We start from the raw sequence: 55,744 nt of genomic DNA, 5'->3' as shown, positions 1-55,744 counted from the left end.
CGGACTTACAAAGCCGCCTGCGCGCGCTTTACGCCCAATAATTCCGGACAACGCTTGCCCCCTACGTATTACCGCGGCTGCTGGCACGTAGTTAGCCGGGGCTTTCTTCTCAGGTACCGTCATGGCAAAGGCAGTTACTCCTCTACCCGTTCTTCCCTGGCAACAGAGCTTTACGACCCGAAAGCCTTCCTCACTCACGCGGCGTTGCTCCGTCAGACTTTCGTCCATTGCGGAAGATTCCCTACTGCTGCCTCCCGTAGGAGTCTGGGCCGTGTCTCAGTCCCAGTGTGGCCGATCACCCTCTCAGGTCGGCTACGCATCGTCGCCTTGGTGAGCCGTTACCTCACCAACTAGCTAATGCGCCGCAGGCCCATCCTCAAGTGACAGATTGCTCCGTCTTTCCCGGCCTCTCCAGGTGGAGATACCGATTATCTGGTATTAGCATCCGTTTCCGGAGGTTATCCCAGTCTTAAGGGCAGGTTGCCTACGTGTTACTCACCCGTCCGCCGCTAACTTCACCCCGAAGGGATCCGTCCGCTCGACTTGCATGTATTAGGCACGCCGCCAGCGTTCGTCCTGAGCCAGGATCAAACTCTCCATAAAGGGTTGTTCGACTTGCTCATTTATAACGTTGACTTGCTTCACTCGTTGTTCAGTTTTCAAAGAACAAATTCGCTTTATTTCCGCCCCGCCTCTCAGCGGCGACTTAGATAATATATCACGCCCGCCTATACAGATGCAAGTCTTTTTTAAAATCTTTTTCGATTTTCTTTTCCTTCATTATAAGCATCAAAATATACATCAAAATATCGCCAGCCTACTCGGCTAAATCCAATTAAAAAAGCCCGAAGCGAATTCCGCTCCGGGCCTAATAAACTATCGACTAATTAACTCATCGATATAAAGCTGTCTTTCCACACTCAAATTAACGATAGTGCCCGAAACGGAAACCCAAGGCCGGATCGGCGCAGTCCGGTCCGTAAAGACGATCTCGCCGAGCCTGCCATCGCTAAGCCTGACCAAACTGCCATTTTGGGATTGGGTCGACTGCTCAATGAACTTGCGAACATAGCCGGGATCCAGCTTGCCGAAAGCTTCTTGTTGAATTTGCTCCAACACAAGATAGGGCGACATCGCCGGGCGATAGACTTTGTCTAAAGTCATCGCATGATAAATATCTGCAATAGCAACCAGCTTCGCGTAGCGATGGATATTGTCCAGGGATAATCCTAACGGATATCCGCTTCCGTCCACTCGTTCATGATGCTGCAGAGCAGCCAGCTTCACGCCCTCATTAAGCGCAGCAATTGGCTTGAGCAGCTGATATCCGCTAAGGGTATGCCGCTTCATCTCTTCCGCTTCCGAGGAATTAAGACTGCCCGGTTTGGACAAAACGCTGCGGTCTACCCGGATGTTGCCGATATCATGCAGCAAGCCGGCTAACGCCACCTGCATCCAGTCCTTTTGCGGCAGCTCCAGCCACTGCGCCAGCTGATAGCAGGTAAGAGCGGAGAGAACGCTGCTGTGGTAATAAAATTCTTCCCGGTCCACATGGCGAGGACGGAATGACAATACATGGTACTCCGCAATATGGGCAAACAGCTTCTCCAAGCGCGCTCTCAGCTCTAGCAGAGGCAGCACATCTCCGCCGGCGACAAGCGCGTAGGCTTTGCGAAGCTGCGAAACCATCGCATCGTACTCAGAATGCAGTCCGCTGCGAGCAACAGACGGAGCGGTCTCTGGCGCGTCTTGCGATGCAGGGGCGCTGGCCGCCTCCCGGTCCACATGGACTTGCGGGACGAGAAAAGCCTGCAAAATATCCAGTTCCCTAAGCGTAATGACTCGTCCTTTGTGAAAAAGAACGCTGCCTAGAGGCGACATCACATCCTGCGCCACGACATCTCCAGCCTTCAGTTGCGTGCAATCTACTAATGCCACAGCAATCCCTCCCGGCAGCTGGCTACAGCCGCCTACTCATCCTGATTGTCTTCTTGCACTCCAAGGGATTCCTCAGACGGTTCCTGGCCTTCCGACTCTTCATCCTGAACCTCTTCGCTTCTTGCGACACGGGTTACCGTAGCAACCGCATCCTCATCTCTAGTGTTGATCAGACGAACGCCCTGCGTGTTGCGGCCCATGGAAGAAATCGAGTCCATACTCATCCGAATGAGCGTACCGGACTCTGTCATAATCATCAAATCTTCGTCTTCCGCTACAACCTTCAAGCAGACGATCGGTCCGTTCTTCTCCGTAACGTTAAGCGTTTTGATTCCTTTGCCGCCGCGCGTTTGGGAACGGTAATCCAGTACTGGCGTTCTTTTACCGTAGCCCTTGGAAGTAACGATGAGAACTTCCCGGTTCGGATCTACAACGTCCATATCGATTACCTGGTCCGAATCATCCAGCTGAATGCCCTTAACACCGGTGGCCGAGCGCCCCATAGAACGGACATCGCTTTCCGAGAAGCGAATCGACATTCCGTTTGAGGTACCCATAATGATCTCCTGATTGCCGTCCGTCAGCTTCACGCTGATCAGATCGTCATCCTCGCGGAGATTGATTGCAATCAGCCCCACCTTACGGATGTTGGAGTAATCATCAAGCGGAGTCTTTTTGACGATACCCTGCCTTGTTCCGAAGAACAGATAACAGTCGGGATCAAACGACTCCACTGGAATTACCGCGTTCACCGTCTCGCCCTGCTCGATTTGCAGCAGGTTGATAATTGGCGTTCCGCGAGCTGTGCGGCTGAGATCCGGAATCTCGTAGGCTTTTAGACGGTACACCTTGCCCTTGTTCGTAAAGAACAGCAGGAAGTGGTGTGTATTGGAAACGAACAGATGCTCGACAAAATCATCCGTTTTTGTATCCATGCCCATAACACCTTTGCCGCCGCGGCGTTGGCTGCGGTAGGTCGTAACCGGCAGACGTTTCACGTACCCGGAGTGTGTGATGGAAATGATGACATCCTCGCGCGGAATGAGATCTTCGTCGAGAATTTCGTCTTCGCCGATCGTAATTTCGGTGCGGCGCTCGTCGCCGAATTTGTCGGTCAGCTCAGCCAGCTCCGTGCTGATAATATCAAGCACCAGCTGTTCGTCGGCCAAAATCGCTTTGAATTCTGCAATGCGGGCAAGCAGCTCGTTATACTCGGCCTCGATCTTCTCGCGCTCCAGACCGGTCAGACGCTGCAGTCTCATATCGAGAATCGCCTGCGCCTGCTCGACGCTCAGCGAGAAGCGGCTGATCAGCCCTTCTCTAGCAATATCGGCTGTCCGAGAGGAACGGATGAGCGTGATGATTTCGTCGATGTGGTCGAGCGCAATGCGGAGCCCTTCGAGAATATGCGCGCGTGCCTCGGCTTTTTTGAGATCGAATTCCGTACGTCTGCGAATAACCTCAATCTGATGCTGCAGGTAGTAGTAAAGCATTTCGCGCAGCGTAAGCGTACGCGGCTCTCCGTTCACCAGCGCCAGCATATTGATGCCGAATGTAGATTGCATCTGAGTCTGCTTGTACAGGTTGTTCAGCGTTACGCTCGGATTCACGTCGCGGCGAAGCTCAATCACGACCCTCATGCCGTTGCGGTCCGACTCGTCCCGCAGATCGGTAATGCCTTCGATTTTCTTTTCGCGGACAAGCTCGGCAATCTTCTCAACCAAACGAGCTTTGTTCACCTGATAAGGCAGCTCATGGACGATAATGCGGGCTTTGCCGTTGTTCTCTTCAATCGTGGCGCGTGCGCGCATCGTTACCGAACCGCGGCCAGTCGTATAGGCCTGACGGATGCCGGAATGGCCCATGACAATACCGGCCGTCGGGAAGTCAGGACCTTTTACGTAATCCATCAGTTCAACCGACGTAATATCCGGATTCTGGATCAAAGCTTGCAGACCTTCCGTCACTTCCCGCAGGTTGTGAGGCGGAATGTTGGTCGCCATGCCGACAGCAATGCCAGAGACGCCGTTTACGAGCAGATTCGGGAAACGGGCCGGAAGCACTGTCGGCTCGTGCTCTTCGCCGTCGTAGTTGGGGTTGAAATCTACGGTGTCCTTGTTCAGATCGCGCAGCAGTTCCATCGCAATCTTGGACAAACGAGCTTCGGTATAACGCATGGCCGCCGCCATGTCGCCGTCGATCGAGCCAAAGTTGCCATGGCCGTCGACAAGCATGTAGCGCATCGAGAAATCCTGCGCCATCCGAACCATCGATTCATATACGGCGCTGTCGCCGTGCGGATGGTATTTACCGATGACTTCGCCGACAATCCGTGCGGACTTTTTGTAAGGCTTGTCCGGGGACATGCCAAGCTCCGACATGGCATATAAAATACGCCGGTGAACCGGCTTGAGTCCGTCGCGCACATCCGGCAGCGCGCGGCTGACAATGATGCTCATGGCATAATCCATGAACGATTCGCGCATTTCTGTACCGATATCACGGTCTTTAATCTGGGAACGTTGTTCTTCCGCCATACTTACCTCCTGTGCGGTCAAGCCTGGGAAACGGCGTAACCTGTTGGGTAACAGTTCCCGCGCTGACACTGAACCCCTATCTTATCTGTGTTTCACATTAGGGACCGACTTAAACGTCGCGGGAATGAAAAAATGGGTGAATGCCGTGCTCCATCCGAAGGACGCAGCCATATGATATTGGGAGCAATTGCCCGCTACAGAGGCTGTAATTCCAGCAGGGCATACATTTGGACAATACACTCTATTATATCATTATTCGGCCTCTTATCATATCGGAAAAATGCCGTCGCATAGCGGCCGGGGAAGGATGAACGAGGTTGGCCATCCAACGTATCGTCAGCAAGCAGGCCAAAACCGAAGCTCTGCTCCAATCGGAAGAGCTGAGGAGCTATATTCCGGACACAAAAGCCTATTCCAGGCACACACTGCTCGCCATGCTTGATCAATATGGAATGTTATATATCAAGCCGGACTCCGGTACTTTCGGCAACGGCGTCATCAAAGTGGAAAAAATCTCTGATCACAGCTACCGTTTTCAAAGCGGCACCAAAATCAATACTTTCACCACCTATGACGGGTTATTTACAGGACTGGAGCGGGTGCGTCCAAAAAAAAAATATCTCGCTCAAAAAGGAATCCATTTACTGCGCCACCATAACCGCCGCTTCGATCTGCGCGTCATGGTGCAGCGCAATCCTTCGGGTGTGTGGGAAACGACAGGCGTAATCGGGCGGCTGTCGCATCCCGCCAAAATCGTCACCAATTATCATAGCGGGGGAACAATTACGCCGTTCGAAACGCTCATGGGCTCCCATCTGCAGGCCGATGCCCGCGATAAATACATGGAGCGGCTGCACCGGCTCGGCGTGAAAACCGCCGAACAGTTATCCGTCCGTTATCCAGGCCTAAAAGAGCTCGGTCTTGATGTCGCCGTCGACACCGATCTCAAGCCGTGGATTCTAGAAGTGAATACAAAGCCCGACCCCTATATATTCCGGCGTTTGGCCGACAAAAGCATTTTCAGGCGCATGAGGAGATATGCCGCTGCTTACACCTCCAAGCGTTGAAAAAAGAGCCCTGACGAGCGGAAATGCTCGACACAGGGCTCTTGCCATTATATATCCAGGTTTTTAACCGATTTGGCATATTGCTGAATAAACTCGCGGCGCGGCTCGACATTATCGCCCATCAGCGTATCGAACATGACGTCCGCCTTAATTGCATCTTCAATCTGCACCTGCAGCATCGTGCGGCTTTCCGGGTCCATGGTCGTTTCCCACAGCTGGGTAGCATTCATCTCTCCCAGGCCTTTGTAGCGCTGCACGTTGATTTTTACTCCTTCGCCAAACTCAGCGATAATCTCGTCGCGCTCCCGCTCGCTCTGAGCGTAACGAACGACCTTGTTGCGCTCGATTTTGAATAGCGGCGGCTGTGCGATGTAAATATAGCCGGCCTCCAAAATTTTGCGCATGTAGCGGTAGAGGAAAGTAAGCAGCAGCGTGCGAATATGCGCTCCATCGACGTCGGCGTCGGTCATGATAATGATCTTGTGGTAACGGGCTTTGCCCAGATCAAAATCATCGGCGATGCCGGTGCCAAGCGCCGTAATGATCGCGCGAATCTCGGCGTTGGACAGAATGCGGTCCAAACGGGCTTTCTCTACGTTGAGAATCTTACCGCGCAGCGGCAAAATTGCCTGGAAGTGCCGGTCCCGGCCCTGCTTGGCCGAGCCGCCGGCGGAATCGCCTTCGACGATGTACAGCTCGCTGATGCTGGCATCCTTGGAAGAGCAGTCGGCGAGTTTGCCGGGCAGGCTGCTGACTTCCAGCGCGCTTTTGCGGCGCGTCAGCTCGCGAGCTTTACGAGCAGCCTCGCGGGCTCGGGAAGCGGACAGGCCCTTGTCGACAATTTTGCGGGAAACGGAAGGATTCTCATCCAAAAATTCCTGCAGCTTCTCAGCAAAAAACGACTCGACGATACCGCGCACTTCGCTGTTGCCAAGCTTTGTTTTTGTCTGACCCTCGAACTGCGGCTCGGGAATTTTGACGCTAATAATTGCCGTCAGCCCCTCGCGCACATCGTCGCCGGACAGATTGCTGTTGCTATCCTTAATCGCGCCGGTTTTGCGGGCGTAATCGTTAATGATCCGGGTCAAAGCGCTCTTAAAGCCGGACTCATGCGTGCCGCCTTCATGCGTGTTGATGTTGTTGGCAAAAGAGTAGATGTTCTCGCTGTAGCTGTCGTTGTATTGCAGCGACACCTCAACCTGAATGCCGTCCTTCGTGCCCTCGACATAAATCGGCTGCTCATGCAATGCCTCGCGATTGCGGTTAAGGTACTGCACAAACTCGATAATGCCGCCGTCGTAGCGGAACGTATTGGACATGCCGGTACGCTCGTCCTCCAGCACAAGCTCAATGCCTTTGTTGAGGAAGGCCAGCTCGCGTACACGGGATTGCAGCGTATCGTACTCAAATACAGTCGTCTCCGTGAACACCTCGGAGTCGGGCTTAAACGTTGTTTTGGTACCTGTCGTGGCGCTTTCGCCGACGACCTTCAGGTCATACTGCGGCACACCGCGGCGGTATTCCTGCTGATAAATACTTCCGTCGCGGCTGACCTGAACGATAACCTGCTCCGATAACGCGTTCACGACGGAAATGCCGACGCCGTGCAATCCGCCGGACACTTTATAGCCTTCGCCGCCAAACTTGCCGCCGGCATGAAGCACCGTCATAACAACTTCAAGCGTCGGGCGTTTCATCTTCGGATGCTCGCCGACTGGAATGCCGCGTCCGTTGTCGGTAACGGTAATGCTGTTATCCTCATGGATCGTTATAATAATCCGGTCGCAGTAACCGGCCAGTGCTTCGTCTATGCTATTGTCGACAACTTCCCATACCAGATGGTGAAGACCTTTGCCGCTAGTGGAGCCGATATACATGCCTGGCCGCTTGCGGACAGCCTCAAGACCTTCCAGGACCTGAATCTGGCTCTCGTCGTACGTATGCTGTGGATTCGTGGACATGCTCTGTTTCACTGCTCCTCTCGACTGCGCTAAGCAACTGGACAAGTCTGACTTTCGTCCAGAAATGCCGCCGTCAGTTGGCGGCGAAGTTGTGACCGCGCTTCTTCAGCGTGGATGATGAGATGGGGGAGTAATACACCCGGCTTTTGGTAACGACGATAGACTTCGGCTCTTCCTCGCCGATAAGCTCCACGTCCTTGCGCTTTTTTGCGCCGGCGACGAACTGCTTGGAGAGCTTGGAAGACTGCTCGATGGAGATGTCGAAAATAGCGACCAGCTCCGATGACCGGATAATCTTCTCTCCGCCAAGATGAATATACATCCTTCCGCCTCACTCCTCTATGAAAAGCCCCTGAGGGGCAGAATCGCCAATAAAGGGCTGAGGCGGCTATTCTGTGACGCGTCCGCCTTCAACCCGGTAAATGCCCGCATCGGACAGCCGGCTCGTATTGACGCTCTCCAATCCCGTTGCGGTTATGAATGTTTGAACTTTGCCCTGGAACGTCTCAATCAGCTGCGTCTGTCTGTGCTGGTCCAGCTCCGACAGCACATCGTCCAGCAGCAGCAGCGGATACTCGCCAATCTCCTCGCGGATCAGCTCGATTTCCGCCAATTTGAGCGACAGCGCCGTCGTGCGCTGCTGTCCCTGGGAACCGTATACCTGGGCTTCCTTGCCGTTGATGAAAAAGGCCAGATCGTCGCGATGAGGCCCGGCAAGCGTTACGCCGCGGCGGTATTCCTGATCTTTTACCTGGGTTAACTTTAACATAAATTGCTCGAATAAAACAGATTCATCTTCCGCAGAGCCAATCTCGAAAGATGGACGGTACTCTATGGACAGTTCTTCACCTCCGGCAGTTATGCCAGAATGAATCGCTGCAGCCCAAGTTTTCAGCTTCTCTATGAATTGTTGCCTTTTTTTCATAATTTTAACACCATGCTCTGCTAGCTGCACATCCCATACCTCCAACAGACCGGGTTTGATGCCGGACGGACCTGCGGATTTGAGATAATTGTTGCGCTGCTGAAGAACCTTGCCATACTGCTGCAGCGTGTGCAGATAGCTTGGCTGAACCTGTCCGATCTCCATATCGAGAAAACGGCGGCGCACACCGGGAGTGCCTTTGACAATTTCGAGATCCTCGGGAGCAAACATAACGACATTCAGCGTGCCGACAAATCCGCTCAGCTTGCGCTGCTCCAGCCCGTTGACGCGGGCTTTTTTGCCTTGGGCCGAATAGGCGAGATCAAGCGATACGCTTCCATAGCGCTTTTCCACCTCGCCATGCACAGTCGCTTCTTTGCCGTTCCAGCCAATCAGCTCGCGGTCTTTGGCGGTCCGGTGGGATTTTGTCAGCGCCAGGACAAAAATCGATTCAAGCAGGTTCGTTTTGCCCTGGGCGTTGGGACCGATGAACAGATTTACCTTGCGCGTCGTATCCAGCTCAAGCTGCTCGTAATTGCGGTAATTCCGCAGGGCGATCCGGTTCAAAAACATCGTTTCGCCTCCTTGCGCAGCATGTCCGCGTGGAGAGGACATTTCCCGAAATCGGAGTTCATGCCCTCTGAACCTGGAAGGAGCCAAACCCGTCCACGGTTACGGAGTCGCCGGTATAGAGCTTGCGTCCGCGCCGGTTGTCGGGTTCGCCATTGATCGTTACGCTCGTTTCCTGAAGAAAAAATTTGGCTTGGCCGCCGGAATCGATGCAGTCGGACAGCTTGAGAAATTGGCCGAGCGTAATATATTCGGTTTTGATCGTGATTGGTTTCATTCGCGAATCTCTCCTGTTTCGGTGGGGATGAAAAAAGCGGGCGACCGCAGGGCCGCCCGCTGGCTGCATCGTACCGGATCAATTGGTTGTGCGGTACGGCAGAATGATGTATTGGCTATTGTCATGATCGGCCGGACGAATGATGATCGGGCTCATCGCGCCGGTAAAGCTGATAATCAGCTGTTCGCTGTCAATAACTTTAAGCGTATCAAGCATGTATTTGGAGTTGAAGGCGATGCGCAGCGGCTCGCCGCTTTGGCGGATGACTTCAAGCTGCTCGGTTACACGGCCAAGCTCGGAGGAGCTGGAGGAAATTTCGATCGTGCCGTTTTCCAGCGTAACGATGCGGACGATGTTTGTTTTTTCCTCGCGGGACATCAGATACGCGCGCTCCATCGAATCGATCAGCTTACGGGTTTCCAGCACCAGTTCTGTTTTGAACGACTGCGGAATAATCTTGGATGTATCGGGATACGTCCCGTCCAGCATTCGGCTGTAAAAGAGGGTGTGGCCCAGCCGGAAAAGCACCTGATTGCTGGCGACGACGATGTCCACCAGACCGGCTCCGTCCGGAACGAGCTTCGACAGCTCAACCATCGTCTTGGCGGCAATGACAACATTCGTCAAGCGGTACCCGTCCGGAGAATCAACGCGGGAGATCCGGCTTGCCAGACGGTGGCGGTCGGTCGCGACGAATTTCAGCTCGCCTTCGTTCAAATTCCACAACAGACCGGTAAGCACCGGTGTTTGCTCGCTGGTGGAAGCGCAAAATACCGTTTGCCGAACCATCGCTTTAAGCAAATCGCCGGGAAGCTGCAGCACTTCGTTTTCTTCGATCGACGGCAGAACCGGGAATTCCTCTGGGTCGAGGCCGACCATCTGAATATCGGTTGAACCGGATCGAATCAGCGTTTGATATTGCTCGCCTACCTCGATTTGCACATCCTCGGCTGGCAATTTGCGAATAATCTCGACAAAAAATTTAGCAGGCATAACGACGCTGCCGGGTTTTTCAACTTTGGCAATGACCGTTTCTGCGGTTTCAGCGGGAATGAAGCTTTGAATGGCGATATCTGTATCGCTTGCGGTCAAAGTTACTCCTTGGTGAGTAACGTCAATCTTGATTCCTCCGAGAATCGGAATGGCGGGGCGCACCGAGGCTGCCTTGGCTACCTGTTGGATGGCGTCGTTAAGTTCATTTTTGGAGATGATAAGTTTCATGCGTTCCTCCTTGGGCGGCTTTCGACGGCATTCGTCCTTGTTGAAGGTGAAACGGCTGCCGTCGTCCTTGGCGGCGATGCACGTTTCATTCCGAGAAATATAAGCACAGTATAGGGAAAACGGATACGTTCTTATATTTTAACAAGAAGGCGGAGCCGTTCTTTTTAGATGATGTTGTTTTAAATAAAAAACAGTAGTAGTAGCCGTAGGGGCCGTGGATATGTGGATAAGCCCCGAAAACAGGGAAGAGACAAGCCTATCCACATGTGTATAGAGTGTGCATAGGCTTGTTTGAATTGCGCTTATCGCTGAGGATAACGCTACATATGATTTTTGACTTTTTCCGTCAAATTCTGAATGACTTTAAACAGCTCTTGATCCATCTTCAGTTGTTTGGAAATTTTCTCATGCGCATGGATGACCGTGGTGTGGTCCCGCCCGCCAAATGCCTCGCCGATTTTAGGCAAGGAGTAGTCGGTCAGCTCGCGTGAGAGATACATCGCAATTTGACGCGGATAAGCGACGGCTTTGGTCCGCTTGCGAGCTTTGAATTCCTCCATCTTCAGGCCATAGAATTCGCCGACCCTTTGTTGGATATCCTGAATGGTAATCATCTTAGGACGGCTTGACGGAATAATGTCCTTGAGCGCTTCGGCAGCCAGATGGGAGCTGATGTCCTCGTTGATGAGCGAGGAATAAGCGACGACGCGGATCAGTGCGCCTTCCAGCTCGCGGATGTTCGTATCGATCTGATTGGCAATGTAGACCATAGCTTCGTTCGGAATATCGAGGTTTTCCGCTTTTGCTTTTTTGCGCAAAATAGCGATTCGCGTCTCCAGATCCGGCGGCTGAATATCTGTAATCAGTCCCCATTCAAAGCGGGAGCGAAGCCGCTCCTCCAGCGTTGGAATCTCCTTCGGCGTCCGGTCGCTGGAGATGACAATTTGCTTGCGCTCTTCATGCAGCGCGTTAAATGTATGGAAAAATTCCTCCTGCGTCCCGTCTTTGCCCGCCAGGAATTGAATATCGTCGATCAGCAGAACGTCGATGTTCCGGTACTTGTTCCGGAAGCTCTCGCCTCGGTTATCGCGGATCGCGTTAATGAATTCGTTGGTGAACTTCTCCGAGGAGATGTACATAACCTTGGTGCTCGGATTGTGTTCCAAAATATAATGTCCGATGGCATGCATCAAGTGAGTTTTGCCCAGGCCTACGCCGCCGTACAAAAACAGCGGGTTGTAGGCTTTGGCCGGCGCTTCCGCCACCGCCAGCGAGGCGGCATGCGCAAAGCGGTTGTTCGCTCCGATGACGAAGGTATCGAACGTGTATTTTGGATTCAGCATATAGGAGAAAGGCTCCCCCGCGGTGGCCGGCTGCTGCTTGATCTGCGGCTGCGCGGGCGCTGCGGGTTCCGGCGGGCGATTCTCCTCGATGACAAATCGGATATCAACTGATTTGCCGATATAATCCGACACCGTCGTGCGAACCAACTTCGTGTAGCGGCTCTCCAGCCATTCCACCGCGAACGTTGTCGGAGCTGTGACGACAAGTAGTCCATCATCCGAAAAATTGGCCTTCGTCGCCTTAAACCAGGTGTCGAAGCTCGGCTTGCTCAATTTAGTTTGGATGATTGACAGCACTTGCTGCCACAAATCCTCGGTATGGCTGTCCACAGACGGTCACTCCTATCCCTGTTGTTACGATGGCCAAACGTAATGCCTGATGCTGTCGATTCTATTGGGGTAAGCCGCTCATCCATCCACAGATGCAGGGACTTGTTGATGAAGGTTATGCAGAGGGGGAACATGTTGTTCACAATGTTATCCACAGGTTGTTGATAATTAAGTTTGCATTTACGCTCTGTCCACAACAAAAACAAATCTATCATAGCAAAATAAAGGCTCTATTTCAACGCGTGGCAGATTTTTATCCACAATCCCTACTGCTTGTGTATAAGAGTTATCTACAGCACAAGATATTGTTAACAGGCTGTGCGCAGTTCGACAGGAAACGGCAGAAGTCTTTTAAATTGTGCACATGTTACTAAATATTGACGGAAGAACGCGTTTATTGCCGTTATCCACAGGAATATAGATGAAGCGACTTGGAAAAGTGTTATCCACTGCTTCTTAAAGATGGACTCGGTTGACTTTCATTCGTCAAAATGGTTAAATGGAAAAAGGCGTTTTTAACTCGGGACTACTGCTTGAACGGACGAACAGCAATCGATCGTCCACGGGTTCTGCTGCATTCCGCTGCGGCGGACGCCCGAGTTGGACGAACGATACCTAGAAGCGGGGAGGTGCATGTAATGAGACCGACTTTCAAACCGAACGTGAGCAAGCGCAAAAAAGTTCATGGCTTCCGTAAACGGATGAGCTCGAAAAACGGCCGCAAAGTATTGGCTGCACGCCGCAAAAAGGGCCGCGCTGTACTGAGCGCTTAATGGATTCAAAACATGCGCATGCGTTCTGATTAGCAGAGACATGGCGGAAGTTATCCCATTCGGATATAAATTCTAAGCATGTGGAAAAAGACCACCTGGAGTGGTCTTTTTTTTGTACTGGGACGCCTTTCTTGCAATGAGGGATGTATGACATTTCATAGAAGGCAGCATAATGGGTGGAGTCGGTGAACAATGCAGAGAAAATGGCGCCTGAGAAGGCGTGAGGATTTTGCGCGGACGTACCGCGGCGGAAAGTCCTTTGCCAACGGTCAGTTTGTCGTTTATTGGTCCCGGCAGCCGAAGGCGGAGCCGTTCCGGCTCGGCATCTCGGCCAGCAAAAAAATCGGCAATGCGGTCGTCCGCAACCGGATGCGCCGGGTTGTGAAGGAAATTGTCCGGCAGCATGCCGACAAAATGGCGGAGCATACGGATTTTATCCTGATCGTCCGCGCCGGCGCCGTAGGCAAATCCACCAAGGAGCTGGAAAGAAGCGTGCTTCATGTGCTTCGCAAAGCTGGTCTTCTCAAAGCCCGCTGATTGCGCTTCAAATTCAGCATTTAAGCCTGGGAGGGCTTGTTTCATTGCCCCCTTATATATGGTATAGTTTAGGTTGAATCGTGATCAGAGAGGAGATTTACATGTTTTTTTCGCGCTTGGCTTCAAAACGCAAATGGCTGGTCATGTTCTCCCTGATTCTGTTGGTAGCGCTCCTCTCGGGATGCATGCCAGACCCGTCTCAGACGACGACGACCGAGGACTTAAAAACAAACGGGAACTGGTGGGAGCGCAATGTCGTTTACTACTTCTCGTTTCTATTAGATGAGTTCGCGGTATGGTTCGACGGCCAGTACGGCTTTGCCATCTTGCTGATGGTTATTATCGTAAGGACGCTGATTTTACCGCTTACGCTTAAGCAGTACCGCAGCTCCAAGGCGATGCAGGCGATTCAGCCCGAGCTCGCCGAGATCCGCAAGAAATACGCGGACAATCCGCAAAAGCAGCAGGAAGAGACGATGAAGCTGTTCCAGCAGAACCAGGTGAACCCGCTTGCGGGCTGTTTGCCGCTGCTGATTCAGATGCCGATCTTCATTGCGCTGTACAACTCGATCTACTTCAACAGCGACATCCGGACGCATGAGTTCCTGTGGCTGCAGCTTGGCGAGCCTGACCATCTGTACATCCTGCCGGTTATTGCGGCGATTACGACGTATGTGCAAACCAAGATGATGCAGAAAGCCCAGCCGAACAATCCTCAGATGCAGATGATGAACACGATTATGCTCATCTTCCCTGTGCTGATTCTTGTTATGGCGTGGAACCTGCCTTCGGCGCTTCCGTTGTACTGGGTATATACGAACATCTACACGATCATTCAGAACTACTTCCTGTATGTCCGCAATGCGGATAAAAACGGACAAGCTCCGAAGAAGGAAGAAGGCAACGGCGGCGACAAAGGAAAAGGCAAAGGTAAAAATAAAGGAAAAGGCAAAAACTCGGTTTCGGTTAAAGGCAAATAAACCGTGCGCTTTTTCCATCTATAAAGTTCCAATTCCGGCGGCAATGGCTCTCACAGTCATTGCTTTTTTGCCATCATGCGTCCTGACGCTTCCGTTTGTGAGGCTGGGGACTGCTTTTACGAGGTGAACCTTTAAGATGACAATGCAGGATACAATTGCGGCGATTTCCACAGCGCTCGGCGAGGGCGGCATCGCGGTTATCCGCGTCAGCGGCCCGCAGGCGGTGGCCAGCGTCGGCGGAATATTAAGGTCAAAGCAAAAGCTGACCGAAGCGGCAACCCATACGGTAACTTACGGCCATATCATTGATGCGGGAAGCGGCGAAAAGATTGAAGAGGTGCTCGTCACCGTCATGAGAGGGCCGCGTTCCTTCACGGCTGAAGATGTCGTGGAAATCGGCGTGCACGGCGGCTTAATTGCTGCCCGTAAAGTGCTGGAGCTAGCGCTCCGCCAGCCTGGCATCCGTGTTGCGGAGCCAGGTGAGTTCACCAAACGCGCGTTTCTGAATGGCCGGATTGACTTGGCCCAGGCGGAGGCCGTTATTGATCTCATTCGCTCCAAGTCCGATCGTTCGTATTCCGTAGCGCTCAAGCAGGCGGAAGGCACGCTGTCCAAACGGATCGGAGCGCTGCGCCATAGCTTGATTGAGCTGCTTGCCCATATAGAGGTAAACATCGATTATCCCGAGCATGACGTTGAAGAGATGACCAGTTCCTACATTAAAGACAGCTGCGGTGCCGCATTGGATACAATACGCCGATTGCTGCAGACGGCCGCAGAGGGCAAAATATTGCGCGAAGGCATTACGACGGCAATCGTCGGAAGGCCAAACGTTGGGAAGTCGTCCTTGCTGAACGCGCTTGTGCAGGAAAGTAAGGCGATTGTGACGGACATACCGGGTACGACCCGTGATGTGATTGAGGAATACGTTACATTATCCGGTATTCCTTTGCGGCTGCTGGATACGGCAGGCATACGGGAAACGACCGATGTGGTGGAAAAGATCGGCGTGGAACGCTCGCATTCAGCCGTGCAGGAAGCGGAGCTGCTGCTGCTCGTGCTCAACCATAACGAGCCGCTGCATGAGGATGAACGGGAGCTGCTCGGCAAGCTGGAAGGCCGGCAGGTTATCGTCATCGTCAACAAGACCGATCTGGACGGTCTACTGGAGCTGGATGAAGTTAGTTCGGCGCTTCCGGAAAGCCGGATTGTGCCGATGTCGGTGCTGCAGGATCAAGGCTTGGAAGATTTGGAGCAAGCGATTCGGGAACTGTTTTTTGAAGGGCAGCTGGAAAGCGCCGATCTGACTTACGTAAGCAATGCGAGACATATCTCGCTGCTTCATCGGGCCGCCGATGCGCTGCACGATGCCGTAAGCGCAACGGAAGACGGAATACCAATCGACATGGTTCAGCTCGATGTGCGCGCGGCTTGGGAGCTGCTCGGCGAAATCGTTGGGGATACGGCCGGAGAGTCGCTGATTGATCAGATTTTTTCACAATTTTGCTTGGGTAAATAAATTGTCCACATGGGGATAAGTGCAGCTGCCGCTTGTTACAGGTGACAGGAGCAGACAGAACCGACCGGCAGTCATCAGCAAGCGGCAGAGAATGCGGCGGAATGCCGTCGAAATCTGGAATTGAAAACCTATTTTCATAAAAGAGGGAGAGGCGGGCCGATTGACCTGCTAATTCCGCTCAGGAGGCTAACAAAAATGAGTTACGCTGCAGGACAATACGATGTCCTCGTCATCGGCGCCGGACATGCCGGCTGCGAGGCGGCGCTGGCTGCAGCCCGGATGGGCTGCGAAACGCTGCTGCTTACGATTAATCTGGATATGGTCGCTTTTATGCCGTGCAATCCGTCTATCGGCGGTCCGGCCAAGGGCCATGTCGTCCGCGAGATCGACGCGCTTGGCGGGGAGATGGGCCGTAACATCGACAAAACCTATATTCAAATGAGAATGCTCAATACGGGCAAAGGTCCTGCCGTACATGCGCTGCGTGCACAGGCGGATAAATTCCTGTATCAGCATATGATGAAAAAAACCATTGAGGAAACCCCTCATTTGACGCTTCGCCAAGGGATGGCGGAGGAGCTGATCGTGGAAGACGGAGCCTGCGTTGGTGTCATTACAAAAACCGGCGCGGAGTATCGGGCCAAATCGGTCGTAGTGACGACCGGCACTTATCTGCGCGGCAAAGTCATTATGGGCGAGCTTATCTACGAGAGCGGTCCGAACAATCAGCAGCCATCGGTCAAGCTGTCTCAATCGCTGAAGGAGCAGGGCTTTGAGCTGGTACGCTTCAAAACGGGCACGCCTCCGCGTGTGCACAAGGACAGCATCGATTTTTCCAAAATGGAAATTCAGCCAGGAGACGAAAAACCGAAGTTTTTCTCTTTTGAAACGGAATATGCCAATAACGAACAGCTGCCATGCTGGCTCACCTATACGTCGGAACAGACTCATCAAATTATCAACGACAACCTGCATCGGGCTCCAATGTTCTCCGGCGTAATTGAGGGAACAGGTCCGCGTTACTGCCCGTCCATCGAGGATAAAATCGTTCGTTTCGCGGACAAGCCGAAACATCAGATTTTCCTGGAGCCGGAAGGCATGCACACGTCCGAGTATTATGTGCAAGGTCTATCCACGAGCATGCCGGAAGACGTGCAGCTTGGTATTTTGCGCTCCATTCCCGGCCTTGAAAAGGTGGAAATGATGCGTACCGGTTATGCGATTGAGTACGACGCCGTCGTGCCGACTCAGCTGTGGCCGTCGCTGGAAACAAAGGTGCTGCCGGGGCTGTTCACGGCAGGGCAAATCAACGGCACGTCCGGCTATGAAGAAGCCGCCGGTCAAGGCGTTATCGCCGGCATCAACGCAGCGCGCAAAGTGCAGGGCAAGGAGCCGGTCATTGTAGAACGCTCGCAAGGTTACATCGGCGTGTTGATCGACGATCTGGTCACTAAAGGCACCAATGAGCCGTACCGTTTGCTTACTTCACGCGCGGAATACCGTCTGCTGCTCCGCCATGACAATGCGGATCTGCGTTTGACGCCGACCGGTTATGAGATCGGCCTGATCAGCGAGGAGCGTTATGCCAAGTTCCTGGAGAAAAAATCCCGTGTCGAGGAAGAGCTGGCCCGTCTGCGCACGGTCAAAATCCGTCCTGAGGAAGCCGAGTCGATGCTGCAGGAAGCTGGATCTACGCCGCTGCAGTCCACGATTGATGCGCTTACGCTGCTTCGCCGTCCCGAGATTTCCTACGCAAGGCTGGAGCCGTTTGCGCCAGCTCCGTATGAGCTGAGCGAGGATATGAAGGAACAGGTAGAAATCCAGGTTAAGTATGCGGGTTATATTGAGAAACAGCTTGCACAGGTTGAACGCCTGGGCAAAATGGAGAAAAAGAGAATTCCGGAAGACATCGATTACAGCCTCGTACACGGCTTAGCTTCGGAAGCGAAACAAAAGCTAGGTTCGATTCGTCCGCTTAATATCGGTCAAGCGTCTCGTATTGCTGGCGTTACTCCGGCGGATATTTCAATCCTGCTCGTGCATCTGGAGCATTACAGCCGCGGCGGCGCAGCGAGGAGCTCTTAATGGACGCAGTCATGGAGCTTTTTCGGAGCCGGCTGGCGGAGCGGGGAATCCCGCTCTCGGATCGCCAGCTGGAGCAGTTCCAGCGTTACTATGAACTGCTTGTAGAGTGGAACGAAAAAATGAATTTGACGGGGATTACCGAACGGGCCGCCGTATTCGAAAAGCATTTTTACGACTCGGTTACACTGGCTTTTTACGCCGATCTATCGACGGCTTCCAGCTTGGCCGATATAGGTTCGGGAGCTGGATTTCCAAGCCTGCCGTTAAAAATTTGTTTTCCGCAGCTGAACGTTACCATTGTTGACTCGTTGAACAAACGGATTACGTTCCTGAAGCATGTCTGCACTGAGCTTGGATTGGAGTCGGTTGAATGTGTGCATGGCCGCGCAGAGGATATTGGCCGACTTCCGAAACATCGCGACGGTTATGATATTGTCACGGCGCGGGCAGTGGCTCGTTTAGCCGGTTTAAGCGAGCTTTGTCTTCCCTTTGTGCGTAAGGGCGGCCTGTTTGCCGCGATGAAAGGGGCTCAGCCCCAGGAAGAGCTTGATGAGGCCCGCTATGCCATTCGTGAACTGCGAGGGAAGCTGGACAAGGTTGAGACGCTGCGCCTGCCGGAAGAGCAGTCGGAACGCGCCATCGTGCTTATTCATAAAACTGAGTCGACGCCTAAGGCATACCCGCGCAAGGCAGGCGTGCCTTTGAAGCAGCCATTGTTAAAATAGTGCGGCAGGCGGTGCCTTGAGCAGCGATTTTGTCACTCAAGGCATCAATGAGCCGTATCGACAGCTTAATTTGAGTGAACGGAGCCGGGATTGAGAGAAGAGGATCTTTTTTAACGGACGACAAGAGAACGTATAAATGTTCCACGTGAAACATTCAGCCGATTGTGAAAACTTCTTGCAAAACCGAAATCCAGCAGGATATTCTCCTGTCCTCAACGAATTGAAAAGAGTGTGGTTATGGACCGAGTTCCATGATGGAACAATAATGAACACGGTACTCTGCTAATGAAGGCATATGGTAATGGAAGAACCATCTTGCCTTGTGCCGTTTCTGGATGTACCGCCATCGGCATGATACCCTATCTTAGTTGACCGGTGGCTCTGGAGCAAAGCCAGCAGGTGGAGCTCGCAGCTGAAAACCGGATTTCTATCGCAACTGCGTTGGAATTTAAAGAACTTGAGGTGTTCAGCGATCAGAGGGACGTCATTGGCACAGCGGATATGAGTGCACCGGACCTTAGACGCACGACCTTATTCGGCCTTTCTTTGCAGGAGCTTTCCCGCTCCGATTTTGCCCGTGCTGCACTGCCATGAAGTGCCGCAATTATGACTTGAAGGCCAAACAAGTCGCCGATGCGGCCGCAACACGGAATTCTACAGCAAGGACATTGGCACATTGAATTCGGGTGGTTGTAGAATGATGAAAGAACAATTTTCCCGGCTTTTCGGCCTAAACGATCCGAAGGCTGCTCAAGATGAAGTGAAGCAAATCCCGGTTGGCAGCATTAATACGAGCCCTTATCAGCCGAGAACGATTTTTGATGACGAGCGAATTGAAGAATTAAGCCAAACGATTCGCACGCATGGAGTAATTCAACCTATCGTCGTTCGCCTTCGGGGCGACCGCTACGAAATTATAGCCGGTGAGAGGCGCTGGAGAGCTGTCAGCAGGCTTGGACTTGAGACGATTCCAGCCATTGTGAGGGAGTTCAACGACTCACAAGCGGCCTCTATCGCCCTTATTGAGAACTTGCAGCGCGAAGGTTTAAGCGCAATTGAAGAAGCGGTAGCTTATCAGAAGCTAATCGATTTGCATAGCTTGACCCAAGAAAGCCTGGCACAGCGGCTTGGCAAAAGCCAATCTACAATCGCCAATAAAATCCGCTTGCTCGGTTTGAGCGAGCCAGTCAAACTTGCGCTTACCGAGAGGAAAATTACGGAGCGGCATGCCAGATCGCTGCTTGCCCTTGATACTGAAGAGCTGCAGCAGAAGGTTCTTGATGACGTGCTTGGCAAGGAGCTTAACGTTAAACAGACCGAAGCCCGCGTAGCTTTTTATAAAGAAGCCTCCAAAGCTAAAAAATCCAAGCGAATTTCCTTCACTAAGGATGTCCGCTTGGCGTTGAATACAATTCGTCAGTCCATCGATATGGTGTCCGGTTCCGGGCTGGAAATTAAGACGAACGAGAAGGATTACGAGGATCATTATGAAATTGTAATCAAAATTCCGAAGCGTTAATAAGGACACTTATCGTTCCATTCTGTAAGGCTTTCCTTTATACTTAATTCATTCCAGACGTGATGATTGCGTTTTCAAACATGGGCACCGTACAACAAGATTATGCTGACAAAAGCCTAGCTGCCCTTAACAATTCGTCTGGATGTTTAGGCTAAGCGGCGGAAGCCGCTTTTTTTCGCATGCTGGAGCGTGCCTTTTCAACTTCATTTGCTAAACATGCTGTCCGGGTCCAGGCAGGAGCTTGGCTCGTTAACCGCAGCAATATTATTCTCGCAGTATCCATCGTGTGCGGCATTGGGACGTTGAGCCGGCGGACACTCCGTGCAATCTAATTTCCGCAATTCTGCGGGGCTGCACGCTCTTCTCTCCTCCTGGACAGCAGAGCTTAATTGGTACTCTTCTCGTATTTCCATTGCATACGTCCACCGTTCGCAGGGCGGGGAAGCCGTATAGCTTGCCTTATTCAAGAAGGCTTCGAGTTGAATACCGGCTCCATGGATTGTGCCGTAGGGAAGTTGTACGAGATTGGGAATATTGAGGTGACAAGGTTGTCCAAAATAATCGCCATAACGAACCAGAAGGGCGGAGTCGGCAAAACGACCACATCCGTCAATTTGGGGGCATGCCTGGCTTCCTTAGGGAAGAAGGTGCTGCTTGTCGATATCGATCCTCAGGGGAATACGACAAGCGGAGTCGGTGTTAATAAAGCCGATGTGGAAAACAGCATTTATGACGTCTTGATCAATGAAGTTGACCCGCGTGAGGCAGTAAAACGCACAGAAGTACCGAATTTAAGCATTATTCCTGCCACGATTCAGCTGGCTGGAGCCGAAATCGAGCTTGTACCGACTATTTCCCGCGAGGTGAGACTCAAAAAGTCGCTTTCTCAGCTGCGGAATGACTATGATTACATTCTTATTGACTGCCCGCCATCTCTTGGTATTTTAACGATCAATTCTTTGACGGCCGCAGATTCGGTCATTATTCCAATTCAATGCGAATACTACGCTCTTGAAGGACTGAGCCAGCTGCTGAATACGGTTCGACTCGTTCAAAAGCATCTTAATACATCGCTGCAAATTGAAGGCGTGCTGCTCACAATGTTTGATGCACGTACTAATTTGGGCATCCAAGTGATCGAGGAAGTCAAAAAGTATTTTCAGCAAAAGGTGTACCAGACGATTATTCCAAGAAACGTGCGTTTAAGTGAAGCGCCGTCTCATGGTCAAGCTATCATCACGTATGATCCCCGCTCCAAAGGCGCCGAAGTTTATCTTGAACTGGCGAAGGAAGTGATCCAATATGAGCAAGCGGCTAGGTAGAGGACTAGAGGCACTCATTCCGTCTCTTTCCATCCAAGAGGATGACAAGGTTATCCAGGTTGAATTGAAGCAGCTTCGGCCGAATCCTTATCAGCCAAGGATTACGTTCCATGATGATTCGATTCATGAACTCGCAGAATCCATCAAGCAGCATGGCGTTATTCAACCGATTCTCGTGCGCTCTGTGCTAAAAGGGTATGAGATTATTGCCGGAGAGCGCCGTTTTCGCGCCTCTCAGTTATGCGGGCTCAAAACGATTCCCGCTGTAGTCCGCAGCTTCTCCGATCAGCAGACGATGGAAATTGCGCTTATTGAGAACCTTCAGCGCGAAGATTTGAATGCAATCGATTTGGCCTCGGCTTATCAGGCTATTATGGACAAGTTCAATCTGACGCAGGAGGAGCTGTCGCTTAAGGTTGGTAAGTCGCGCTCGCATATTGCCAATTTCCTCCGGCTGTTAAGTTTGCCGGTTGAGATTAAAGACAATGTTTCACGTGGAACATTATCAATGGGGCATGCCCGCGCGCTCGTCGGCTTAAAGGAAGACAAGCTGCGTAAGGAGCTGGCTAAACAAGCGATCTCCAACGAGTGGAGCGTTCGGGAGCTGGAGCAGGCCATTCAAACGCTGGATAAAAAACAGCCAGAATCCCCAGCAAAGAGCAAAACGGTCAAGCGGGACCCCTACCTGGAAGCATTGGAAGAAAATCTGCGCGAGCGGTTCCAAACATCGGTGAAAATTAAGGCTTCCCGCGATCGGGGTAAAATCGAGCTGACCTATTATAATAAGCAGGATTTGGAACGGATTCTAGACATGCTGCAGCAGTCCTGAAGCTGAACTGAAGCTATTCGAAAACAAATCGTTTCAGTACCAAAGCTTTACGGAAAACAAGTTCGTTATAGGAGCATACCTCGGTTGTAATCTGCTGCGACAGGGATTAAACTTAGGTATGCTATTGTTTTTTTGAGCGGAAATTAGGGTTAGCCCGGAAAGGATGAGTGCCGATATGGCCCAAGAACAGCCTTTAATCTATTTGGATCATGCAGCGACTTCCTGGCCCAAACCGCAGGCAGTTGTGGATGCGGTTATGCAAACACTGCAGCAAGGGGCCGCGAATCCGGGCCGCGGCAGCCATCGGATGGCGGTGCAATCGGGAAGAGTATTGTTCGAGGCTAGAAAAAATCTCGCAAAGCTGCTGCGAATTGCCAATCCAAACGATATTGCCTTGACCGCAAATACAACCGTCGGACTGAACTTGGCTATTAAAGGAATGCTGAAGCCAGGCGATCATGTCATCGCCACAGCGGTGGAGCATAACTCAGTCCGCAGGCCGCTGGAATATTTGAAATCAAGTATTGGCATTACGGTTACATACGTAGAGACGGATCGGTTTGGAGAGCTGGATGTTGCCCGAATACGGGAGGAGATCCGGCCCGAGACGGCTCTCGTTGCCGCAGCGCACAGCTCCAATCTGCTGGGATCGATTTTGCCGATTGCCGATATTGGCGAAATTACCCGGCGGAACGGCATTCCGTTATTGGTTGATGCAGCTCAGTCGGCCGGTATCCTCGATATCGATGTAGAAGAGATGGGCATCGACCTGCTTGCTTTTCCGGGCCATAAAGCGCTGCTCGGGCCTCAAGGCACAGGGGGAGTGTACATTCATCCCCGGCTCGATCCAGTGCCGCTGCTCCACGGAGGGACAGGCAGCCAATCGGAGTCGGCTGAGCAGCCGACGGTCAGGCCCGACCGTTATGAGGCAGGCACGCCGAATACGCCTGGCATGGCCGGATTGGCAGCAGGCGTTCGGCATGTGCTGGAGCTGACTCCTAAGGCGGTTCATGCCCGGGAGACGGAGCTGATTGCTCGCATCCGGGACGGATTGGCATCAGTAGCGGGCATAACGCTGCTCGGGCCGCAGGAAGGCCGGCCGCGAACCGGGATATGCGCCTTTACGATGGCAGGTGTTGAAGCGTCGGAGCTTTCCTTTATTTTGGATCAGCATTATGGCATTGCCGTAAGGGCAGGCTATCATTGCACACCGCTGGCGCACTGGAGCGCGGGAACCGCTGAAACAGGCGCGGTAAGAGCGAGCGTCGGAGCGTCCACGACAGATCAGGAAGCGGAAGCGCTTGTGCTTGCAATACGCGAAATCCGGACCCATTACCCCATCTAGGGAGAAGATTAGGAGCGTAACGGGAAAGATGAATGAATGGTATGAAGCTTGGGTGGAGGCGCCATATTATGGCGCAGCCATTGTAGTAATGGCATTGGTGCTGCTGCTTCTCATAATCTGGATCTCGGCTCTCGGCCGCAAGCTGACAAAGCTTAGACGCCAATATGTTCAGGTAATGGGACAGACCGGCGTGACGAATCTGGAGGAAGTTATTGTTGGCTTGAGACTGTCGCTGGACGAGCAGGAGGACAGGCTGGGCCACTATGGGCAGCAGCTGAACGAATTTGCCCAGCTTTTGAAGGAGACAAAAGGCAGAGTCGGCGTACTGCGTTACAACGCCTTTTCATCACAGGGCAGCGATATGAGCTTCTCGGTCGCAATCGTGAACGAGGAGCAGACCGGAGTTGTATTGACCGGCTTACATGGCCGGGATGAGACATACATGTACGCCAAACCGCTGCAAAAAGGAAGCTCGACTTATCCGCTTACACCGGAGGAGCAGCAAGCCATTATTCTTGCGTCGCAGCGTGAACCGGGTAAGAACGGCAGTCGTGAATAGCGCGGACGAGTGTGTCTGACATTAGCTCGGCCATACGCATAACGAGGCTAAGACGAGTGTTTTGAAGCACAAAATATTCCATAAATCCGCCCACGTTCACGATGCCGGTCATATGGATATCTCCAACTGGCGGGAGCTCTTTGTTTACGCCGGCTCCCGGCCGCACAGGCCCGGGTCCAAGCTGAATGCAGCCGACGCTGCTCAACTGGCCAAGGCAGGCGTCGATACCGATAATAAACGGCTTGGCCATACTGCTGTTAATATCCTGCAGGGTGCTTTCCAGGTTCATCGCGTGCACAGGCTCGTCCAGCGTGCCGTACAGCTCGAACAAGGAGCCGCGCTGCTTGGCTAGATGGGAGCCGATAATCGGGCCGAGAGCGTCTCCTGTGGAGCGGTCGGTGCCGATACAGACGACGGCAATCCGGCTTTCCCTCGGAACGGGACCAAGATGCAGCATCAGGCTGCTGGTCAGCTGACGGGCGGCGTCGGGATCGGTATGAGGCACTTTAAGCGGGATTTCCCGGATTGCAGCAGGACGTTTCATAGATTCCCCTCCGCTAATATGAACTGTTAGTAGTATATGGTAGAGAGGGGCAATTTATACTTGCCCGTCCATTTTCAATAAGAGGAGTTAGCTATGCTTATCGCTTTTGATTCGACGCAGCAAGCGCTTCGCACGGAGATGCTGCTTGAATATGCCGATATTGAAATTGACATCCGCCCGACGCCAAAGACAATTACTGCGGGATGCGCGCTGTCGATCGATTTTCCCGATGATGAATTGGAGACGGTCAGGCTTATTTTGGTGGAGCAATCGGTGGAGATTCGCGGTATATTCCGGGAGACTTCGGATGGATACGAACTGGTGCACAGCGGCTGAAGCAGCTGTTTGGAAAAGAAGTTTATCAGCCTTCCGCGACTCGCGCGGGGAGGCTTCTTTTATTAGAATGCTAGAATGAGACTTCATGCAAAAATAGTAGAGAAAGGAGATTGAACCAATGAATTCATGGGAGCTAATGGCATCCGCTAGTACAAACACAGGAAATACCGGGGAGGGAGCGGCGAATAACGCTGGAGGTCCAGTAAATGAGGGTCCAACAGATCTTGCTGGTCTGCCTAAAGCGGCTTTAGAGAAAACCAATGCCTTCTGGGATACGCTGCGCACGACGTTCGACAGTGCGTTCTGGATTAATGCAGGTATTGTTCTCATTAAAATCGCAATTATTTTGCTGATTGGACGGCTCATTATTTTCGCTGTTAACAAATCCATCGACAAAGTGCTCGAACGGGAATCCAAGGTGGCGCAGCGCACCAGGAGGGTCGTCACGATGGGGCGGCTGCTCAAAAATGTCGCTTCCTACGTCGTCTATTTCATTACCGCTATGGTTGTGCTGCCGATGCTCGGCATCAATATCGGACCGCTGCTGGCCGGGGCAGGCGTGCTTGGACTGGCGATCGGTTTCGGCGCGCAGAGTTTGGTGAAGGACATTATTACTGGATTTTTCATCGTACTGGAGGATCAGTTTGCAGTTGGAGATGTCATTCAAACGGGAACGTACAAAGGCACGGTGGAATTGATTGGACTGCGCACGACGCGGCTGAAAACATGGACGGGAGAGGTTCACATTATCCCGAACGGTTTGATCGCTCAGGTGACGAACTATTCGCTTAACCACTCCTTGGCGGTCGTGGACGTCGATTTGCCGAACGATTACAAAATCGACGAGACGGAAGAAAGCATTCGGGCCATGCTGGAGAAGCTGGAAAACCCGAATCTGGTCAAGGTGCCGGATCTGCTTGGCGTCGCTTCCCTGACTACGGCTGAGTACAAGCTGCGCATCATCGCGGAATGCCAGCCGAATACCGAAGCGGCCGTTTCAAGACAGATTAATTTGGAGCTCAAAAGGCTGCTGCGAGAGCATGATGAGCCGCAACAATCTCTGGCGTAGATTCAGCAGGGCGTGTAAGATGGAAAGAACCGGCCAAGCCTCCGCAGCAGGGAACGTTGCGGGGGCGGGACAGCGGCCGAAGGAGAGGTGAGCGGTATGGAACGCAAGCAGTTCGAGCTTGGCGATGTCGTGCTGATGAAGAAGCCCCATCCATGCGGAACCAACGAAATGGAGATCATTCGCATGGGCATGGACATCCGCATCAAATGCACCGGCTGCAAGCACAGCGTGCTTATTCCACGGGCGAAGTTTGAAAAAAACATGAAAAAAGTGCTGCGTCATGCAGCCAATCAGGGCGAAGCAGGCGGAGAATCGGCATTATCCTAAACGCTTGCAATAATGCCCAGCATATGTTATGATCTATCTTGCTGCGGAAAGGTACCCAAGTGGCCCAAGGGGGCTGACTCGAAATCAGCTAGGCGTCTCACGGCGTGCGTGGGTTCGAATCCCACCCTTTCCGCCATCCTTCAGCGAATTAGAACCTCCTACTCCGGTAGGAGGTTTTTTTGTTGTTCTGAATAGAGAAATGGTGCAGCCGAGAAGCCGCTCCGGGTTAAAACTAAAGATGTTTAATAAAGCCGCGTTTTGAACCGCTGTATCCGATGTTTTCATAAAAGCGATGAGCCTCAATTCTTTCGTTGCTCGAGGCAAGAATCGTGTAGCTGCAACTGTGATCTTTTCCGTACCCCTCCAGCGCCTGCATAAGCAATCGTCCCACACCGCTGCCTCGGCTTTTCTGGGACACGATGACGTTCTCGATCAGCAAAAATGGGGCGCAGCTGCCCACCAAATCGCGGCACACGATGCCCATTGCCGTACCGGCAAGCTCCTGCTCCAATTCCGCAACAGCGACGTAATAGTGAGGCTCAGAGGCTATTTGCTCCAGCTGGCTTCCCATCTGTAACGTGTCGGATTCAAACCCCATGAGCTCGGCGAAAAGACCGGATAAAGCCTCAGCGTCGCGGGGCTCGGCTTTACGAATGATTACCCTCAAACAAGTCCACTCCTTGTTAACCATTTAAGTGCCGTAAGCGGCGCGTTAAATAAGGATACACGGGCGGAGCCGAGAAATTCAACGTATTCAGTAGCGTTTATGCAGGCGGAAGGCATGCTGTCAAAACGGATCGAATTTAATTAGGCGGTTAAACGAACAAGCGCCCAGCCTAATGGCTGGGCGCTGCTGACGGCGCTTAATGGGTTGCAAAATTAATCAAGCTGCACTTCCCTCACTGAACACGTTTGGACACCGCCCGGCTGCTAAATGTCCGAGGACTTTTACGCCTGCTGCGGTGAAGGCCTTAAAGACATCTGTCTTTGGCACAACCCCTCGCTTTTCTGTGAATGTTGTGAACTGGCGTCATTTGCAGTGTCCTTGCGCTTTTTACGGCCAACGGAACCACACCCTCATCTTGTCGCGCCGTCAAGGATAGTATGGCCGGACGGCTGAATGTTATGCGTCCGATTTTGAGCCGATTCGCTCGTTAGTCTTTCGGCATTTTCACCCATACGCGGTTATGATTGCTGTTTTTCGGGAAATGCTGTCCCTTTTTCAAGGAGATTTTTTTGGGTTTGGAGATGCCCATGTGGAATGAATCCTCTCCTGCTTCCATGTACCAGCCGTCATTGGGGGCTTTAAAGCCGGATTCAAACTTGGTGCGTTCGCCCATACGTATCTCCACCTTCTGCATGTAATTCGGCCTTACAGGGCCGGATGTTTATTTTTCGCCGCAGAGGCCGGAATCATCAGCGGCAATTATTCGCAAGGATAACGTCAGCCGGCGTGTGAAATGCGTTATCCTTGCGTCAGACAAGCTGTTCTGATATAGTAGATTGGTATGCGAGTTAAACCCTCGCTCCTTGCTCTTTCGTCCAGCTGGACGGGAAGGGCCGCTTAGTCCAAGAGGAGGTGAATCATAGTGCGCAAATACGAATTGATGTACATCATTCGTCCTGAGACGGAGCAAGAAGCAGTTCAAGCTCTCGTTGAAAAATTCAATGGCATCATCGCGAATGGCGGAGAAGTATCCAAGTCCGACGTTCTCGGCAAACGCCGTCTTGCGTATGAGATCAACAAGATCCGTGACGGAATCTACGTTCTTGTCCACTTTAACGGTACAACCGAAGTGGTTAATGAGCTGGATCGTGTCATCAAGATCACGGATGAAGTTATCCGTTTCCTGATCGTCAAAGACGTAGCTTAAGCCAAGATTTAGTTGACTTGGGAGGTTGGTACGATGTTGAATCGCGTCATTCTGATTGGCAGACTGACCAAAGATCCAGAGCTTCGCTATACCCCTTCGGGAGTTGCGGTTACGCAGTTCACGCTGGCGGTAGACCGGCCATTTAACAGCCAGTCCGGCGAGCGGGAAGCCGACTTTATTCCGATTGTCACCTGGAGACAGCTCGCTGAAACCTGTGCCAACTATCTGCGCAAAGGCCGTTTAGCAGCGGTCGAGGGCCGGATGCAAGTACGGAACTACGACAACAATGAAGGCAAACGCGTCTACGTGACGGAAATTATTGCCGACAACGTCCGGTTCCTGGAATCCGGTAACCGCGATGGCGGTTCGCGTGAAGAGGGCTCCCAAGGCGGAGGCGGCAGCAGCCAAGGCGGCGGCGGTAATTATGGCGGTGGAGGATACGGTGGCGGCGGCCAGTCGAGCGGCGGCAACCAAGGCGGAGGTTCCTACGGGGGCAATCGCGGCGGTGGAGGTTCCTCGAACAGCCGGGATCCATTCTCGGATGACGGACGTCCTATCGACATCTCCGAAGATGATTTGCCATTTTAACAGAAAGGACGGATAACTATGGGATTCAAGCAAAGAGAAGACGGTGGCGAGCGTCCAGAACGCAAGTTCCGCAAAGGCGGCCGTAACAAGCGCCGTAAAGTTTGCTACTTCACCGTGAACAAAATCAAGAGCATTGATTACAAAGACACGGACCTGCTCCGCAAGTTCATCAGCGAGCGCGGCAAAATTCTGCCACGCCGTGTGACTGGCACAAGCGCGAAATACCAGCGTGCTCTGACGATTGCGATCAAACGCTCTCGCCAAGTAGCCCTGCTGCCATATACGACGGACAACTAGGACGTCACAGGAGCAGCTCTTCCTTAATCGGAGGGGCTGCTTTTTTGCGTTCGATTCGAGCCCTGCGGTTGATGCATACTGTTACAAGCGGTGGCGTTGGCAAAAAGGTATGAGACTTTGACTTTGATTCCAGGGAGAAGCTTAACAGCCCCCTGTTGTTATAAAGGCGGTCCGACACGTTTATTCGACTTACCAGCGATGCTTTAGCGGCTTAGCATACAAAAAAAGACCGCCCATCGCAGCGGTCTTTCAGTTTAATGAAAAGCTCAACAGGTGCAAATCGATTAAGCGGTCGGCTCCTCGTCAAGCTCGGATTGCGCTTGAGCTTGCGCCTGGGAGGCGGTCATTTCCTCTTCCGTTTGAATGATCAGCTCAACCTTGCGGATGCGGTTTTTGGTCGCTTCGCGGATAATAAAGGTCAAATTCTCGTGATCGTAACGGACGCCGGTTTTGGGGGACTGCAGACGGGTGTAGAGCCAGCCGCCCACCGTATCGGTATCTTCGTTATCAAAGTTATGGTTCGTCAGCTGGCCGAGCTCATCAAGCGATACCTTGCCGTCGAGCAAGTAACAGTTCTCTTCGAGCTTCTCGATCTCGCGGCGCTCATCCTCGTCGAACTCGTCGCGAATCTCGCCGACGATCTCTTCAAGAATGTCTTCAATCGTAATAAGGCCGGACGTGCCGCCGTACTCGTCAACGAGGATGGCGATGTGCACGCGCTCCTGCTGCATACGCTTCAGAAGCTGTTTAACCGGGATGCTTTCCGGAACGGACACGACAGGATGGATTAGATCGCGGAAGCTGAATTCCTTGTCTTCATGATAAGTAAGGAACAATTGCTTCGTATTAATCATGCCTACGATGTTATCCTTGCTTTCGGTAGCGACCGGGAAGCGGGTGTATTGTTCCTTTTGAATAACAGCCAAGTTCTCGTCGCGAGTATGGTTTGTATACAAGCACACCATGTCGGTGCGCGGAACCATGATCTCACGTGCAACCATCTCGTCAAAAGCAAAGATCCGGCTTACATAGCCATATTCCGTATTGTTAATCTTGCCGCTTTGCAGACTCTCGCTCAGGATGATCTGAATTTCTTCCTCCGAGTGGGCATCTTCATGCTCGCTCACAGGGCGGAGGCCGAACATACGAACCAGACCGTTGGCGGAGCCGTTCAGCAGCCAGATGAATGGGTACATAATGCGGTAGAACCAAATAATCGGTTTGGCTACCAGGAAGCTGATGAATTCGGCTTTCTGAATCGCCCATGTTTTAGGCGCAAGCTCGCCAATTACGACATGCAAATAAGTGACCAAAATAAACGCGATCAGAAAGGACAGAAGACTGGCCAGGCTGTCGGAAAGATGGAGTTGGTGAAAAAGCGGTTCAAGGATATGTTCTACCGTCGGTTCGCCGAGCCAACCAAGGCCGAGCGCGGTAATCGTTATCCCAAGCTGACAGGCGGACAGATATCCGTCCAAATTGCTTGTCACCCTTTGCACTGCCAACGCGTTTCTGCGGCCTTCCACAACCAGCTGGTTAACCCGGCTCGGACGAATGCGGATAATAGCAAACTCCGTTGCGACGAAGAAGGCGGTCAGGAAGATCAGCAATGCGACCAAGCCCAAATTCAACCATATACTACTACTGTCCATTCTAAATCATCGACATCCTTTAACTTTTAGAATAAGTTCTTATGAACCAGTATAACGAACCTGTTGGCAGCACTTCAACTGTTTGAAAGCCTCTGAAGGACGTTATAAGGCATTGAGAGCCGTATAGAGCGGATCAATCGGACTTTTTCTCCTTCTGGCCCTTCTTTACAGGCGCGGAAGGGGCACTTATGATAGGTTCATCTGAACTTAATCCAATTCGAAAGGAGGAAACCGGCAATGGAATCTTTTGTGCTGACCCGGTTCCAAATGGCCAATCTGCTCCTGTCCCTCAACGGAAGAAGCGGTTCAAGCCCGATTCAAATCGTGCAGGACGCATGGAAGAAGGAGCATCGGGACCAGGTCAATTCAGGGAAGGCGCTGCCGGCATTCCTCTCGACGGATTGGCCGGCGGTGCTGGAAAAATTGATTAAAGGGCAAGGCATCAAGGGAGTGTCGCTGCAGGAAGCGGCCGCGCTCGGAGGCCGGATCGAGTTTTCTTCCCTTTCCATTACGGCCATGCAGAATTGGGTGAAAAGGGACTTTAAGCCGTTTTTTGAATCGCCTAAAGCGGGCAAAAAATACTCCCTCGAACAAGCGGCCCTTCTGTTCATTATCGACGACTTGAAGGCCAGCCTGGACTTTGAATCGATCCGCAAGCTGTTCGAACGTCTTTTTCGCATGTCCGAAGATAGCTCCAGCTCCTGCAATCCGCTGCTCGGACCGCTTGAATTTTATCGCGCCTATTCTGCCCTGTTTGAGGAGATGGATGCGGACGGCGACGGAATTCTGGATTCAGGTCCGGGGCTGATTGGAGTAGACAACAGCGAAGCGCTGGAGCTGCGCGTTCGGGAGGCAGCCGGCCGGAAGGTGAACCGCTTAGCCGGACTTCAGCCAATGGAAAAGGAAATGCTGGGAAATATGCTGCTTATTGCGGTTTTTTCCGTTCAAGCGGCGTATTTCCATGCGTTCAGTCGCCGGTACTGCAATGCCACGCTTTTTTTAAATTAATTAAGTTCTTAAGAGTTTTGTAACTATTCTTTAAGGATAGTCGTCTACACTTAGGCTACACTAATTAAAGTTTCAAAATGCTCTATAGAAAGGAATTATTCCTATATGAAGCGAAATAAAACACGCGGCCGCCGAGTCTGGACCTGGACCGCGTCTATTTTGGCCGTGCTGCTGCTGCTAGGTGCTGCCGGGTATTACAATCGCACGACGCTGGCGCTTTGGGGTTTTGACATGTTTTTGGCGGAGGATGTCAAAGACAAGCTTGAGCCATCCTACAAACCGACGGAAGACAGCAAAAAACGCACTGCCGAGCAGGTCAAATACACGCAAGCCGATCCTTACTCTGTCCTCCTGCTGGGCGTAGACGCCCGTGATGCGGAACGAGGACGTTCCGATACGATGATGTATACGATTGTACGTCCGAAGGAAGGCGCTATGCTGATGGTGTCGATTCCGCGCGATACGTATACGGAAATTGTCGGCAAAGGCCGTGAGGACAAAATTACCCATGCTTACGCGTTCGGCGGAGCCAAAATGGCTGTAGACACTGTGGAGAACCTGCTCGACAACGAGGTTGACTATTATGCAGCGGTTAACTTTAACGGGTTCCGGGATCTGATTGACGCTATGGGCGGCATTTCGCTGCCAGTTGAAAAGGATCTCGTCAACGATGACGCAGACCATGAAAAATTCGTTGTTAAAGCGGGACAGGACAAGTATATGGGCAAGGATGCCTTGAACTTTGTCCGTTACCGCGAGGATGCGGGCGGCGACATCAGCCGCACGGGACGGCAGCAGGCTTTTGTCGAGGCGATCATGGACGAGGCGTCCAGCATGTCCTCCTGGGCTAAAATCCCGGATTATGTCGGCATTATGGGAGAGAATTTTGCTACGGACATCCCGCCAAACGATATGATTGAAATGGCTAAAGCGGTTCTTCAGGGTGACAATCGACTCGTTTATACGCGCACGCTGAAAGGCGAGGGCGGCAAAGGACGAAGCGGAGCCTGGTACTTTTATGCGGATGAGCAGGACTTATCCCGAATTGATCAGATGATTGAGGACTGGATGAATCCGAACAAAACGCTGGCCGAGCTGACAGGCAGCGGCAGCAATACCGATAACGGTTCCCTTAATTCAGTTAATTCCGGTGATGCCGCAGATACCGGCAACGCGGCGGATTCCATTAGCTCTGCAGATTCCGGCAGCAAAGACCGTTCCGTGTCTACATCCTCTGCGCGCGCACCGAAATAAGTTTTGCTCAAAAGAATGGAGTAGTCGTGATGAACATTGCTTTTTTCCTGCTTCCAAAAGCGGAAGTAATTACGTTGACTTTGGAGGCTACGCTGCGCCAGACACTGGAGAAGATGGAGCATCACCGCTATACGGCGGTGCCTATTCTCGATCAGCACGGCGCCTATGCAGCGACAGTAACGGAAGGCGACCTGCTGTGGTACATGAAAAACGCCAATTTAAGCTTTGATCAGACACATCGGGCCAGCCTGGCTGACGTGCCGATGCGCGTGCAATTAAAGCCGGTGCGGATCGACTCCAACATGGAGGATCTGATTTCTCTGGCAAAGGTGCAGAACTTTGTACCCGTTGTAGACGACATGAACCGGTTCATCGGCATCGTGCGCCGCAGCGATATTATCGATTATTGCGCAAAGGGCTTGTTCCGGGGCGAGGAAGAATCTGCCGCTGGTCTGGAGAGCCGTTAGCTGTTAAATCTAACCCTCGCACCGCTCCTGCGGCTTGCGGGGGTTTTGCTATATTCCAGCAAGGCGGGCCGAGCGGGGAATCCGCTTGTAGGACTAGGTTTTGTGGTATAATGAGTGGTACTGAACGATGAAGATATGAGGTGAACGGGCTTGAAAACCGGTGGGAAATCCATCATGTGGAGCGTCACCGCTCTCCTGCTGCTGGTCTCCATAGGAGTGCCGCTGCTTAATGTACTGACCGTCACCTTGTTGATGGTGCCCTATGTGGTGCTTTATACCACCCTGTCCAAAAAAGTGTTCGCCGCGCATCTGATTCCGGTGTGGCTCATTGCTTATTTTATTGTCGGGCCAGCGCCGCTGATCGTCGGCTTGTTTTTCCTTGTGCCCGCTATCGTAATGGGACATTATTACCGTTCGGATAAACCGGTCCGCGCCCGGATGACGGCCGTAATGATCAGTATTGTAGGCATTATTCTGTTAGAGCTATTTATTTTTGACGTGGTGCTTGATCTGTCGGTTATCGGTGCCCTGCAGGACCAGTTGCGGGCTGCCGCCAATCAGGTTGCTGAACAAGGGGTTTCAGGCGAGCTTTGGACGTCGGAGATGACGGATCAGCTGGTGAATGCCACGGTTCAGGTCATTCCGCAGGCGCTGCTGCTTTCGGCTTTCATGCTTACGGCGGTTGCCCAATATATATCGAGAAAGGTGCTCGCTTCCCAAGGCGTTCAGGTGAAAGGACTTCCGCCCGCGCATGAATGGCGGGTGCCGCGCATACTCGTAACCTATTATTTAATCGTGCTCGTCATCCAGCTGTTCGTGCCCGCGAACGACGGCTCGTTTATGGCGACGGCTCTGTTTAATCTCGTGCCGCTGCTTCGGTTTGTCTTCACCGTGCAGGCCATCGGGTTCTTCTTTTTCCTGGCGCATCAGAAGCGCTGGCCTAAAGGGGTGCCGGTCATTATCGGAGTGCTGCTGCTCCTGTTCCCTCCGCTTAGTCTGATCGGGGTGCTGGACGCGGCGTTTCCGATTCGCAAGTCGTTCCAGAAACCTTGAACAGGGGCGTGAATTATGCCTAAAATGCTTCTTAAGCGCTGGCATGGGCTGCACAGCTTATGGTGGCTGCTTTCTATGGCGCTTCTGACCGCTGCGCTGCTGGCATACAATCTGCTTCTCGGTATTCTGGCGCTTGTGCTTACGGCGGGCTGCGGCGTGTATACGTATTTGGCGGAGCGGGCTTTCCGGCGCGATCTCAAGAAGTACCTTGGAACATTGTCCTACCGGATCAAAAAGGTCGGCAGCGAAGTCATTGACGAGCTGCCCTTTGGCATTATTTTGTTCAACGAAGACCGCGTGGTGGAATGGCATAATCCGTTTGTAGCGGACATGATGGAGCAGGAATCGGTCATCGGACTGCCGCTGTTGGAGCTTTTTCCCGCGCTTGGGCAAGTGAAGGACCGCCCCGGCAAGCTGGAAATCGCCATCGGCGCCGATATTTACGAGCTGATCTACAAGCCGGCGGAAAAGTTATTATACGTTCGAGATATTACCGATATGTGGCAGCTTTCCAAAAAGTACGAGGAAGAGAAGCCTGCGCTTGGCATCGTGTTTATTGACAACCTTGACGAGGTAACGCAGTCGATGGACGATCAGCAGCGCACGACGCTGCTTTCTCGGGTCACATCGGAAATTACGGAATGGTCGCAGCGTGAAAATCTCTATTTAAAGCGGCTGAATTCAGACCGCTTCTTGCTTATAACGGATCAGCGGACGCTGCGTCAGCTGGAGCTGTCAAAGTTTATTATTCTTGATGAAGTGCGCGAGATGACCGGCGACATGAAGATACCGATGACGCTGAGCATCGGCTTCGCCGCTGGCGCAAGCAGCACACAGGAGCTTGGACAATGGGCGCAGGTTAGCTTGGACATGGCGCTTGGCCGCGGCGGCGATCAGGCCGCCGTCAAAGTCGGCGAGCGCACCAGCTTTTACGGGGGCAAGTCCAATGCCGTCGAAAAACGGACGCGGGTCAGAGCACGCGTCGTCGCCCATGCGCTGCGCGATATGATCCGCGAGAGCGAAAAGGTTGTCATCGTCGGGCATAAGATGCCCGATATGGATGCAATCGGCGCAGCGGTCGGCGTTGCGAAGATGGCGCAGCATTTGGGCAAGGACGCTTTTATCGTGCTGGAGGGCGTCAACCCGGCGATTCAGAAAATGATGGAGATGATCAAGGAGGATGAACGGCTGTTCCGCCGCTTCATCTCACCGGAGCAGAGCGTGGCGATGGTAGACGGACGAACGCTCGTTGTTGTCGTGGACACGCATAAAGCCTCTCTGCTGAAGGAACCGCGCATTTTGAGCCAGACAAACCGGATTGTCGTTGTGGACCATCATCGCCGCGGGGAGGAATTCATTCCCAATACGGTGCTCGTGTACATGGAGCCGTACGCTTCATCGGCCTGCGAGCTGGTGACGGAGCTGCTTCAGTACATTCATGACCGGCTCGTGCTGGATATTCGGGAAGCGACCGTTCTGCTTGCGGGCATTACGGTGGATACCAAAAGTTTTGCAATGCGGACCGGGGCGCGCACCTTTGAGGCGGCTTCTTATCTACGGCGCAACGGCGCCGACACGACGATGGTGCAGCGCATGCTCAAGGAAGATTTGGAGGAATACCTCAAAAAAGCCGACATCATCAAACATGCGGAAGTGCTCTACGGTCATATCGCGCTTGCGGTCACGGAGCCCGGCAAACGATATTCGCAGCTGTTGATCGCCCAATCGGCCGACACGCTGCTTAATATGACGGGGATTTATGCTTCCTTTGTCATCGGGGAACGACAGGACGGTCTGATCGGCATTAGCGCCCGCTCCCTGGGCCAAATGAATGTTCAGGTCGTTATGGAGCGGATGGGCGGAGGCGGGCATTTGACGAATGCCGCCTGCCAGCAGGACGGATCGGTACAGGAAGTGGAAGAGAAGCTGAAGCGGGTGCTGCAGCAAATTCATGAGGAAGAGGGGTTGTTTGAATAATGAAGGTTATTTTTCTGCAAGATGTAAAGGGGCAAGGCAAACGCGGCGAGATTAAGGAAGTATCGGAAGGTTATGTGCGCAACTTCCTGCTGCCAAAAGGGCTCGTGAAGCCGGCGGAAGCGGGCAACATCAAAACGCTTGAGATGCAGAAGGCGTCCGAGGACAAGCGCAAAGCTCAGGAGAAGGCCGATGCGGAAGCACTGGCTGCCAAGCTCGGGGAGCTGACCGTAGTTGTGCGCACAAAAGCGGGCGAGGGCGGCCGTCTGTTCGGAGCCATTACGACCAAACAGATTGCCGAAGCGCTGGAGAAGCAAGAAGGCATTAAAATCGATAAACGCAAAATCGAGCTGCCGGAGCCGATTCGCGCGCTTGGCTTCACCAATCTGGAAGTAAAGCTCCATCCGCAGGTGAAGGCGAAGCTTAAGGTTCAGGCGGCTGAGGAATGAGAACGGAGGCGCAGGAGGGATGAGCCAAGACAGCTTGTTGTTTGACCGGGTCCCCCCTAACAATCTGGATGCAGAGCAGGCCGTGCTTGGCGCTGTTCTGCTGCAAGCCGAAGCTTTGATTACCGCAATGGAAAAAGTCCGCCCCGAGGATTTTTACCTTGCATCTCACCAATTGATTTTTGAAGCAATGATTGAGCTTGGTGAGAACAACCAGCCGATTGACTTGGTCACGCTGACCGCTTATTTGAGCGACCGCTCCCAGCTGGATGAAGCGGGCGGAGTCAGTTATTTGGCCAAGCTTGCCAGTGTTGTTCCAACGGCGGCTAACGTGGAATATTACGCGCAAATCGTCGAAGAAAAATCAATGCTGCGCCGCTTGATCCGCACCGCGACCACCATCGTATCGGATGGCTACGGCTCGGCGGACGATGTCGGTCTTATGCTCAGCGAAGCTGAGCAGCGCATTATGGAGATCGCCAACCGGCGCTCCAGCAGCGGCTTTATTTCTATCCGCGACGTGCTGATGGAAGTATTTGAGCGCGTCGAGTTCCTCTATACGAACAAGGGCGGATCTACCGGAATACCGTCAGGCTTTGTCGATTTGGACAAAATGACGAGCGGGTTTCAGCGTAGCGACCTGATTATCGTTGCAGCCCGTCCTTCCGTCGGTAAAACGGCCTTTGCTCTGAATATCGCGCAAAATGTCGGCGTGCGCGCCCGCGAAACCGTTGCAATCTTCTCGCTTGAGATGAGTGCCGCTCAGCTTGTGCAGCGTATGGTGTGCGCGGAATCCAATGTCGATGCCGGACGCATGCGGACCGGTTTCCTGGAGGGCGACGACTGGGAAAAGCTCACGATGGCGATTGGAGCGCTGTCGGAGGCGGAAATTTACATCGACGATACGCCGGGTATTACCGTCACCGACATTCGCGCCAAATGCCGCAGGCTCAAAAAAGAGCGGAATCTCGGCATGATTCTTATCGACTACCTGCAGCTCATCCAGGGCCGCGGCAAGGCAGGAGAGAACCGGCAGCAGGAGGTCTCCGAGATTTCCCGTACGCTCAAGCAAATTGCCCGTGAGCTGGAGGTTCCCGTCATTGCGCTTTCGCAGCTAAGCCGTGGTGTCGAGCAGCGTCAGGACAAACGTCCGATGATGAGCGACCTTCGTGAATCGGGCTCGATCGAGCAGGACGCCGACATTGTCGCGTTTCTTTACCGGGATGACTATTACGATAAAGAAACCGAGAAGAAAAACATCATTGAGATTATTATCGCCAAGCAGCGTAACGGCCCTGTGGGCACCGTTGAGCTGGCTTTTCTCAAGAATTTTAATAAATTTGTTAGCTTGGATCGTACTCATGAACCGGCGTCATAACGGTTCGTGGGTACGATCAGCAGAACGCATGAGCCAGCCTCATAGGCTCGTGCGCTTCGTTCAGCGAACGAATGAACCGGCGTCATAACGGTTCGTGGGTACGATCCGCGAACGCATGAGCCAGCGTTTTGATGACTCGTGGGTACGATCAGCGAACAAAGCACGTACCCGCTTCCGCGTTTCAGGCATGACTCAAGGCCGCCAGCCGCTGGCGGCTTTTTTCTTTGCAAAGGAACAGTAAAATTGTTAGGCACTTCAGCTCGTTACGGTCGCGGAAAATAGCTTCTGGGGAGATAAGCCTAACATTGCAGCTTCAATTCCGAACAATCCCTAATTAACGATATAAATTGTTCGCTTTTATATTTGACATGGTATGGCAGGGCTGATAAACTGAGAATGCTGCTTTTTGTCTTACTGGGCCTAACTTTCCCGGTAAGATCGCATTCAACATTAACAACCGTGTTGCATGACGCCCCTTCGCTTGCATAAGGTAACGTGACAAAGCGATGTATAGGCGGGCCGCGGGAATGCGCACGCTAGAGCAGTAAATTCCAAGCAATTTAAAGCGGAGGTATGATCATGTCTACAGTTGTTGTTGTCGGCACGCAGTGGGGAGACGAAGGAAAAGGCAAGATTACCGACTATTTGGCCGACGGCGCCGAAGTGGTGGCACGTTATCAGGGCGGTAACAACGCCGGTCACACCATTCTCATCGACAACAAAAAATACAAGCTGACGATGATTCCATCCGGCATTTTTAATGATAATAAAACCTGCGTCATCGGCAACGGTATGGTTATTAATCCATCTGCCCTCATTGACGAGATCGATTATATTCACGAGAACGGCTTCTCCACGGAAAACCTGAAAATCAGCGACCGCGCGCATGTCATCATGCCGTACCATCTCGTTCTTGACGGGCTGGAAGAGGACCGCAAGGGCGACAATAAAATCGGCACGACCCGCAAGGGCATCGGTCCTTGTTACATGGACAAAGCGGCTCGCAACGGCATCCGGATCGCCGATCTGATGGACGCGGAGGAATTCGAAGGCAAGGTTCGCCGCTTCGTAGCGGAGAAAAACGAGCTCATTCAGCAAGTATACGGCGGCGAGCAGCTGAATGCCGACGACATTATTGCCGACTACCTCGGTTACGCCGAGCGTCTGCGCAAATATGTGACGGATACGTCCGTTGTATTGAATGATGCAATCGATGCAGGCAAACGCGTGCTGTTTGAAGGCGCGCAAGGCGTTATGCTGGACATTGACCAAGGCACTTATCCGTATGTAACGTCTTCCAACCCGACTGCAGGCGGCGTTTGCATCGGCTCCGGCGTTGGCCCGTCCAAAATCCAGCAGGTTATCGGTGTTGCCAAAGCCTACACAACACGTGTCGGCGACGGCCCGTTCCCGACGGAACTGTTTAATGAAATTGGCGATCAAATCCGTGAAACCGGCCATGAGTACGGCACCGTAACTGGCCGTCCGCGCCGCGTTGGCTGGTTCGATACGGTCGTTGTACGCCATGCCCGCCGCGTCAGCGGGATTACGGGACTTTCCCTGAACTCCCTGGATGTTATGACCGGTCTGGAAACGGTCAAAATCTGCACCGGCTACAAGCTGCGCGGCGAAATTATCGAGCACTATCCGGCCAGCCTGAAGCTTGTGTCGGAATGCGAAGCCGTGTACGAGGAGCTTCCAGGTTGGTCCGAGGATATTTCCGGAGCCAAAACGCTGGATGACCTGCCGGAGAATACACGCCGTTATGTGGAGCGTGTAGCCGAGCTGACCGGTATCCCAATTGCAATCTTCTCCGTTGGCCGTAACCGTGAGCAAACGAATCCGGTTCGTCCGATTTACGAATAGAATCATCGATTACAGCCGCAGGTCCCGAACAGGGATCTGCGGTTTTTTTTCGAGATATAAGTAAGTATATCTCTACGGAATGAAACTTACGGGTCCGTCGAGGACGGCCTTAGCCGTTTCGCCTTGTCTGAATGTCTTCCCTCCGCCTTGACCATACTGGTTGATAGAATAGCAGGAATGGAAGGAGGACTTATCCGTGTCGATGAAAAAGGCGGCGATTTGGCTGGGGAAAATGGCTGCTGCGGCTCTGCTCGTAAGTTTTCTGTCCATCTGGACAACCGGTTATATTGTGACTAGCTATGTGGAGGTGCTGCTCAAGCAGTTCCACATTCCGCTGCAGGTGCAGCCGCTAACAATGGGAGGGGTCTGGGGACAGCTGTGGGGGGCCGAGCCCGGAGCGCAGGACAGTTTGCCGGCAACAGCACCGGCTGAGAATAGTCGAGAAGAGCCAACGGCCAGCAGCCCGCCTTCAACAGAGGAGCAGCAGAGCAAGTCGGCAACGAATGGAACTGGGGAAAATGAGGGCGCTGTGGAGAACGGTTCGGAACCGTTCAACGGAAGCGAATCGCAACCAGGAGCGCCCGGCAGCGCTAGTGTAGGCGGATTAAATGATGGCGGAATTGGAACCGGAACGGATGGAGGCGGCTTACCCGGCGGTTCGGACGAACAGCCAGCTGCCAGCCCGTTCAATTCCGACCCGCAAGCCTCCGATGAGGGCGCCACGGAAAACGGCGAAATTAATCGTTCCTTGCCGGATGAAGACTCCTCGGATACGTCTTTGCCGACTCCTTCTCCTGGATTAGAAGAGGACGGAATATCGCTGCAGGGAGACCCGCGGGACATGTAGCAACCTGTTTTATAAGCATTACTTAGAAATACAAAGTGTTACTTTTGATGAATTTGAGCGGATATGTAATAGAGAGATTCGGTTTTGATCCAATTCTGTCACATATTTTAGAAAATAAAATTAATGAAGAACTTCAATAAAAACCCAAACAAATTATTTAAATTTTGGATTAATCCGTTCGCTTTTTCAGGGACGGATTTTTGGCGTGACCGGCGGGTTGGGACGGTGAAGCGCTTAATTAGAGTCATTTCTCTATCGAGTAAGGAAGGTTGTAAAACATAGGATCATTTTAAATAGAGAGATGAAGATATACCGTTAATTGGATATTTTAATGCGTTTGATCGGATAGTGTTGAATGATTCTGAAAAAAGTTTAATCTTAAACGGCGTTTGATGCGGTTGTCGTTGGAAAACGGACTATGGTAAAGTAAGAAACGAATTCTTCCGCAGGGAGTATTCGTCGTTTTTTGCCGAATGATCTCTCAATTCGCCCTCATAGGCTAATAGGGAAGATAGGACAGTAATAAACGGCAGGGGAAAGACGCCAGAGCCAGCGAGCATAAGACAGAAGGAGAACGCCTTTAATGATTGCTTACAAGCCGCAAAAGCACCCCTTATCCCAACCATTCGACCAAGGAACGGAGCCGCCGCGCAAGCGCGGGATTAAAATACTCTGGATTTCCTTGGCTATCGCAGCTATTTTAGCGGGTGCAGGATATATTGGATTTCAACAATATATCAAGAGCAACACGCACGATTACTATAAGGTTCTCGTGAACGGACAAGCCGTCGGCACAATCGGTGACCCATCCGAAGTAACGAAGCTTGTGCAGGCCGAGACCGCCGAAATGAACGAAGCCTATCCAAGTCTCAAAATGTCTCTTCGCACCGGCAATATTTCGTTTGAGAAGATTAGCGAGTACAAGGGAACGGCGGATTCGCAAGCAACCTTGGACAAGCTGGAGTCTTCCTTCAAAATGTCGGCTGAGGGCACAGAGGTCAAGGTAAACGGCGAAGTCGTCGGCATTGTCAAAAACGAGGAGACGGCGCAGGCCATTCTGAAGCAGATTCAGAACAAATACGCGCCGCCGTCCCGAATGAAAAGCTCTTTTCCGAAAGTCCAGCTACTTTCGACAGGATCAGCCAATCAAACTACGGCCCCGTCGAACCGGATCGCTGGCGTGAAGTTTGCTGAGGAAATCGAGTTTAGCCAGAAGGAGCTGGACCCTTCCAAGGTGCTCGGCCAGGATCAGCTCAAGGAGCTGCTCAGCGGAGGCAAAGATGCCAAAACCAAGTACACGATTCAGCAGGGAGATTGCGTTGGCTGTATCGCGCAAAAGTTCAACATTTCCCCGGAAGTAATCTACAAGGACAACCCTTGGATTCAGGACGATCTGATCAAGGCGGGAGACGTGCTGGAGCTGACGCTTGCAAAGCCTGTCATCAACGTCGTTACGACTGAGGTGCAGACGGAGATCATTACAAGCGAGCCGCAGGTCATTATTCAGAAGAAAGCTACGCTGAACAAAGGCCAGTCCAAAGTTATTCAACAGGGCAAGGCGGGCAGGAAACAGCTCACATATACCGTTGTGAAGCAGAACGGAAACAAAATGAGCGAGGATCTTGTAAGCATTGACGTCATCGAGAAATCGGTTCCGAAAATTGTCGTACAAGGCACTAAAGTGGTGAATAGCGGCGAAGGCTCCGATGAGTCCGTATCTGGAAAAGGAAGCGGAACATTCAGCTGGCCGGTATCCGGCTATCGCATTACGAGCACGTACGGCAGCCGTTGGGGCCGCATGCATAAAGGAATTGACCTCGTCGGTTCCAGCTCGATCAAGGCCGCAGACGAAGGCGTCGTCGAATTCGCAGGTACGAAGAACGGTTACGGCAAAGCCGTTATCATTGATCATAAAAACGGCTTCAAAACGTTATACGGACACATGAACAGCCTCTCGGTGAAAACCGGCGAAAAAGTAGGAAGAGGCGAAAAGATCGGCGTCATGGGCAATACGGGACGTTCGACCGGCATTCATCTTCATTTTGAAATTTTCAAAAACGGCAAGCTGCAAAATCCGTTGAAATATTTATAGATTAGCTTGGGCGCTGCTATGTGCATCGTCCCGGCACAATGACCGGAAGGCCCGTGGGCTTTCCGGTCTTTTTGTGCTGCGGGAAGAAGGGGACGGGAATGCGGCGGCAGGCGAATGCGCCCGTTGATGTGTTAAACTGGAAGAAGGTTTAGACAGGCTTATGCGGCTCCCGGGACGGGAGGCTGCTTGACGAAAGGAGCGGACAGCGGAAGATGCAGGGGAAAATTCTCGTGGTCGACGACGAGCGGCCGATTGCGGATATATTAAAGTTCAATTTGGAGAAGGAAGGCTACGAGGTCATCTGCGCCTTTGACGGCGGGGAAGCGGTGAGGGCTGCCTTTGAGGAAGAGCCCGATCTGATTCTGCTCGATCTGATGCTGCCGGTAAAGGACGGCATGGACGTATGCCGCGAAGTTAGAACAAGGCTGCAAACGCCAATCATTATGCTGACGGCAAAAGACACGGAAATCGACAAGGTGCTTGGCCTGGAGCTGGGCGCGGACGATTATGTGACAAAGCCGTTTGGCACGCGGGAGCTGCTGGCGCGGGTGAAGGCTCATTTGCGCCGCACGCAAAAAAACCGAGAGGCTTTGACGGCTGATGCCGGAGCAAAAGGCGGCGAGGAGCCGGAAAAGCAAGGGCTCAAGCTGTTCAACCTTTTTATCGATACGGATATGTATGTGGTCTATAAAGACGAGCAGCCGCTCGATTTGACCCATCGGGAGTACGAGCTGGTCTATTATTTGGCCCGGAACAGCGGGAAGGTTATGACCCGGGAGCATCTGCTGCAGGCGGTGTGGGGGTTTGAATACTTTGGCGATGTGCGCACGGTTGATGTGACGATCCGCAGGCTGCGGGAAAAAATCGAGGATGATCCGAGCCGTCCGGAATATATTTTGACCCGGCGCGGTTTGGGCTATCTCATGCGCAATCCGAAGCAGGGAGGCTTTGGCGGCTGATGAAGGGCAGGCGCTGGTTCAGCACGATCCAGGTCAAGCTGATTGCGATTTACATGCTGCTTATTCTTATCGCGATTCAGCTCATTGCCGTTTATTTTGTCAGCACGGTCAAAAGCTCGCTCACGGATACGTTCACGAACAGCCTGAACGACCAGGCCCGCGCGCTTGCGGTGCTGGCGAGCGACAAGCTGGCGGAAGGAGCGCTCGCATCCGGCAATGCTCCGGAGGGAGATTCCATCTCATTGTCCGAGTATGTGAACAATCTGTTCAGCCGCTCCGGCGCCGAGCTGCAGGTGCTGGATACGAGCGGACGCGTTCTGGCGACATCGGAGGCGTACAGCGCCCTGATCGGCAAAAAAAACACGTCACAAATGGTCAGCCAGGCGCTGCAGGGCATTCCAGACAACGAGCAGGACATTCTTGACGAGGACAATGTGCGTAAAAAGATTATTACCCAGCCGATTAAATCACCCGACAACCGAGTTATCGGCGCGGTTTATATCGTCGCTCAGATGACGGAGGTCAACGCAACGGTTGGCCGCGTCAATCAGATTTTTGTGTCCGGCACGCTTATTGCGCTTGGATTGACCGGGGTGCTCGGCATTATTTTGGCCCATACAATTACGAGTCCGATTAAAGGGCTGACCCGCCAGGCCGAGGCCGTTGCCGAAGGCCGGTTTGATCAGCAGGTTCCGGTGCTTGCCGATGACGAAATTGGACGGCTGAGCGAGGCGTTCAACGAGATGACCAAACGGCTGCGCGAAGCGCTGTCCGTTAACGAGGAAGAGAACGAAAAGCTGCAATCGGTGCTGTCCAATATGAGTGACGGCGTCATCGCTGCCGATGAACACGGCACCGTAATGGTTTCCAACCGGCGCGCGCTGGAGCTGCTCGGCGTGGAGGAGTGCGAGGGCTGCCGTCTGACCGATGTGCTGGAGCTGCCGCAGGAGCGGCTGGAGGCGCTGCGCGGAACGCGAGGCCTGGCAGCGGTGCTGATGAAGGAGTCGCCGGACGGCGAGGAGCGCTGGGTGCTGCGCGTTACGCTTAGCCCGATCAATCGCCGGGGCAACGGCATAACCGGGACGATTGCGGTGCTCCAGGACATAACGGAGCAGGAGAAGCTGGATCAGTCGCGGCGGGAGTTCGTGGCCAACGTCTCCCATGAGCTGCGCACTCCGCTGACGACGATCCGCAGTTATGCGGAGGCGCTGGATGACGGCGCGCTCGGCGAGCCGGAGCTGTCCGGCCGTTTCGTCGGCGTCATTCGCAATGAAACGGAGCGGATGATCCGCCTCGTTACGGATTTGCTTCATCTGTCCCGGCTGGACTCGCAGCAGTCTACGCTGCGCCGCCGCGAGACGGATATTGCGGAGATGCTGGACGAGGTTGCGGACCGTTTCTCGGTTCAGATGCGCAAAAAAGGAATTCGCGCCGTTGTGCAGGTGGACAAACGTGTCGGCCAGGCTGTGCTTGACCGCGACCAGATCGATCAGGTGCTGGACAATCTGATGTCCAATGCGATTAAGTATACGCTGGAGGGCGGACGCATTGAGCTGTCCGCCCGCCTGCAGGAAGGCGGAGCCCTTGCGGTAAGCGTTAAGGACTCCGGCATCGGCATTCCCAAGCGCGATTTGAGCCGCATTTTCGACCGTTTCTATCGGGTGGACAAAGCCCGATCACGTGAGATGGGCGGGACAGGCCTGGGACTTTCGATTGCCCGGGAAATGATCAAGGCCCATGGCGGCACGATAACGCTGGAGTCTGAGCTGGATGTCGGCACGACAGTGACGTTTATTTTGCCTCAAGTGCAGGAGAAGGGAGAGCTGGCATGAAGGAACGGCTTAAAACGATAACGCTGGCCTCCCTCGTTGCCCTTAGCCTCGTACAAAGTTATATGCTCGCCTACAGCACGCCGGGGACGGCTGTTCGGACCGCGCAGAACTATGTGAACACCGAACAGATGGGACCGGAGAGCCGCATCGAGGATGTGCTGTTCCCTGAGCAGCTCATTCTCCATTTCGGAAACGGCAACCATACGGTGTTTAATCCGGGTGATCTGCCTTTTTACAACCTCATTATGAGTAAGCTCAAAGGCCGTGAATTCCGGGGATTTCAACGAATGAAACATACGGCGCTGCGCTGGAATGAAATTCGGGAAACGAACCTGGGACTGGAGCTGAGGCTCGGCAGCGGACTGCCGGTTACGCTGCTTTCCCGTATGCTGCAGCTGGACAGCAGCGACGACGCTTTTTTAAAAGATACGATCGAGAAAATCTGGATTTACCGGAGCGGCAGCGAAGAGGTGCGGACGTACTTTTTCAGCAAAGACGGGAGCACTGTCTATGAAGCGACTCAGGCGGATTTGACCGTGCGGGATGTTGAGGATGATGTCGGCCTGGGCGAGTTCTGGACCCCGTACCAGCCGGATGCATACGGGCTGTACGTGCCGCAGCAGCCGATTGAAGCGGCTCAAGCAAGCATCGGCTATCAGGCCTATTCGCCTGATCTGCTGCAGCGGAATCTGTTCCGCGGCACAACGAGAATGATTAAGGACCGCGACGGTTCACAGGTGTATACGGACGGCAAACGCGCACTGCAGGTGGAGCAAAACGGCCGATGGATCAGCTATACCGATCCGGCTGTGCCATTCAGCGAAGCGGGCCAGACGCCGAGCAATCCTTTTGGCAGCATGAGCAGTGCGGTGCAATTCGTCAATCAGTACGGCGGATGGGATGGCCAGCATCAGCTGACCGGCTTAAGCGGAAGCACGGCGGGGACGCTGCAGGGCATAAACGGTTCGCCGGCAGATTCAGAAACGGATAGCGGAGGTGAGCAGCATGCCTTGCTCTTCCGTCAGTATTTCCGCTTTGGAGAAAACCGCATCCTGCCCGTAGTTCCGACTCCGGATTTCCGGTTTGGCTTCATCCGGCTGTCCGTGCAGCAAGGAGTCGTCACAACGTATGAGCGTTCGCTGATTAAGCTGGACTCTTCTCCGGCTCACAAGTCGCCGCGCTGGCTGCCTGGAGGCGCGGAGCTGGAGGCTGCATTGGCAGGCTACGCCCGCCGTGCGGAGATCGAATCGCTCTATCCGGCTGTTAAGGCCAATATGGCCGAGGACGGCCGGCTGTATGTTGTGCCGGTATGGGCAGTCCGTCTCGCGGACGGCACCGAGGAGGAGCTGGGCGGAGCGCTTGGGGAAGGATTTGACGGCTCCAGCATTCCGCGCCAGAACTTGAGCGCGAAAACGGAAGAAGACGCTGGCAATGCTGACGGCGCTGAGACCGATTCGGCTGAGACGGCCCGCAACGAAGCGGAAGACGGACTACGCCATATCGAGGAGGGTTGAGCGGCTAATGGACTGGGGAAGAGCAAAAAGCATTTTGATCCTGGCATTTCTGCTGCTCAACGTGCTGCTCGGCTATCAGCTGTGGAGCGATATTCGGGAGAGGGTACAGCCGAGCAGCAACCTGGCTGAGCTGTCGCCGGATACGCTTGCGGCGATGAAGGCGAAGCGAATCGAGCTGTCAGGCAGCATTCCTAAGGAAACGCCGGAGCTGCAGGATTTGACTTACCGGTATGTAAGCACCCGAATTCCCCCCAAGCCGTCTGCTGCGGAGAAGAATGAAACGCAGCCTGCCGGGCCGGCCGGTGAAGAGGAGCTGGGCATTATCCCGCTGGATACGCCGGTTGACAGCAGAATTGTTTTTGAGCGGGAGGATTTGCTCAAAGCGCTTGGGGACATCATTCCTGAGCTGGATCAGTACGAGGTGGATACGCCGGGTTTTGACGACCGCAAGTTCGTGCTGTACCGGATGGTTGACGGGCGTCCGATGTTTAACGTCCGGGTAGAGCTGTTCTATAGCAACCAAAAGATTACCGGGTACCGCCAGGACCGCATCGAGCTGCTGCCGGCGGACGACAAACAGCGGCCGCAGTCGGTTCTGCCCGCCTCGCGTGCGGTCCGCCCGGAAATTATTGAGAAGTATGTGCCGGAGGACGCTTCCATTAAAGAAATCCGGCTTGGCTATAAAGAGGGGCAGCTGTTCAATTCCGACACGCAGGTTTCGACGCCGTCATGGCGGATTTTGCTGGAGGATGGCAGCGTCATTTATTTGCAGGCTAATAGCGGCGAGGTGCTTACGGATAAGCCGCAGGCGCCGTCCGTTTCTCCGCCTGGCGGCAGATAGCGCTTTTTTTCCTCCGTTTGCCCTGTAAGCTGGACAAGACCGGATCGGCGTTACGGCCCTTCCAATCTAATTTTGCAAATCACGCAGCCCGCAGGGAATATCCCTGCGGATTTTTTTTGAGCTGCGGCGGCACAAAAGATTCGGACTATTTTCCGTATAGGCCTAGAGCCGCCCGTCGGACAATGGTACAATGAACCCTTACAGGGATTCTGCTGCTCTATCGCATACGGCGGGGTCCGGCAATGGAAGGGAAGGCAATCGTCATGGAATTCAGATTTACCGTACTGGCCAGCGGTTCAACCGGCAACTCTACTCTTGTACAGAGCGGGGAAAAGACGGTGCTCGTAGATGCCGGCCACAGTCTCAAGAAGCTGGAGGAGCTGATGAGCCAGCAGGGAGTTAGCGCCCATGAGATCGACGCGGTGTTCATTACCCATGAGCATTCCGACCACATTAAAGGACTTAATGCGCTTGCGCGCAAGTACGAGCTGCCCGTATATGCCAATGAGGCGACCTGGGGAGCGCTGGAGCGGCATACCTCGCATATTCCGCCGGAACGCAGAATGATTATGGAAACGGGCGCGGAAGTAGAGTTCGGCAGCATGAAGATTCGCTCGTACCCGATTTCCCATGATGCGGCGGAGCCGGTCGGCTACACGTTTACCGATGACGGGTACAAGCTGAGCCTGGCGACCGACCTTGGTTATATGAGCGACATTGTGCGCCGCAATATTATTGACTCAGACGTACTGGTGCTGGAATCCAACCATGATCCAAGCATGCTGCGCATGGGGCGCTACCCGTGGAACATCAAAAAGCGCATCCTGAGCGACGTAGGACATCTGTCCAACGAGGCCGCCGGGGAAGCGCTTTGCGAGCTGATGACGGATCGCACAAAAAGGGTTTATCTGGCCCACTTGAGCCTTAACCATAACATGATGGATCTGGCCCGCATGACGGTGAACGGAGTTATGGAGGACCGGGGCCATTTCTTCCGCAAGGATGAGCACCCGCTCCGCGATACATATCCGTATCAGCCTACTCCATGGGATCAAATAAAGCGGAAATTGCTCTAAGCGGCTCGGCGTCGCCGGCTTCCAGCTGGGCAGCCTTCTGCTCCAGCTCCTCGCGGCTGAGGATTCCCTTGTCCACGAGCAGCTCCAGCATAGCGCTCAGAGCCAGCAGGGTGCGGTATTGCGTATCGCTAAGGTCGCCGAGCTTGCCCATAACCGCGATTTGGTCCCAGGCGTTAGGGGCAGCGGCCGGCGTGGTAATAAGCTTTACGTCCATCTGGACTCCCTTCCTTCTCAAAGGCAGATTTCGGTCGGTTTGTCATGGTGGAGCATACGTTATTTCATTGCTGTAGTTCCATCGTTTATGCTTCCGTTAACGGATGCTGGAGTTTGTATAAGGATTTATCGGTGTTTACGTGCAACTTTTGAGTCCTTGGACCCGTTTAGTAGGGAGTTGCACTTCGTCTATTATTATTCTAGACGAATCTTCCGAAATCATTCCAAGGTGAGAAAAAACATCCTGTAGTCGAACTTTAAGCAGCCACGTATGCTTAACATAAAGCAGTCGAACGCGTGCGCGAATAACGGGAGGAGCGGGTAAAAGTGGGTTTGTTCGATGATGAGTTCTATTCGACGCGGATCTCCCGACGCACGACCAAGTTGGGGCGCCAGCAGATGCCGGGCTTCCCGTTGCGCAGCCGCAAGGATTGGGGCGCGGGCCGTCTGGTCGCTGTATCGGCAGTTTCTGGAGCCGCCATTATTGTGGCCCTGACGCTGGCGCTTGGCGGCGGAGACGGCAAACCGGCCTCCGTGGAAGCGTTAAGCGCGGCAGCCACCGGATTGGTCGCGCCGGGTGACGCGATTCAGCAGACCGTAGCCGCCTCAGCCAAAGTGCGTCCGGCTGTAGTCAGCATCGTCAATGAACAGGCGATGCAGCTGCCGGACAGCGGCGAAGGCTCTGGAGATGAGCTTCCGCTTCCGGACGGCGGGGAAGAGGGCCAGCTGCAGCCTGCGAGCGTAGGCAGCGGGGTTATTTTCGCCAAGAAGGACGGCAAAGCGTACATTATTACGAATAATCACGTCATCGAGGGAGCCGCCAGTCTCAAGGCTGTTATGATTGACGGCGAATCCCGTCCGGCGAAGCTGGTGGGCGGCGATTACATTACGGATCTGGCCGTGCTGGAGATTGACGGCAAGGGCATCGATACCATTGCAAAAATGGGAGATTCCGCCAAGCTGCAATCCGGCGAGATGGTCATGGCTATCGGCAATCCGCTTGGGCTCGGAGATTCCTTGTCCATGGGCATTGTCAGCAAGACGAAACAGATTATTCCGGTGTCGCTCAGCCAGGACGGCAATTACGACTGGGAACAGGAGGTTATCCAGACGGATGCTTCCATTAACCAGGGCAACAGCGGCGGACCGTTGATCGATATGAAGGGCGAGGTCATCGGCATCAACAGCATGAAAATATCCGATGTCGGCGTTGAAGGGGTTGGATTCGCCATTCCTTCCAACAACGTCATGCCGATCGTGGATCAGCTGATGAACCAGGGCAAGGTGCCGCGTCCTTACTTGGGCGTGTACACGCTGGATCTGGATGCGTATTTCGCACAGCAAGGCTTCTTGGGCGGTGAAGAGGAGTCTGAGGGTGAGGGCAGCGGCGAAAGCACGGAAGAAGAGAGCGGAGGCCCGAATCTGCCGGCGGATGTAACGGAAGGCGTTATCGTGCTGGAGTCGGTAGGCCCGGCTATGGAGGCGGGGCTGCAGTTCAACGACGTCATTACGAAGCTGGACGATCAGCCGATCCGCAGCACGATGGAGCTGCGCAAGTACCTGTACGGCAAAAAGAAGATCGGCGACAAGATCGAGGTAACCTTTTACCGGGACGGCAAGCAGCAATCCGCATCGTTCAAGCTGGAAGACAAGACCGAAGAGGAAGAATAACGCTTAGAGATAATCCGGTCCCGGGCGGGGCCGGATTATTTTTTGACGGATATGAGTGAAGGGCACAGGTTCCGAAGAGGAAGGCAATACGAGCGATCTGGAAGTGTATACCTGCTGTATCTTGCACAACTGCAGCACCGCGGGCCGTTATGACTGCGGAAATTGTGGTATAATAGAGCTATTAGCAGTCATTTCAGGAACAGGAATAGGGGTAGGTCATCGAATGTATTGCGTGTGCAAGGAGCATATTGAGCTGGCATTGGACAAGTTCGTGGATGAGTACGAGGATGCGCCGGATATGGTGAATCTGAACGAGACGCATTTTGCGAATTGGGACCCGCCTGTGAAATGTGACTTGTGCGAGGACAAAGCGGAATTTTTAATTGTGTAATTCACATAGGTAAACGAGCAGGGCGTTGGCCCGGAAGTAGAAACATCCCTTATCCCAGATATTGCTTAAGCCCGCTGCGGCGAGTTAATGGCTGGGATAAGGGATGTTTTTTGTGCGCAATGAAATTTTCTTCAACGCTTAACTGCCTTGATGGAAAAGAGCAGCGGCAAGCAGTTATTTTCCCGAAGCCTCCATTTCCCCCGCTCGTCTTGAATCATAGTACCGGGAAAGGCATTGTATTCGGTAAAGGGATGTTCATGCAGGAACTCCAGAGTAAGCCCCGCTCCGGCCAGTGCGCTGACGATGTCGCCTAACGTATGCTGCCATTGATAGGTTACCGGATGTTCCAGCACATCAGGATCTCCGGTATACGTGGTAGCGGATTCACAGCGCAGAGCCTCATTATCAAAATAAGGGTAGCGCATCTCCAGGCGGTCATTTTGAGCCTCAAAAATACCTGCGAGCGGATGGGACTCGGCCATATAAAACGTTCCCCCTGGCTTGAGAGCGGCGCCGATTAAATCCGCCCAGCCTTTCAGATCCGGCAGCCAGCAAAGCACGCCATAGGACGTATAAACGATATCAAATTGCTCTCCCTGAAGCGTTTCAGCTGCGTTGTAAATGTCCGAACGGATGAACCGGGCGTCAAGCCCCAGCTGCGTGTTCAAAGACCGGGCTAAGTCGATGACTTCGTCCGAGAAGTCTACTCCCGTCACGCGTGCGCCCATGCGGGCCCAGGAGAGTGAATCTTTGCCGAAATGGCATTGCAAATGCAGCATGGAAAGCCCCGCCACGTCGCCAAGCTCCTCCCGGTCCAGCTCCGGCAGCGAATTTTCGCCAGCCAAAAAAGCCTCAATATTGTAAAAGGCGGACTTGGCATGAACCGCCGTACGGTCGTTCCAATTCAACCGGTTGATGTCACTGTAATGGGCCATGATTGCAATCACCCTTTGCCCTAATTTTAAGAGAGTTGAAGAAAGCACGTGAAATACTTGGCTTTGTGTAGATGCTATCATTCTCCGTAATCTATCCACAAGGTAATGTTCAGCTTAAATTGATTTCATCGATGAGTTATATCCACATGTGAATAAGTACAGGGGGAGAGTTATAAACGCGCTTATCCACATATTTAGATTATGGTAAAATAATCCGGCGGTATTTGGAGTTAACTTGGGAGGTGCGGGATGCAGGAGCAGCTGGCAAAGGCGAATAAAACGGCTTGGGAAACAAAGGCTTATCAGGCATGGGTTCAAGCGCACGGGACGCCGGAGGAGCTGGCTGAAGAGCTTAAGCAGAGCCACATTCATCGGCTTCGTTATTGGTTGAAGTACACAGGCGACGTTCAAGGGAAAAGAATTCTAAATCTGCTTGGCTCTAATGGCCGAAAGGCAATTGCGTTTGCTATGCTGGGGGCGGATGCGACGGTAGTGGACATCTCCGAGGAGAACCGGCTCTATGCAACCCAGGCGGCGGCTGCAGCAGGCGTGAGGCTGAATTATATCTGCTCCGACGCGCTGAATATACCCGATGAAGAAGCGCTTGGAGAATTTGACTTTGTATTAATGGAATTTGGCATTCTACACTATTTCACCGATTTAAACGCTATTTTCTCCGTCGTCCGCCACAGACTAGCTCCTGCTGGACGGTTTATGCTGACCGATTTTCATCCCTTCGCTCGTGCAATGCTCGTAACGAACAACCTGAAAGAACCAAGCGGCAATTATTTTGACGATGAGATCAAGGAAGGCGAAGTGGCCTTTGCCAAGCTGCTGCCAGAGCATGAACGAGAGCAGACCAAAAAGGTGCTTGGCCGGGGCTGGACGATGGGCGAAATCGTTACGGCGGTCGGGTCCGCCGGGCTGATGATCCGGGTGCTGGAAGAGATCCCAGCCAAGGCTAATCCGCATGCGCCGGAATTCTATACTCTCATCGCAGATAAAATCGATGCGGCTTTACCGCTGCTGATGCCGTAACAGTTGTTGCTGCCAACGGAAAGTGTTCCAAGGTAATTCAAAGTATTACTTAGCATGATATAGCCAATAGCGATAAAATTAGCGAGAAAGTGTCCTTGAAAAGCGGAAGGGGCGGAGCCGTAATACAGCTCCCAAAATGGTGAGCCCACGGAAAATGCAAAGAGCCTGTCCTCCAATAAGGAGAGCAGGCTCTTATTAAAATTCAGTTGTTCAGCAAAACTTAAGCTTTGCCGGAGGAACCGAATTCGCGCATTTTGCCTTGAACCGTCGCTTTGATCGCGTCGCGGCCTGGGGCAAGGAATTTACGAGGATCGTAAACTTCCAGATCCGCCGTTACGATCTCGCGGACTTTTTTCGTGAACTCGATTTGGTTCTCGGTGTTCACGTTGATTTTAGCCGTTCCGAGGGAAATCGATTTTTTGATGTGCTCCGTCGGGATGCCAGTGCCGCCATGCAGTACGAGTGGAAGCTTGATCATTTGGCAGATCTCTTCCATCTCTTTGAAGCCCAGGTTAGGCTCGCCTTTGTAAGGGCCGTGTACGGAACCGAGGGCAGGAGCCAGGCAGTCGATGCCCGTGCGCTCTACGAGCTCGAAGCACTCTTTAGGATCAGCGTAAATAACGCCGTCTGCAATAACGTCGTCTTCTTGGCCGCCAACCGTGCCAAGCTCGGCTTCAACGGAAACGCCTTTGCTGTGCGCGTATTCAACGACTTTTTTCGTCGTTTCGATGTTTTCTTCGAACGGATGGTGGGAAGCGTCGATCATAACGGACGTGAAGCCTGCGTCGATAGCCGCTTTACATTTGTCGAAGCTGGAGCCGTGGTCGAGGTGAATCGCAACCGGAACGGTGATTTTCATTTCTTCGATCAGCGAGCTGGCAATTGCCGTAACAACTTTGAAGCCGCCCATGTAACGAGCTGCGCCTTCGGATACGCCGAGGATTACCGGAGATTTCTCTTCCTCTGCGGCAGCAAGAATCGCTTGCGTCCACTCCAGGTTGTTGATGTTGAATTGGCCTACTGCGTAGCCCTCAGCGAGAGCTTTGTTCAGCATGTCTTTCATGGAAACGAGTGCCATTGTCGTAACTCCTCCTAATGTCTTGTTTCTGCAGATGGTTTCTTCTCATGATAGAAGTCTACCTTGAGAATGGCAAGTCCAAGGGATCGCCCACGCTTGTCTAAATTATATTTTAACATAAATACAAGCCCGTGAACCTGCATTTTATGAAGCAAATGGCCTATCTGCCGGTGTCAGATGGGGTATTTTCGACAATTTCGGTAAAAAGAGCGCGGCATCCGTTAATGTTTCCTACTCCGTATAACCATTATTCACCTTTTATCGACTGTTGCGCCGCGGAGCGCGCTCTTGGTTGAAAAAGGGTATAATAACCGCATAACGGCTGTGCCGTCCTATGAAAAGCTGCACATGCGCTTAAAGCGCCACGACAAAACGAAAAAGGTGATCCTATGACCGATTCCCATACATCACCCGCGGCTCCAGCCGCGGGATGGAAGTTTGATAATAGCTACACCCGCCTGCCGGAAACGCTGTTCACCCGAATTATGCCGACGCGGGTCCGCGATCCAAAGCTGGTTGTGCTGAACCAGCCGCTGGCTGCTGCGCTCGGACTGAATGCCGAGGCTTTGGCGAGCCTGGAAGGTGTGGAGACGCTGGCTGGCAACAATATTCCGGCTGGAGCCGAGCCGCTGGCACAGGCGTATGCCGGGCATCAGTTTGGTTATTTTAACAGGCTTGGGGATGGCCGTGCCGTGCTGCTTGGAGAACAGCTGACGCCGGAGGGTGAGCGCTTCGATATTCAGTACAAAGGCTCCGGGCGCA

The 55,744-nt window shown here is 53.0% G+C and carries 53 protein-coding genes, 1 tRNA gene and 1 rRNA gene (1 of these 55 running past the window's edge); 39 read left to right on the top strand and 16 right to left on the bottom strand.

The features are described from left to right. The 3 genes from M3223_RS11380 to gyrA form a co-directional block, all read right to left on the bottom strand. Window positions 1-603: ribosomal RNA gene (locus M3223_RS11380) — 16S ribosomal RNA — on the bottom strand; the annotation flags it as partial. 273 nt (window positions 604-876) lie between these two features. Then, window positions 877-1,938 (bottom strand): HD-GYP domain-containing protein, encoded by a 1,062-nt coding sequence (locus M3223_RS11375; RefSeq protein ID WP_251561405.1) that lies wholly within the window; start codon window positions 1,936-1,938, stop codon window positions 877-879. 32 nt (window positions 1,939-1,970) lie between these two features. Continuing rightward, window positions 1,971-4,475, bottom strand: coding sequence for a DNA gyrase subunit A (gene gyrA / locus M3223_RS11370; protein ID WP_251561404.1), 2,505 nt, complete (start codon window positions 4,473-4,475; stop codon window positions 1,971-1,973). Window positions 4,476-4,792: 317 nt separating this feature from the next. Between gyrA and M3223_RS11365 the strand changes: the two genes are divergently transcribed. Continuing rightward, on the top strand, window positions 4,793-5,542 hold the full coding sequence (locus M3223_RS11365) for a YheC/YheD family protein (protein ID WP_251561403.1): 750 nt from the start codon (window positions 4,793-4,795) through the stop codon (window positions 5,540-5,542). A gap of 47 nt (window positions 5,543-5,589) precedes the next feature. Here M3223_RS11365 and gyrB read toward each other — a convergent pair whose 3' ends face one another. The 6 genes from gyrB to dnaA form a co-directional block, all read right to left on the bottom strand. Further along, entirely contained in the window at window positions 5,590-7,503 is a 1,914-nt protein-coding gene (gene gyrB, locus M3223_RS11360; RefSeq protein WP_251561402.1) for a DNA topoisomerase (ATP-hydrolyzing) subunit B, read from the bottom strand. A 73-nt stretch (window positions 7,504-7,576) separates the two neighbouring features. After that, a complete protein-coding gene (remB, locus tag M3223_RS11355; protein WP_251561401.1) occupies window positions 7,577-7,825 on the bottom strand; it encodes an extracellular matrix regulator RemB in 249 nt (82 codons plus the stop codon). 66 nt (window positions 7,826-7,891) lie between these two features. After that, window positions 7,892-9,001 carry a DNA replication/repair protein RecF gene (gene recF / locus M3223_RS11350; RefSeq protein WP_251561400.1) on the bottom strand — a complete coding sequence of 370 codons (1,110 nt, stop codon included), beginning with the start codon at window positions 8,999-9,001 and terminating at the stop codon, window positions 7,892-7,894. A gap of 58 nt (window positions 9,002-9,059) precedes the next feature. After that, window positions 9,060-9,275 carry a S4 domain-containing protein YaaA gene (gene yaaA / locus M3223_RS11345; protein WP_251561399.1) on the bottom strand — a complete coding sequence of 72 codons (216 nt, stop codon included), beginning with the start codon at window positions 9,273-9,275 and terminating at the stop codon, window positions 9,060-9,062. 78 nt (window positions 9,276-9,353) lie between these two features. After that, window positions 9,354-10,496, bottom strand: a complete 1,143-nt coding sequence (dnaN, locus tag M3223_RS11340) for a DNA polymerase III subunit beta (RefSeq protein ID WP_251561398.1) — start codon at window positions 10,494-10,496, stop codon at window positions 9,354-9,356. A 320-nt stretch (window positions 10,497-10,816) separates the two neighbouring features. After that, window positions 10,817-12,169 carry a chromosomal replication initiator protein DnaA gene (dnaA, locus tag M3223_RS11335; RefSeq protein ID WP_251561397.1) on the bottom strand — a complete coding sequence of 451 codons (1,353 nt, stop codon included), beginning with the start codon at window positions 12,167-12,169 and terminating at the stop codon, window positions 10,817-10,819. Window positions 12,170-12,807: 638 nt separating this feature from the next. Between dnaA and rpmH the strand changes: the two genes are divergently transcribed. The 12 genes from rpmH (at window position 12,808) to M3223_RS11275 (ending at window position 24,362) form a co-directional block, all read left to right on the top strand. Then, a complete protein-coding gene (rpmH, locus tag M3223_RS11330) occupies window positions 12,808-12,942 on the top strand; it encodes a 50S ribosomal protein L34 (protein ID WP_251561396.1) in 135 nt (44 codons plus the stop codon). Between the two features lie 192 nt (window positions 12,943-13,134). Then, window positions 13,135-13,479, top strand: coding sequence for a ribonuclease P protein component (gene rnpA / locus M3223_RS11325; RefSeq protein WP_251561395.1), 345 nt, complete (start codon window positions 13,135-13,137; stop codon window positions 13,477-13,479). Window positions 13,480-13,580: 101 nt separating this feature from the next. Further along, a complete protein-coding gene (locus tag M3223_RS11320; RefSeq protein WP_251561394.1) occupies window positions 13,581-14,459 on the top strand; it encodes a YidC/Oxa1 family membrane protein insertase in 879 nt (292 codons plus the stop codon). 136 nt (window positions 14,460-14,595) lie between these two features. Next, on the top strand, window positions 14,596-15,978 hold the full coding sequence (gene mnmE, locus M3223_RS11315; RefSeq protein WP_285891223.1) for a tRNA uridine-5-carboxymethylaminomethyl(34) synthesis GTPase MnmE: 1,383 nt from the start codon (window positions 14,596-14,598) through the stop codon (window positions 15,976-15,978). A gap of 195 nt (window positions 15,979-16,173) precedes the next feature. Beyond that, on the top strand, window positions 16,174-18,063 hold the full coding sequence (gene mnmG / locus M3223_RS11310; protein WP_251561393.1) for a tRNA uridine-5-carboxymethylaminomethyl(34) synthesis enzyme MnmG: 1,890 nt from the start codon (window positions 16,174-16,176) through the stop codon (window positions 18,061-18,063). Beyond that, window positions 18,063-18,788, top strand: a complete 726-nt coding sequence (gene rsmG, locus M3223_RS11305; protein ID WP_251561392.1) for a 16S rRNA (guanine(527)-N(7))-methyltransferase RsmG — start codon at window positions 18,063-18,065, stop codon at window positions 18,786-18,788. The genes mnmG and rsmG overlap by 1 nt, the downstream gene beginning before the upstream one ends. A 399-nt stretch (window positions 18,789-19,187) precedes the next feature. Then, window positions 19,188-19,382 (top strand): hypothetical protein, encoded by a 195-nt coding sequence (locus tag M3223_RS11300; RefSeq protein ID WP_251561391.1) that lies wholly within the window; start codon window positions 19,188-19,190, stop codon window positions 19,380-19,382. Window positions 19,383-19,488: 106 nt separating this feature from the next. Next, entirely contained in the window at window positions 19,489-20,307 is an 819-nt protein-coding gene (gene noc / locus M3223_RS11295) for a nucleoid occlusion protein (RefSeq protein WP_251561430.1), read from the top strand. A 548-nt stretch (window positions 20,308-20,855) separates the two neighbouring features. Further along, window positions 20,856-21,629 carry a ParA family protein gene (locus M3223_RS11290; RefSeq protein ID WP_251561429.1) on the top strand — a complete coding sequence of 258 codons (774 nt, stop codon included), beginning with the start codon at window positions 20,856-20,858 and terminating at the stop codon, window positions 21,627-21,629. Further along, on the top strand, window positions 21,610-22,458 hold the full coding sequence (locus M3223_RS11285; protein ID WP_251561390.1) for a ParB/RepB/Spo0J family partition protein: 849 nt from the start codon (window positions 21,610-21,612) through the stop codon (window positions 22,456-22,458). The genes M3223_RS11290 and M3223_RS11285 overlap by 20 nt, the downstream gene beginning before the upstream one ends. A gap of 175 nt (window positions 22,459-22,633) precedes the next feature. Next, complete coding sequence (locus M3223_RS11280; protein ID WP_251561389.1) at window positions 22,634-23,803, top strand: aminotransferase class V-fold PLP-dependent enzyme; 1,170 nt, start codon at window positions 22,634-22,636, stop codon at window positions 23,801-23,803. A gap of 28 nt (window positions 23,804-23,831) precedes the next feature. Next, complete coding sequence (locus M3223_RS11275; protein WP_251561388.1) at window positions 23,832-24,362, top strand: DUF4446 family protein; 531 nt, start codon at window positions 23,832-23,834, stop codon at window positions 24,360-24,362. On the opposite strand, the gene yyaC is transcribed toward M3223_RS11275, so the two are convergent. After that, a complete protein-coding gene (yyaC, locus tag M3223_RS11270; protein WP_251561387.1) occupies window positions 24,313-24,906 on the bottom strand; it encodes a spore protease YyaC in 594 nt (197 codons plus the stop codon). The two genes, M3223_RS11275 and yyaC, sit on opposite strands and share 50 nt — an antisense overlap. A 93-nt stretch (window positions 24,907-24,999) precedes the next feature. On the opposite strand from yyaC, the gene M3223_RS11265 reads away from it, so the two are divergent. From M3223_RS11265 to M3223_RS11250, 4 genes are all read left to right on the top strand, one after another. Then, window positions 25,000-25,242: a DUF3343 domain-containing protein gene (locus M3223_RS11265; RefSeq protein ID WP_251561386.1), complete on the top strand. Its 243-nt coding sequence runs from the start codon at window positions 25,000-25,002 to the stop codon at window positions 25,240-25,242. Between the two features lie 118 nt (window positions 25,243-25,360). Further along, a complete protein-coding gene (locus M3223_RS11260) occupies window positions 25,361-26,311 on the top strand; it encodes a mechanosensitive ion channel family protein (protein ID WP_251561385.1) in 951 nt (316 codons plus the stop codon). A gap of 96 nt (window positions 26,312-26,407) precedes the next feature. After that, a complete protein-coding gene (locus M3223_RS11255) occupies window positions 26,408-26,638 on the top strand; it encodes a DUF951 domain-containing protein (RefSeq protein WP_251561384.1) in 231 nt (76 codons plus the stop codon). Window positions 26,639-26,683: 45 nt separating this feature from the next. After that, window positions 26,684-26,774, top strand: a tRNA-Ser gene (locus M3223_RS11250). A gap of 96 nt (window positions 26,775-26,870) precedes the next feature. Here M3223_RS11250 and M3223_RS11245 read toward each other — a convergent pair. Together M3223_RS11245 and M3223_RS11240 are read right to left on the bottom strand one after the other, a co-directional pair. Then, window positions 26,871-27,305, bottom strand: coding sequence for a GNAT family N-acetyltransferase (locus M3223_RS11245; RefSeq protein ID WP_251561383.1), 435 nt, complete (start codon window positions 27,303-27,305; stop codon window positions 26,871-26,873). Between the two features lie 487 nt (window positions 27,306-27,792). After that, window positions 27,793-27,978, bottom strand: coding sequence for a YjzC family protein (locus tag M3223_RS11240; protein ID WP_251561382.1), 186 nt, complete (start codon window positions 27,976-27,978; stop codon window positions 27,793-27,795). A 249-nt stretch (window positions 27,979-28,227) separates the two neighbouring features. On the opposite strand from M3223_RS11240, the gene rpsF reads away from it, so the two are divergent. The 3 genes from rpsF to rpsR are packed head-to-tail and all read left to right on the top strand — an operon-like array spanning window position 28,228 to window position 29,397. Beyond that, window positions 28,228-28,512 (top strand): 30S ribosomal protein S6, encoded by a 285-nt coding sequence (rpsF, locus tag M3223_RS11235; RefSeq protein ID WP_251561381.1) that lies wholly within the window; start codon window positions 28,228-28,230, stop codon window positions 28,510-28,512. A 33-nt stretch (window positions 28,513-28,545) separates the two neighbouring features. Continuing rightward, window positions 28,546-29,100 (top strand): single-stranded DNA-binding protein, encoded by a 555-nt coding sequence (ssb, locus tag M3223_RS11230; protein WP_251561380.1) that lies wholly within the window; start codon window positions 28,546-28,548, stop codon window positions 29,098-29,100. Window positions 29,101-29,118: 18 nt separating this feature from the next. After that, entirely contained in the window at window positions 29,119-29,397 is a 279-nt protein-coding gene (gene rpsR / locus M3223_RS11225; protein WP_251561379.1) for a 30S ribosomal protein S18, read from the top strand. A 284-nt stretch (window positions 29,398-29,681) separates the two neighbouring features. Here the strand turns inward: rpsR and M3223_RS11220 are convergent, their stop codons facing one another. Next, on the bottom strand, window positions 29,682-31,049 hold the full coding sequence (locus M3223_RS11220; RefSeq protein WP_251561378.1) for a hemolysin family protein: 1,368 nt from the start codon (window positions 31,047-31,049) through the stop codon (window positions 29,682-29,684). 237 nt (window positions 31,050-31,286) lie between these two features. On the opposite strand from M3223_RS11220, the gene M3223_RS11215 reads away from it, so the two are divergent. From M3223_RS11215 to M3223_RS11145, 15 genes are all read left to right on the top strand, one after another. Continuing rightward, window positions 31,287-32,057, top strand: a complete 771-nt coding sequence (locus M3223_RS11215; RefSeq protein WP_251561377.1) for a DUF1836 domain-containing protein — start codon at window positions 31,287-31,289, stop codon at window positions 32,055-32,057. Between the two features lie 105 nt (window positions 32,058-32,162). After that, the gene (locus M3223_RS11210; RefSeq protein ID WP_251561376.1) at window positions 32,163-33,311 is read left to right on the top strand and encodes an LCP family protein; all 1,149 of its coding nucleotides are present in this window, start codon (window positions 32,163-32,165) and stop codon (window positions 33,309-33,311) included. Between the two features lie 29 nt (window positions 33,312-33,340). Continuing rightward, the gene (locus M3223_RS11205; protein ID WP_251561375.1) at window positions 33,341-33,778 is read left to right on the top strand and encodes a CBS domain-containing protein; all 438 of its coding nucleotides are present in this window, start codon (window positions 33,341-33,343) and stop codon (window positions 33,776-33,778) included. 150 nt (window positions 33,779-33,928) lie between these two features. Then, window positions 33,929-34,831 carry a DUF2232 domain-containing protein gene (locus M3223_RS11200; RefSeq protein WP_251561374.1) on the top strand — a complete coding sequence of 301 codons (903 nt, stop codon included), beginning with the start codon at window positions 33,929-33,931 and terminating at the stop codon, window positions 34,829-34,831. Window positions 34,832-34,846: 15 nt separating this feature from the next. After that, a complete protein-coding gene (locus M3223_RS11195; protein ID WP_251561373.1) occupies window positions 34,847-36,808 on the top strand; it encodes a DHH family phosphoesterase in 1,962 nt (653 codons plus the stop codon). After that, window positions 36,808-37,254: a 50S ribosomal protein L9 gene (gene rplI / locus M3223_RS11190; RefSeq protein WP_251561372.1), complete on the top strand. Its 447-nt coding sequence runs from the start codon at window positions 36,808-36,810 to the stop codon at window positions 37,252-37,254. Before M3223_RS11195 ends, rplI begins: the two co-directional genes overlap by 1 nt. A 19-nt stretch (window positions 37,255-37,273) precedes the next feature. Continuing rightward, on the top strand, window positions 37,274-38,629 hold the full coding sequence (gene dnaB / locus M3223_RS11185; RefSeq protein WP_251561371.1) for a replicative DNA helicase: 1,356 nt from the start codon (window positions 37,274-37,276) through the stop codon (window positions 38,627-38,629). Between the two features lie 579 nt (window positions 38,630-39,208). Continuing rightward, entirely contained in the window at window positions 39,209-40,495 is a 1,287-nt protein-coding gene (locus M3223_RS11180) for an adenylosuccinate synthase (RefSeq protein WP_251561370.1), read from the top strand. Window positions 40,496-40,691: 196 nt separating this feature from the next. Next, the gene (locus M3223_RS11175; RefSeq protein WP_251561369.1) at window positions 40,692-41,342 is read left to right on the top strand and encodes a hypothetical protein; all 651 of its coding nucleotides are present in this window, start codon (window positions 40,692-40,694) and stop codon (window positions 41,340-41,342) included. A 583-nt stretch (window positions 41,343-41,925) separates the two neighbouring features. Beyond that, window positions 41,926-43,434, top strand: a complete 1,509-nt coding sequence (locus M3223_RS11170; RefSeq protein ID WP_251561368.1) for a M23 family metallopeptidase — start codon at window positions 41,926-41,928, stop codon at window positions 43,432-43,434. A 212-nt stretch (window positions 43,435-43,646) separates the two neighbouring features. Next, the gene (yycF, locus tag M3223_RS11165) at window positions 43,647-44,393 is read left to right on the top strand and encodes a response regulator YycF (RefSeq protein WP_251561367.1); all 747 of its coding nucleotides are present in this window, start codon (window positions 43,647-43,649) and stop codon (window positions 44,391-44,393) included. Continuing rightward, entirely contained in the window at window positions 44,393-46,225 is a 1,833-nt protein-coding gene (walK, locus tag M3223_RS11160) for a cell wall metabolism sensor histidine kinase WalK (RefSeq protein ID WP_251561366.1), read from the top strand. Before yycF ends, walK begins: the two co-directional genes overlap by 1 nt. Beyond that, window positions 46,222-47,739, top strand: a complete 1,518-nt coding sequence (locus tag M3223_RS11155) for a YycH family regulatory protein (RefSeq protein WP_251561365.1) — start codon at window positions 46,222-46,224, stop codon at window positions 47,737-47,739. The genes walK and M3223_RS11155 overlap by 4 nt, the downstream gene beginning before the upstream one ends. Window positions 47,740-47,746: 7 nt before the next feature. Continuing rightward, a complete protein-coding gene (gene yycI / locus M3223_RS11150) occupies window positions 47,747-48,580 on the top strand; it encodes a two-component system regulatory protein YycI (protein WP_251561364.1) in 834 nt (277 codons plus the stop codon). A 263-nt stretch (window positions 48,581-48,843) separates the two neighbouring features. Beyond that, window positions 48,844-49,656 (top strand): MBL fold metallo-hydrolase, encoded by an 813-nt coding sequence (locus M3223_RS11145; RefSeq protein WP_251561363.1) that lies wholly within the window; start codon window positions 48,844-48,846, stop codon window positions 49,654-49,656. On the opposite strand, the gene M3223_RS11140 is transcribed toward M3223_RS11145, so the two are convergent. After that, window positions 49,619-49,807, bottom strand: a complete 189-nt coding sequence (locus M3223_RS11140) for a hypothetical protein (RefSeq protein ID WP_435368010.1) — start codon at window positions 49,805-49,807, stop codon at window positions 49,619-49,621. The genes M3223_RS11145 and M3223_RS11140 overlap by 38 nt on opposite strands. A 389-nt stretch (window positions 49,808-50,196) precedes the next feature. Here M3223_RS11140 and M3223_RS11135 point away from each other — a divergent pair, with 389 nt between their 5' ends. Together M3223_RS11135 and M3223_RS11130 are read left to right on the top strand one after the other, a co-directional pair. Then, a complete protein-coding gene (locus M3223_RS11135) occupies window positions 50,197-51,540 on the top strand; it encodes a S1C family serine protease (protein ID WP_251561361.1) in 1,344 nt (447 codons plus the stop codon). A gap of 223 nt (window positions 51,541-51,763) precedes the next feature. Then, window positions 51,764-51,931: a CxxH/CxxC protein gene (locus tag M3223_RS11130; protein WP_251561360.1), complete on the top strand. Its 168-nt coding sequence runs from the start codon at window positions 51,764-51,766 to the stop codon at window positions 51,929-51,931. A 131-nt stretch (window positions 51,932-52,062) separates the two neighbouring features. Here the strand turns inward: M3223_RS11130 and M3223_RS11125 are convergent, their stop codons facing one another. Then, window positions 52,063-52,866, bottom strand: a complete 804-nt coding sequence (locus tag M3223_RS11125; protein ID WP_251561359.1) for a class I SAM-dependent methyltransferase — start codon at window positions 52,864-52,866, stop codon at window positions 52,063-52,065. A 249-nt stretch (window positions 52,867-53,115) separates the two neighbouring features. Between M3223_RS11125 and M3223_RS11120 the strand changes: the two genes are divergently transcribed. Next, on the top strand, window positions 53,116-53,904 hold the full coding sequence (locus M3223_RS11120; protein ID WP_251561358.1) for a class I SAM-dependent methyltransferase: 789 nt from the start codon (window positions 53,116-53,118) through the stop codon (window positions 53,902-53,904). 220 nt (window positions 53,905-54,124) lie between these two features. Here the strand turns inward: M3223_RS11120 and M3223_RS11115 are convergent, their stop codons facing one another. After that, window positions 54,125-54,982, bottom strand: coding sequence for a class II fructose-bisphosphate aldolase (locus M3223_RS11115; protein WP_251561357.1), 858 nt, complete (start codon window positions 54,980-54,982; stop codon window positions 54,125-54,127). Window positions 54,983-55,371: 389 nt separating this feature from the next. Here M3223_RS11115 and M3223_RS11110 point away from each other — a divergent pair, with 389 nt between their 5' ends. After that, window positions 55,372-55,744, top strand: partial view of a protein adenylyltransferase SelO gene (locus M3223_RS11110; RefSeq protein WP_251561356.1) — the 5' portion only. The gene runs 1,151 nt beyond the window's last position; only the first 373 of its 1,524 coding nucleotides appear in the window; its start codon is at window positions 55,372-55,374; its stop codon lies beyond the right edge, outside the window.

This window comes from Paenibacillus pasadenensis (assembly GCF_023715725.1).
In the GTDB taxonomy this organism is placed as follows: domain Bacteria; phylum Bacillota; class Bacilli; order Paenibacillales; family Paenibacillaceae; genus Paenibacillus_O; species Paenibacillus_O pasadenensis_A.
Note: the sequence above shows the minus strand (reverse complement) of the source record. Positions and strands in the feature narration are given on the sequence as shown.

Coding starts and splice junctions, on each gene's coding strand:
- M3223_RS11285 (WP_251561390.1), top strand. CDS start 21,610: ATGAGCAAGCGGCTAGGTAGAGGACTAGAGGCACTCATTCCGTCTCTT.
- M3223_RS11140 (WP_435368010.1), bottom strand. CDS start 49,807: ATGGGCAAGCTCGGCGACCTTAGCGATACGCAATACCGCACCCTGCTG.
- dnaN (WP_251561398.1), bottom strand. CDS start 10,496: ATGAAACTTATCATCTCCAAAAATGAACTTAACGACGCCATCCAACAG.
- gyrA (WP_251561404.1), bottom strand. CDS start 4,475: ATGGCGGAAGAACAACGTTCCCAGATTAAAGACCGTGATATCGGTACA.
- M3223_RS11320 (WP_251561394.1), top strand. CDS start 13,581: ATGTTTTTTTCGCGCTTGGCTTCAAAACGCAAATGGCTGGTCATGTTC.
- ssb (WP_251561380.1), top strand. CDS start 28,546: ATGTTGAATCGCGTCATTCTGATTGGCAGACTGACCAAAGATCCAGAG.
- recF (WP_251561400.1), bottom strand. CDS start 9,001: ATGTTTTTGAACCGGATCGCCCTGCGGAATTACCGCAATTACGAGCAG.
- mnmG (WP_251561393.1), top strand. CDS start 16,174: ATGAGTTACGCTGCAGGACAATACGATGTCCTCGTCATCGGCGCCGGA.
- yaaA (WP_251561399.1), bottom strand. CDS start 9,275: ATGAAACCAATCACGATCAAAACCGAATATATTACGCTCGGCCAATTT.
- remB (WP_251561401.1), bottom strand. CDS start 7,825: ATGTATATTCATCTTGGCGGAGAGAAGATTATCCGGTCATCGGAGCTG.
- M3223_RS11120 (WP_251561358.1), top strand. CDS start 53,116: ATGCAGGAGCAGCTGGCAAAGGCGAATAAAACGGCTTGGGAAACAAAG.
- M3223_RS11215 (WP_251561377.1), top strand. CDS start 31,287: ATGGAATCTTTTGTGCTGACCCGGTTCCAAATGGCCAATCTGCTCCTG.
- rsmG (WP_251561392.1), top strand. CDS start 18,063: ATGGACGCAGTCATGGAGCTTTTTCGGAGCCGGCTGGCGGAGCGGGGA.
- rplI (WP_251561372.1), top strand. CDS start 36,808: ATGAAGGTTATTTTTCTGCAAGATGTAAAGGGGCAAGGCAAACGCGGC.
- M3223_RS11130 (WP_251561360.1), top strand. CDS start 51,764: ATGTATTGCGTGTGCAAGGAGCATATTGAGCTGGCATTGGACAAGTTC.
- M3223_RS11265 (WP_251561386.1), top strand. CDS start 25,000: ATGCTTATCGCTTTTGATTCGACGCAGCAAGCGCTTCGCACGGAGATG.
- M3223_RS11155 (WP_251561365.1), top strand. CDS start 46,222: ATGAAGGAACGGCTTAAAACGATAACGCTGGCCTCCCTCGTTGCCCTT.
- dnaB (WP_251561371.1), top strand. CDS start 37,274: ATGAGCCAAGACAGCTTGTTGTTTGACCGGGTCCCCCCTAACAATCTG.
- yycI (WP_251561364.1), top strand. CDS start 47,747: ATGGACTGGGGAAGAGCAAAAAGCATTTTGATCCTGGCATTTCTGCTG.
- gyrB (WP_251561402.1), bottom strand. CDS start 7,503: ATGTCCACGAATCCACAGCATACGTACGACGAGAGCCAGATTCAGGTC.
- M3223_RS11145 (WP_251561363.1), top strand. CDS start 48,844: ATGGAATTCAGATTTACCGTACTGGCCAGCGGTTCAACCGGCAACTCT.
- rpmH (WP_251561396.1), top strand. CDS start 12,808: ATGAGACCGACTTTCAAACCGAACGTGAGCAAGCGCAAAAAAGTTCAT.
- M3223_RS11205 (WP_251561375.1), top strand. CDS start 33,341: ATGAACATTGCTTTTTTCCTGCTTCCAAAAGCGGAAGTAATTACGTTG.
- M3223_RS11275 (WP_251561388.1), top strand. CDS start 23,832: ATGAATGAATGGTATGAAGCTTGGGTGGAGGCGCCATATTATGGCGCA.
- M3223_RS11115 (WP_251561357.1), bottom strand. CDS start 54,982: ATGGCACTCGTTTCCATGAAAGACATGCTGAACAAAGCTCTCGCTGAG.
- noc (WP_251561430.1), top strand. CDS start 19,489: ATGAAAGAACAATTTTCCCGGCTTTTCGGCCTAAACGATCCGAAGGCT.
- M3223_RS11125 (WP_251561359.1), bottom strand. CDS start 52,866: ATGGCCCATTACAGTGACATCAACCGGTTGAATTGGAACGACCGTACG.
- walK (WP_251561366.1), top strand. CDS start 44,393: ATGAAGGGCAGGCGCTGGTTCAGCACGATCCAGGTCAAGCTGATTGCG.
- M3223_RS11255 (WP_251561384.1), top strand. CDS start 26,408: ATGGAACGCAAGCAGTTCGAGCTTGGCGATGTCGTGCTGATGAAGAAG.
- M3223_RS11195 (WP_251561373.1), top strand. CDS start 34,847: ATGCCTAAAATGCTTCTTAAGCGCTGGCATGGGCTGCACAGCTTATGG.
- M3223_RS11170 (WP_251561368.1), top strand. CDS start 41,926: ATGATTGCTTACAAGCCGCAAAAGCACCCCTTATCCCAACCATTCGAC.
- M3223_RS11260 (WP_251561385.1), top strand. CDS start 25,361: ATGAATTCATGGGAGCTAATGGCATCCGCTAGTACAAACACAGGAAAT.
- M3223_RS11240 (WP_251561382.1), bottom strand. CDS start 27,978: ATGGGCGAACGCACCAAGTTTGAATCCGGCTTTAAAGCCCCCAATGAC.
- M3223_RS11180 (WP_251561370.1), top strand. CDS start 39,209: ATGTCTACAGTTGTTGTTGTCGGCACGCAGTGGGGAGACGAAGGAAAA.
- yycF (WP_251561367.1), top strand. CDS start 43,647: ATGCAGGGGAAAATTCTCGTGGTCGACGACGAGCGGCCGATTGCGGAT.
- mnmE (WP_285891223.1), top strand. CDS start 14,596: ATGACAATGCAGGATACAATTGCGGCGATTTCCACAGCGCTCGGCGAG.
- M3223_RS11210 (WP_251561376.1), top strand. CDS start 32,163: ATGAAGCGAAATAAAACACGCGGCCGCCGAGTCTGGACCTGGACCGCG.
- yyaC (WP_251561387.1), bottom strand. CDS start 24,906: ATGAAACGTCCTGCTGCAATCCGGGAAATCCCGCTTAAAGTGCCTCAT.
- M3223_RS11220 (WP_251561378.1), bottom strand. CDS start 31,049: ATGGACAGTAGTAGTATATGGTTGAATTTGGGCTTGGTCGCATTGCTG.
- rpsR (WP_251561379.1), top strand. CDS start 29,119: ATGGGATTCAAGCAAAGAGAAGACGGTGGCGAGCGTCCAGAACGCAAG.
- rnpA (WP_251561395.1), top strand. CDS start 13,135: ATGCAGAGAAAATGGCGCCTGAGAAGGCGTGAGGATTTTGCGCGGACG.
- M3223_RS11280 (WP_251561389.1), top strand. CDS start 22,634: ATGGCCCAAGAACAGCCTTTAATCTATTTGGATCATGCAGCGACTTCC.